General features: G+C 67.2%; 43 protein-coding genes and 1 pseudogene. 11 read left to right on the forward strand and 33 right to left on the reverse strand.

The features are described from left to right. Window positions 1-95 precede the first annotated feature (95 nt). The 4 genes from E3T42_RS07700 to chvE (E3T42_RS07715) form a co-directional block, all read right to left on the reverse strand. The gene (locus tag E3T42_RS07700; protein WP_198415941.1) at window positions 96-731 is read right to left on the reverse strand and encodes a sugar O-acetyltransferase; all 636 of its coding nucleotides are present in this window, start codon (window positions 729-731) and stop codon (window positions 96-98) included. Window positions 732-811: 80 nt separating this feature from the next. Continuing rightward, complete coding sequence (gene mmsB, locus E3T42_RS07705) at window positions 812-1,996, reverse strand: multiple monosaccharide ABC transporter permease (protein WP_134402769.1); 1,185 nt, start codon at window positions 1,994-1,996, stop codon at window positions 812-814. Window positions 1,997-2,002: 6 nt separating this feature from the next. After that, window positions 2,003-3,532: a multiple monosaccharide ABC transporter ATP-binding protein gene (gene mmsA, locus E3T42_RS07710; protein WP_134402770.1), complete on the reverse strand. Its 1,530-nt coding sequence runs from the start codon at window positions 3,530-3,532 to the stop codon at window positions 2,003-2,005. Window positions 3,533-3,636: 104 nt separating this feature from the next. Then, entirely contained in the window at window positions 3,637-4,755 is a 1,119-nt protein-coding gene (gene chvE, locus E3T42_RS07715) for a multiple monosaccharide ABC transporter substrate-binding protein (protein ID WP_134402771.1), read from the reverse strand. A gap of 322 nt (window positions 4,756-5,077) precedes the next feature. Here chvE (E3T42_RS07715) and xylA point away from each other — a divergent pair, with 322 nt between their 5' ends. The 4 genes from xylA to E3T42_RS17610 all read left to right on the forward strand — a co-directional run bounded on the left by xylA (window position 5,078) and on the right by E3T42_RS17610 (window position 9,815). Next, a complete protein-coding gene (gene xylA / locus E3T42_RS07720; RefSeq protein WP_134402772.1) occupies window positions 5,078-6,268 on the forward strand; it encodes a xylose isomerase in 1,191 nt (396 codons plus the stop codon). 297 nt (window positions 6,269-6,565) lie between these two features. Further along, window positions 6,566-8,176 (forward strand): FGGY family carbohydrate kinase, encoded by a 1,611-nt coding sequence (locus tag E3T42_RS07725; protein WP_134402773.1) that lies wholly within the window; start codon window positions 6,566-6,568, stop codon window positions 8,174-8,176. A 115-nt stretch (window positions 8,177-8,291) separates the two neighbouring features. Beyond that, complete coding sequence (locus E3T42_RS07730; RefSeq protein WP_134365137.1) at window positions 8,292-9,182, forward strand: thioredoxin domain-containing protein; 891 nt, start codon at window positions 8,292-8,294, stop codon at window positions 9,180-9,182. Window positions 9,183-9,299: 117 nt separating this feature from the next. Beyond that, window positions 9,300-9,815 carry a CHY zinc finger protein gene (locus tag E3T42_RS17610; protein ID WP_134402774.1) on the forward strand — a complete coding sequence of 172 codons (516 nt, stop codon included), beginning with the start codon at window positions 9,300-9,302 and terminating at the stop codon, window positions 9,813-9,815. A 124-nt stretch (window positions 9,816-9,939) separates the two neighbouring features. Here the strand turns inward: E3T42_RS17610 and E3T42_RS07740 are convergent, their stop codons facing one another. Both E3T42_RS07740 and E3T42_RS07745 read right to left on the reverse strand, forming a co-directional pair. Further along, on the reverse strand, window positions 9,940-10,761 hold the full coding sequence (locus E3T42_RS07740; RefSeq protein ID WP_198415962.1) for a M23 family metallopeptidase: 822 nt from the start codon (window positions 10,759-10,761) through the stop codon (window positions 9,940-9,942). A gap of 255 nt (window positions 10,762-11,016) precedes the next feature. Next, a complete protein-coding gene (locus tag E3T42_RS07745; protein WP_134365643.1) occupies window positions 11,017-11,388 on the reverse strand; it encodes a helix-turn-helix transcriptional regulator in 372 nt (123 codons plus the stop codon). A 98-nt stretch (window positions 11,389-11,486) separates the two neighbouring features. Here E3T42_RS07745 and arsB point away from each other — a divergent pair, with 98 nt between their 5' ends. Further along, window positions 11,487-12,665, forward strand: coding sequence for an ACR3 family arsenite efflux transporter (arsB, locus tag E3T42_RS07750; protein WP_134365644.1), 1,179 nt, complete (start codon window positions 11,487-11,489; stop codon window positions 12,663-12,665). Then, a pseudogene (locus E3T42_RS07755) lies at window positions 12,662-13,060 on the forward strand (arsenate reductase ArsC); the annotation flags it as partial. The gene arsB and the pseudogene E3T42_RS07755, both read left to right, overlap by 4 nt. A gap of 44 nt (window positions 13,061-13,104) precedes the next feature. On the opposite strand, the gene E3T42_RS07760 reads toward E3T42_RS07755, so the two are convergent. The 3 genes from E3T42_RS07760 to E3T42_RS07770 all read right to left on the reverse strand — a co-directional run bounded on the left by E3T42_RS07760 (window position 13,105) and on the right by E3T42_RS07770 (window position 16,692). After that, the gene (locus E3T42_RS07760; RefSeq protein WP_198418098.1) at window positions 13,105-15,249 is read right to left on the reverse strand and encodes a hypothetical protein; all 2,145 of its coding nucleotides are present in this window, start codon (window positions 15,247-15,249) and stop codon (window positions 13,105-13,107) included. Between the two features lie 261 nt (window positions 15,250-15,510). After that, window positions 15,511-15,921: an Hsp20/alpha crystallin family protein gene (locus E3T42_RS07765; RefSeq protein ID WP_134365646.1), complete on the reverse strand. Its 411-nt coding sequence runs from the start codon at window positions 15,919-15,921 to the stop codon at window positions 15,511-15,513. A gap of 90 nt (window positions 15,922-16,011) precedes the next feature. Further along, window positions 16,012-16,692, reverse strand: a complete 681-nt coding sequence (locus E3T42_RS07770; protein ID WP_134402775.1) for an NADPH-dependent F420 reductase — start codon at window positions 16,690-16,692, stop codon at window positions 16,012-16,014. A 154-nt stretch (window positions 16,693-16,846) separates the two neighbouring features. Here E3T42_RS07770 and E3T42_RS07775 point away from each other — a divergent pair, with 154 nt between their 5' ends. After that, window positions 16,847-17,224, forward strand: a complete 378-nt coding sequence (locus E3T42_RS07775; RefSeq protein WP_134365648.1) for a PGPGW domain-containing protein — start codon at window positions 16,847-16,849, stop codon at window positions 17,222-17,224. A 296-nt stretch (window positions 17,225-17,520) separates the two neighbouring features. Here E3T42_RS07775 and E3T42_RS07780 read toward each other — a convergent pair whose 3' ends face one another. Further along, complete coding sequence (locus tag E3T42_RS07780) at window positions 17,521-17,991, reverse strand: universal stress protein (RefSeq protein WP_134365649.1); 471 nt, start codon at window positions 17,989-17,991, stop codon at window positions 17,521-17,523. A 67-nt stretch (window positions 17,992-18,058) separates the two neighbouring features. On the opposite strand from E3T42_RS07780, the gene E3T42_RS07785 reads away from it, so the two are divergent. Together E3T42_RS07785 and E3T42_RS07790 are read left to right on the forward strand one after the other, a co-directional pair. After that, window positions 18,059-18,949 carry a hypothetical protein gene (locus E3T42_RS07785; RefSeq protein WP_134402776.1) on the forward strand — a complete coding sequence of 297 codons (891 nt, stop codon included), beginning with the start codon at window positions 18,059-18,061 and terminating at the stop codon, window positions 18,947-18,949. Between the two features lie 313 nt (window positions 18,950-19,262). After that, window positions 19,263-20,156 carry a hypothetical protein gene (locus E3T42_RS07790; RefSeq protein WP_134365651.1) on the forward strand — a complete coding sequence of 298 codons (894 nt, stop codon included), beginning with the start codon at window positions 19,263-19,265 and terminating at the stop codon, window positions 20,154-20,156. A 74-nt stretch (window positions 20,157-20,230) separates the two neighbouring features. Here E3T42_RS07790 and E3T42_RS07795 read toward each other — a convergent pair whose 3' ends face one another. The 15 genes from E3T42_RS07795 to E3T42_RS07865 form a co-directional block, all read right to left on the reverse strand. After that, window positions 20,231-20,497 (reverse strand): GYD domain-containing protein, encoded by a 267-nt coding sequence (locus E3T42_RS07795; protein WP_241975913.1) that lies wholly within the window; start codon window positions 20,495-20,497, stop codon window positions 20,231-20,233. Window positions 20,498-20,753: 256 nt separating this feature from the next. Further along, complete coding sequence (nrdF, locus tag E3T42_RS07800) at window positions 20,754-21,728, reverse strand: class 1b ribonucleoside-diphosphate reductase subunit beta (RefSeq protein ID WP_134365652.1); 975 nt, start codon at window positions 21,726-21,728, stop codon at window positions 20,754-20,756. Window positions 21,729-21,792: 64 nt separating this feature from the next. After that, window positions 21,793-23,925 (reverse strand): class 1b ribonucleoside-diphosphate reductase subunit alpha, encoded by a 2,133-nt coding sequence (gene nrdE / locus E3T42_RS07805; protein ID WP_134365707.1) that lies wholly within the window; start codon window positions 23,923-23,925, stop codon window positions 21,793-21,795. A 5-nt stretch (window positions 23,926-23,930) separates the two neighbouring features. Beyond that, window positions 23,931-24,335, reverse strand: coding sequence for a class Ib ribonucleoside-diphosphate reductase assembly flavoprotein NrdI (gene nrdI, locus E3T42_RS07810; RefSeq protein ID WP_134365653.1), 405 nt, complete (start codon window positions 24,333-24,335; stop codon window positions 23,931-23,933). Between the two features lie 102 nt (window positions 24,336-24,437). Next, entirely contained in the window at window positions 24,438-24,671 is a 234-nt protein-coding gene (gene nrdH, locus E3T42_RS07815) for a glutaredoxin-like protein NrdH (RefSeq protein ID WP_134363478.1), read from the reverse strand. A gap of 473 nt (window positions 24,672-25,144) precedes the next feature. Continuing rightward, on the reverse strand, window positions 25,145-26,134 hold the full coding sequence (locus tag E3T42_RS07820) for a hypothetical protein (RefSeq protein WP_134402777.1): 990 nt from the start codon (window positions 26,132-26,134) through the stop codon (window positions 25,145-25,147). A gap of 299 nt (window positions 26,135-26,433) precedes the next feature. Beyond that, a complete protein-coding gene (gene mmsB, locus E3T42_RS07825; protein WP_134365655.1) occupies window positions 26,434-27,615 on the reverse strand; it encodes a multiple monosaccharide ABC transporter permease in 1,182 nt (393 codons plus the stop codon). Further along, window positions 27,612-29,153 carry a multiple monosaccharide ABC transporter ATP-binding protein gene (mmsA, locus tag E3T42_RS07830; protein ID WP_134365656.1) on the reverse strand — a complete coding sequence of 514 codons (1,542 nt, stop codon included), beginning with the start codon at window positions 29,151-29,153 and terminating at the stop codon, window positions 27,612-27,614. The genes mmsB (E3T42_RS07825) and mmsA (E3T42_RS07830) overlap by 4 nt, the downstream gene beginning before the upstream one ends. 87 nt (window positions 29,154-29,240) lie before the next feature. Further along, window positions 29,241-30,365, reverse strand: coding sequence for a multiple monosaccharide ABC transporter substrate-binding protein (chvE, locus tag E3T42_RS07835; protein WP_134365657.1), 1,125 nt, complete (start codon window positions 30,363-30,365; stop codon window positions 29,241-29,243). A 110-nt stretch (window positions 30,366-30,475) separates the two neighbouring features. Next, complete coding sequence (araA, locus tag E3T42_RS07840; protein ID WP_134365658.1) at window positions 30,476-31,993, reverse strand: L-arabinose isomerase; 1,518 nt, start codon at window positions 31,991-31,993, stop codon at window positions 30,476-30,478. After that, window positions 31,993-32,703 (reverse strand): L-ribulose-5-phosphate 4-epimerase, encoded by a 711-nt coding sequence (locus E3T42_RS07845; RefSeq protein WP_134365659.1) that lies wholly within the window; start codon window positions 32,701-32,703, stop codon window positions 31,993-31,995. The genes araA and E3T42_RS07845 overlap by 1 nt, the downstream gene beginning before the upstream one ends. Then, on the reverse strand, window positions 32,700-34,415 hold the full coding sequence (gene araB, locus E3T42_RS07850; RefSeq protein ID WP_134402778.1) for a ribulokinase: 1,716 nt from the start codon (window positions 34,413-34,415) through the stop codon (window positions 32,700-32,702). Before araB ends, E3T42_RS07845 begins: the two co-directional genes overlap by 4 nt. A 208-nt stretch (window positions 34,416-34,623) precedes the next feature. After that, on the reverse strand, window positions 34,624-35,643 hold the full coding sequence (locus E3T42_RS07855) for a LacI family DNA-binding transcriptional regulator (RefSeq protein ID WP_134365661.1): 1,020 nt from the start codon (window positions 35,641-35,643) through the stop codon (window positions 34,624-34,626). 252 nt (window positions 35,644-35,895) lie between these two features. Then, window positions 35,896-37,050: a cystathionine gamma-synthase gene (locus E3T42_RS07860; RefSeq protein ID WP_134365662.1), complete on the reverse strand. Its 1,155-nt coding sequence runs from the start codon at window positions 37,048-37,050 to the stop codon at window positions 35,896-35,898. Window positions 37,051-37,115: 65 nt separating this feature from the next. Then, complete coding sequence (locus E3T42_RS07865) at window positions 37,116-38,480, reverse strand: cystathionine beta-synthase (protein WP_134365663.1); 1,365 nt, start codon at window positions 38,478-38,480, stop codon at window positions 37,116-37,118. Between the two features lie 312 nt (window positions 38,481-38,792). On the opposite strand from E3T42_RS07865, the gene E3T42_RS07870 reads away from it, so the two are divergent. Next, window positions 38,793-39,560, forward strand: a complete 768-nt coding sequence (locus E3T42_RS07870) for a DUF3105 domain-containing protein (RefSeq protein WP_134402779.1) — start codon at window positions 38,793-38,795, stop codon at window positions 39,558-39,560. A 434-nt stretch (window positions 39,561-39,994) separates the two neighbouring features. Here the strand turns inward: E3T42_RS07870 and E3T42_RS07875 are convergent, their stop codons facing one another. The 4 genes from E3T42_RS07875 to E3T42_RS07890 all read right to left on the reverse strand — a co-directional run bounded on the left by E3T42_RS07875 (window position 39,995) and on the right by E3T42_RS07890 (window position 45,650). Further along, window positions 39,995-41,881 (reverse strand): ABC transporter ATP-binding protein, encoded by a 1,887-nt coding sequence (locus E3T42_RS07875; RefSeq protein ID WP_134365665.1) that lies wholly within the window; start codon window positions 41,879-41,881, stop codon window positions 39,995-39,997. 156 nt (window positions 41,882-42,037) lie between these two features. Next, window positions 42,038-43,006 (reverse strand): carbohydrate ABC transporter permease, encoded by a 969-nt coding sequence (locus E3T42_RS07880; RefSeq protein ID WP_134402780.1) that lies wholly within the window; start codon window positions 43,004-43,006, stop codon window positions 42,038-42,040. Next, window positions 43,003-44,136 (reverse strand): carbohydrate ABC transporter permease, encoded by a 1,134-nt coding sequence (locus E3T42_RS07885; protein ID WP_134365667.1) that lies wholly within the window; start codon window positions 44,134-44,136, stop codon window positions 43,003-43,005. Before E3T42_RS07885 ends, E3T42_RS07880 begins: the two co-directional genes overlap by 4 nt. Window positions 44,137-44,330: 194 nt before the next feature. Beyond that, window positions 44,331-45,650 (reverse strand): ABC transporter substrate-binding protein, encoded by a 1,320-nt coding sequence (locus E3T42_RS07890; protein WP_134365668.1) that lies wholly within the window; start codon window positions 45,648-45,650, stop codon window positions 44,331-44,333. 307 nt (window positions 45,651-45,957) lie between these two features. On the opposite strand from E3T42_RS07890, the gene E3T42_RS07895 reads away from it, so the two are divergent. After that, window positions 45,958-46,986, forward strand: a complete 1,029-nt coding sequence (locus E3T42_RS07895) for a LacI family DNA-binding transcriptional regulator (RefSeq protein WP_134402781.1) — start codon at window positions 45,958-45,960, stop codon at window positions 46,984-46,986. A gap of 28 nt (window positions 46,987-47,014) precedes the next feature. Here the strand turns inward: E3T42_RS07895 and E3T42_RS07900 are convergent, their stop codons facing one another. The 4 genes from E3T42_RS07900 to rplJ all read right to left on the reverse strand — a co-directional run bounded on the left by E3T42_RS07900 (window position 47,015) and on the right by rplJ (window position 49,867). Then, entirely contained in the window at window positions 47,015-48,286 is a 1,272-nt protein-coding gene (locus E3T42_RS07900; protein WP_134365670.1) for an MFS transporter, read from the reverse strand. Then, window positions 48,283-48,753 carry a MarR family winged helix-turn-helix transcriptional regulator gene (locus E3T42_RS07905; protein ID WP_134365671.1) on the reverse strand — a complete coding sequence of 157 codons (471 nt, stop codon included), beginning with the start codon at window positions 48,751-48,753 and terminating at the stop codon, window positions 48,283-48,285. Before E3T42_RS07905 ends, E3T42_RS07900 begins: the two co-directional genes overlap by 4 nt. A 162-nt stretch (window positions 48,754-48,915) precedes the next feature. Further along, on the reverse strand, window positions 48,916-49,299 hold the full coding sequence (gene rplL / locus E3T42_RS07910) for a 50S ribosomal protein L7/L12 (protein WP_134365672.1): 384 nt from the start codon (window positions 49,297-49,299) through the stop codon (window positions 48,916-48,918). A 52-nt stretch (window positions 49,300-49,351) separates the two neighbouring features. Beyond that, window positions 49,352-49,867, reverse strand: a complete 516-nt coding sequence (gene rplJ, locus E3T42_RS07915; RefSeq protein WP_134365673.1) for a 50S ribosomal protein L10 — start codon at window positions 49,865-49,867, stop codon at window positions 49,352-49,354. Window positions 49,868-50,330 lie beyond the last annotated feature (463 nt).

The following is a 50,330-nucleotide window of genomic DNA, read 5'->3' on the forward strand; positions in this document are numbered from 1 at the left end:
CACGACGACCGCCACAGCAACGCCCCGCCCGCTGCGGCCAAATCGGCCCGGATCTCGTCGCATCAACTTCGAATAGGCGTTACTGACACACGCTCCTAGTCCTCGGGCGCGGCCTCGCCCGGTTCGGCCTGTTCGCCCGGCTCGAGCGTGCGAACGACGCGGGCCGGGTTGCCGACGGCGATTACTCCCGGCGGCACGTCGCGGGTGACGACGGAGCCGGCGCCGATCACGCTGCCGGCACCGATGGTGACGCCGGGGCACACCACGACGTTGCCGCCGAGCCACACGTCGTCGCCGATATGGATCGGCAGCACCCGCTCGTAGCCGGCCCGTCGCTCGTCGATGTCGAGCGCGTGGATCGGGGTATACAGGCGGGCGCTGGGCCCGATCAGGACGTTCCGCCCGATCGTGATCTCCCCGCCGCCGAGGGTCAGGAAGTCGGCGTTGATGAAGGTGTCGGCGCCCACGTGCAGCCGCGAGCCGTAGTCCAGGTACAGCGGCGGCCGGAAGTCCAGTACGTCCCCGGCCGTGCCGAGCATGTCGACGAACAGCGCCTGGGCTGCATCCCGATCCTCATCGAAGAGAGCGGTGATCCGCCGACAGGTGCGCTGCGTGGCGATGGTCATCTCGGCGAGTTCGGGGCCGGCACGATACCGGTACCAGTCCCCCGCCACCATCTTGTCGTACTCCGAGCGCTCGGGATCCGGCGTGGGACGATTTGTTTGATCCATAAACATAATCCTAATCCTCAGACAACACGGGCCCCGGCGCCGTGCGCGCCGGAGCCCGTCAGGTGGCGATCGGTGCGCCGTCAGCGGCCGCCGCGGCGCTTGTTGAAGATGTCGAACGCGACCGCGAGCAGGAGTACCAGCCCCTTGATGGCCATCTGCCAGGCGGCATCCACCGACAGGATCGACAGGCCCATGTTGAGCACGCCCATCACCAGGCCACCGACGATGGCGCCGACGACGGTGCCCACGCCGCCCTGCACCGCCGCGCCGCCGATGAAGACCGCCGCGATCGCGTCGAGTTCGTAGTTCTGCCCGGCCGAGGCCACCGCTCCTCCCGCGCGCGCCGTGCTCACGACACCGGCCAGGCCGGCCAGCACGCCCATGTTGACGAAGACGTAGAAGTTGACCCACTTCGTCTTGACGCCGCTCATCATGGCGGCGAAGAGGTTTCCGCCGATGGCGTACACGTGCCGGCCGAACACCGTCTGGTTGAGCATGAACGTGTAGAGGAGGATCAGCACGGCCAGGATGATCAGGATGATCGGGGTGCCGCTGTAGCCGGAGAGCAGCCAGGCGAGCCACATGATCGCCACGACGGCGACGCCGGTCTTCAGCCAGAGCTGCGTCAGCGTTTCGCGGGGAAGTTCCAGCCGGCGCAGGGTCGCCCGGGTGCGCAGCTGCTGCAGGATGAGAGCGACGCAGGTGACGAGGCCCAGCCCGAGGGTGAGCACGTCACGTCCGCCGAGCTCGCCGAGGAATCCGGGCAGCCAGCCGGCGCCGATCGCGGTGAACTGGTCGGACAGCCCGCTGATGGTGCCCCCGGTCAGCAGCACGAGGGTGAGCCCCCGGAAGATCAGCATTCCCGCGAGGGTGACGATGAAGGCCGGGATGCCGACGAAGGCCACCCAGAAGCCCTGCCAGGCGCCGACCAGGGCTCCGACGACCAGGGCGAGAAGCACGGATGCCCACCAGGGGAAGCCCCACCCGTTCGTCGCGATCGCCGAGACCGCGCCGACCATCGCGACCACCGAGCCGACGGAGAGATCGATGTGGCCGGCGATGATCACCACGACCATGCCGACGGCGAGGATGAGGACATACGCGTTCTGCTGGATCAGGTTGTTGACGTTGCCGGGCAGCAGCAGCCGGCCGTGCGTGAGCACCTGGAAGAGAACGATGATCGCGACCAGGGCGGCGAGGATGCCGTACTGACGGAAGTTGATTGCCAGCTGGGGCTTGCGCTTGGCTGGAAGTGTGGTGGTCATTGCGGTTTAGTCCCTTCCCGCAGTCATGTAGTGCATGAGAGATTCCTGGGTGGCCTCCGCCGCGGCGACTTCGCCGGTGATCCGGCCGTCCGAGATGGCGTAGATACGGTCTGAGATCCCGAGCAGCTCGGGCAGCTCCGATGAGATCACGACGACGGCCTTGCCCGCTGCGGCGAGCTCGTTGATGATGCCGTAGATCTCGAACTTGGCGCCGACGTCGATGCCTCGGGTGGGTTCGTCCAGGAAGAGAACGTCGGGGCCGGCGAAGATCCATTTCGACAGCACCACCTTCTGCTGATTTCCACCGGAGAGCTTGCCGGTTATGGACGAGACGCTCGGCGCCTTGATGTTCATCCGGGTGCGGTACGTCTCGGCGACCTTGTATTCGCGGTGGCGATCGATCACACCGAACTTCGCCAGCGTGGCGAGCGCCGCCGCCGAGACGTTCACGGTGATGTCGCCGATCAGGTTGAGACCGTACTTCTTGCGGTCCTCCGTGGCGTAAGCGATGCCGTTTCGGATCGCCTCCTCCACAGTGCGCACCGAGATCTCCTTGCCGTTCTTGTAGATCCGGCCGGAGATATTGGTGCCGTAGGAACGGCCGAAGATGCTCATGAAGAGCTCGGTGCGCCCGGCACCCATCAGGCCGGCGAAGCCGACCACCTCTCCGGCGCGCACCGTGAACGATGCGTGGTCGACGACCAGGCGGCCGGTGTCGACCGGGTGGTACACCGTCCAGTCCTCGACCCGGAGGATCTCCTCGCCGATCCGGGGCTCCCTGGGCGGGAACAGGCTGTTCAGGTCGCGGCCGACCATCGAACGGATGATCCGGGTCTCCGTCGCATCCTCGCCGTGCATGTCGATCGTCTCGATCGTCTTTCCGTCCCGGATGACGGTGACGGTGTCTGCGATCCGGCGGATCTCCCTGAGCTTGTGCGAAATGATGATGCAGGTGATGCCCTGGCCGCGCAGGTGGTCGAGCAGGTCGAGCAGGTGGTCGGAGTCCTCGTCGTTGAGCGCCGCGGTGGGCTCGTCCAGGATAAGCAGCTTCACGCGCTTGGAGAGGGCCTTGGCGATCTCGACCAGTTGTTGTTTGCCCACGCCGAGCTCGAGCACCTTGGTCGCCGGGTTCTCGTTCAGGCCAACCCGCGCCAACAGGCTCGACGCGTCCAGATTGGTCTTGTTCCAGTCGATCACCCCGCGGGTGGCATTCTCGTTGCCGAGGAAAATGTTCTCCGCGATAGAGAGGTGCGGGCTCAACGCCAGCTCCTGGTGGATGATGACGATGCCGACGGCTTCACTGTCGTTGATGGTCTTGAACTGAGCCTCCTCACCCTCGAACTCGATCACACCCCCGTAGCTGCCGTACGGGTAGACGCCGCTGAGCACTTTCATCAGGGTTGACTTGCCGGCGCCGTTCTCACCGCAGATGCCGTGAACCTCGCCTCGCGCGACTTCGATCGAGACGCCGTCGAGCGCCTTCACCCCGCTGAAGTCTTTCTTGATGTCCAGCATCCGAAGAATCGGACCATTCATGACTGGCGCTCCTGTCAGCGTGTTCGTCTGTGTTCGTGGGTCACGGTGGCGGCGGGGCCGCGAGGAGCCGCCGCCACCGTGGTGATACTGAAATGACCGGTCGGCTACAGGCCTACGTCCGAGGCCTTGACGAAGCCGGAGTCGACGAGCATCGTCTGCACGTCGTCCTTGGTGACGACCACCGGGTCGAGCAGGAAGGACGGAACGACCTTCTTGCCATTGTCGTAGGTCTTGGTGTCGTTGACCTCGACCTTGTCACCGGCGGCGATCGACTGGATCATCGTGAAGACCTGCGCGCCGAGCGTGCGGGTGTCCTTCCAGACCGTCATTGACTGCGCACCGTCGAGGATGGCCTTGACGTTGGCCTTGTCTGCGTCCTGCCCGGTGATCAGCGGGTAGTCGGCGCCGGGTGTGTAGCCGGCGGACTTCAGGGATGCTTCGATACCGACCGCAAGGCTGTCATTCGGGGAGAGAACGACGTTGACCTTGGCGCCGTTGCCGTAGAAAGAGGACAGGCGGTTGTCCATCTCGGCCTGGGCCTTGTCGGACGCCCAGCCCTGAATCCCGATCGTGGTCCAGGAGTCGTTGCTCGTGGGCGCCTTGCCGCTGGGGACGACGAGCTGGCCGCTCTCAACGTAGGGCAACAGCACGTCCCAGGCCCCGGAGAAGAAGAACTTGGCGTTGTTGTCGTCGGGGCTTCCGGCGAACGGTTCGAGGTTGAACGGGCCCTTGCCGTCCTTCAGTCCGAGCTGGGCCGCGATGTACTCGCCCTGCAGCTGTCCGACCTTGTAGTTGTCGAAGGTCGCGTAGTAGTCGACATCCTTGGTGCCGTTGATCAACCGGTCGTAGGCGATGACCGTGGCATCCTGCTTCTTGGCTTCCGCGAGGACGGGAGAGAGGACCTTGCCGTCGATCGCCGCGATGACGAGGATCTTGGCCCCGCCGGCAACCTGGTTCTGGATCTGGCTGATCTGCTGGTCGGTCTTATTGTCGGCGTACTGCAGGTCGACGGTGCAGCCCGCCCCTTCCAGCTGGGTCTTGAGGCCCTCTCCATCATTGATCCAACGCTCGAGGCTGCGGGTCGGCATGGAAATGCCCACGTTGCAGTCGGCGATGGCCGCTCCCGTGCCGCCGGCGGAGGGAGTGCTGCTCGAACACGCCGCGAGGGAGAGCGCGAAGGCTCCCGTGGCAACGATCGTCAACAGCTTCTTGGTTGTCGTCATGATCTGCTTTCTTCTCTGAATGCTGTGATCGCACGAGGAGGCAGAACTGCCGGTACCTCCTTGTGACGCGGAGTCAACACCTCGGCGTTGCCGCTTATGTTGACGTGCCCAACATATAGCACCGCCTTTGCAGGATTTACCTCAAAGGCCATGATTTTCGTTAACCGCAGTATTTTGATGTATTTGTTGACAGCTTCTACAAAAGCTGACAGAGGCTCGATTTCTAGAAGCCCTGCCCACGCGGTGGCGCATGGCCGGAGTTTCGTCTAATATGTTTCTAGCTACAACAAATCATCGACGTTGCTGACAGAGAAGGATCACCATGGCGCTCACGCCCACCCCCGAAGACAAGTTCTCCTTTGGCCTCTGGACCATCGGCTACAACGGCGCCGACCCGTTCGGAGGGCCGACCCGTCCGCCGCTCGACGTCGTCGACGCCGTCGAGAACCTGGCCCGGATCGGTGCCTATGGCCTGACCTTCCACGATGACGACCTGTTCGCCTTCGGTTCCACGGATGCCGCCCGCCAGTCCCAGATCGACCGGGTCAAGCAGGCCTGCGCCGACACCGGCCTGATCATTCCGATGATCACGACCAACCTGTTCAGCGCGCCGGTCTTCAAGGACGGCGGCTTCACCTCGAACGACCGCAACGTGCGCCGCTTCGCGCTCCGCAAGGTGCTGCGCAACCTCGACCTCGCCGCCGAGCTCGGCGCGAAGACGTTCGTGATGTGGGGCGGCCGCGAGGGCGCCGAGTACGACTCGGCCAAGGACATCCGTTCGGCCCTCGAGCGCTACCGCGAAGCCGTCAACCTGCTCGGCGACTACGTCACCGACAAGGGGTACGACATCCGCTTCGCGATCGAGCCGAAGCCGAACGAACCCCGCGGCGACATCCTGCTGCCGACGGTCGGGCACGCGATGGCCTTCATCACCACCCTCGACCGGCCCGAACTGGTCGGCGTGAACCCCGAGGTCGGCCACGAGCAGATGGCCGGACTCAACTTCGCCGCCGGCATCGCCCAGGCGCTCTACCAGGGCAAGCTGTTCCACATCGACCTCAACGGCCAGCGCGGTATCAAGTACGACCAGGACCTGGTCTTCGGCCACGGCGATCTGCACAATGCGTTCGCTCTCGTCGACCTGCTCGAGAACGGCGGCCCGAACGGCGGCCCCGCCTACGACGGGCCGCGCCACTTCGATTACAAGCCCAGCCGCACCGAGGACATCACCGGCGTGTGGGACTCGGCGTCCGCGAACATCCAGACCTACCTGCTGCTCAAGGAACGCGCCCGGGCGTTCCGCGCCGACCCCGAGGTGCAGCAGATGCTCGCCGCGTCGCTGGTGCCGGAACTGGCCCTGCCGACCCTCGCCGCCGGCGAAAGCTACGACGACCTGATCGCAGACCGCGCCTCCTACGAGGACTTCGACACGGACGCGTACTTCGGCGGCAAGGGCTTCGGCTTCGTGCGGCTGCAGCAGCTGGCCCTCGAACACCTGCTCGGCGCGCGCTAGCCAGCCCCGGCCCCCTGTGGCCAAGTCAGGAGATCCAACGGATGCCGCCGGGCGAGTCCCGGGATCCCGCACCGGGTCCGCGGCGCCCTGGCCCGCGGCATCCGTTTCTCCTGAGTTGGCCCCGCGGCCGCCGCAGCACCGTCTCTCCCGTTTTGCCACCCCACCCCGCGCATAACTCCTGGAATTCGACGGCGCAGGCTCGCCCGCACCCGGAATTCCGCGGCCTCCGGTTTCCCCGGACAGGAATTGCAGGAGTTATGCACCTGACCCACCACCAACCGAGCGGAGAATATAGCCATGACACTGGTTGCCGGAGTCGATTCCTCGACCCAAAGCTGCAAGGTCGTCATCCGGGATGCCGTAACCGGTGCCCTCGTGCGCAGCGGGCGCGCGGCGCATCCGGACGGCACCGAGGTCGACCCGCAGGTCTGGTGGGACGCCTTGAACTCCGCGCTTCTCGATGCCGGCGGGCTCGAGAACGTGGCCGCGATCTCCATTGCGGCGCAGCAGCACGGCATGGTCGTGCTCGACCGGGCCGGCCAGGTCATCCGCCCGGCCCTGCTCTGGAACGACACCCGCAGCGCCCCTGCCGCCACCGCCCTGATTGCCGAGGTGGGCGCCGGGGAGTACGCGCGCCGCACCGGCGTCGTACCGGTCGCCTCGTTCACGGCCACCAAACTGCGCTGGCTGCGGGATGCCGAACCCGCCAATGCGGCCCGGGTCGCCGCAGTCGCCCTGCCGCACGACTGGCTCACCTGGCGGCTGCTCGGCTACGGCCCGACCGCCACGAGCCCCCTCGGCCCGAACCTCACCGCCCTGACCACCGACCGCTCCGACGCGAGCGGCACCGGCTATTGGTCGCCCCTGACCGGCGAATACGACCTCGACCTGTTCGAACGAGCCCTCGGGCACGCCGCGATCCTGCCGCGGGTGCTCGGACCCGGTGACTCCGCCGGCACGACCGTGAGCCTCACCGTCGCGCCCGTCGCGCCCGTCGCGCCCGTCGCGCCCGTCGCCAACGCCGGTGGCGCAGCCTCTGCGGCAGCGGCAGCGGCAGCGGCAGCGGCAAACGTCGCTGGCCCGAACCAATTCGACGGAGATTTTGACGAATCTGGGTGCGAAACCACCGAAAACGCACCTTTTGCAGCAAAATCTCCGTCGAATTCGATCCCAGCGGGCATCGCGGTTGGCGCCGGCGCCGGAGACAATGCCGGGGCCGCGCTCGGCCTCGGAGCGGCCGACGGCGACGTGATCGTGTCGATCGGGACCAGCGGCACCGTCTTCGCGGTCACCGACCACCCGGTCGCGGATTCCACCGGCACGGTCGCCGGCTTCGCCGACGCCGGCGGGCTCTTCCTCCCCCTGGTCGCGACTCTCAATGCGGCCCGGGTGCTCGACGCCGTGTGCGGGCTGCTCGGCGTGGACCACGACGAGCTCGGCCGGCTCGCGCTCGAGGCCCGACCCGGCGCACACGGGCTCGTGCTCCAGCCATACTTCGAGGGCGAGCGCACACCGAATCTGCCCGACGCAACCGCCTCCCTGTTCGGCCTCACCCTCGCCTCGGCCACCCGGCCCGGACTCGCCCGCGCCGCCATCGAGGGACTGCTCTGCGGCCTCGCCGACGGCCTCGACGCGGTGCGTGCCCAGGGGGTTGAGGTCCGCCGCATCCTCCTGATCGGGGGCGCGGCCCAGAACCCGGCCGTGCGCACGATCGCCGCGGAAGTGTTCGACGCCCGGGTCGTCGTGCCCACCCCCGGCGAATATGTCGCGGACGGCGCCGCCGCGCAGGCTGCCTGGACGCTCACGGGTCATCGGCCGGTTTGGCCGGTCTCCCTCGCCGCCGAGCCGGAATCGGACTTCCGCCCCGTCATCCGTGCCCAGTATGTCGCCCACCGGACACAGCCCTGACTCGGCTCACAGGCGCCTCACAGCCGGTGGCCACCCCCACGCGTTTCTGACCCTCTAACCTTGGAACGACAAGCCAAACGACGAGTCAGTCGCGACGAAACGGTGCACAGAGTCCATGAATAGCAATGCCTACGGCAAGCCAGTCCCCCCGAAAAAAGACCGCCGGGACGCGGCGCGCGAGAGCGCCCGCCTGATGCGCGAGGAACAGCAGAAGCGCGATAAGCGCAAGCGCTGGCTGCTGCGCGGCGGCATCGGCGCCGGCATCATCGCCGCCGCCGTGATCGTCACCCTCGTGATCGTGAACAGCACCGGCCCGGGCTCGGCCGCGGTCCGCCCGGCGAACATGGCGAGCGACGGCATCCTGCTCACCGGCGACGGCACCTCGATCACCGCGGTTACGACCGACGCGCTCGCCGCCGACGCGAAGCCCATCGCGACGGACCAGTCGAAGATGACCGACACCGCCAACATCGCGATCTACGCGGACTACCTGTGCCCGTTCTGCGGCCAGTTCGAGGCGACGAACGGCGAGCAGATCGCCACCTGGGTGTCCGCCGGCAACGCGACCCTCGAATTCCACCCGATCTCGATCCTCGACCAGGGCTCGGCCGGCAGCAAGTACCCGACCCGGGCGGCCAACGCCGCGGCCTGCGTCGCGAACTTCCAGCCGGACTCCTTCCTCGCCGTGAACACGGCACTGTTCAAGAACCAGCCGGCCGAGCAGACCACCGGCCTGACCGACAAGCAAATCGTCAGCCTGGTCACGGATGCCGGGGTCACCGACAAGGATGTGGCCGGCTGCATCACCGACCAGACCTTCACCGACTGGGTCGCCGCGTCGACCGATCGCGCTCTCAAGGGACCGCTGCCCAACGCCGACATCAAGCAGATCAAGGGCACGCCCACCGTGCTCGTCAACGGTGTCGCCTACACGGGTGCCCTCGACGACCCGGCCGCTTTCGAGAGCTTCGTGACCGCCCAGGCCACCGCCGCACCGGCCAAGTAGCAGCCGAGTGGCAGCAGCACTCGAGTTCGCCACTTCCGGTCGAGATCGTCAGGCACACCTGGCGTGATCGACCGGAAGTGGCGAACTCGGCGAACGAGACGAAGCGGAAGGACCGGCATGCACGAGACCGATCCTGAGACCGACCCCGCGACCTCGCGACCGGTGCCCGAAGGGTCGGCGAACGGAAAGGCCGTCGACGACCGCCCGGTGCCCAGCCAAACCGTGCACGGCCGGACCGAGCACGGCCAGCCGGCGCCCGCAGAGCCGGCGCCCGCAGAGCCGGCGCCCGCAGACCCGGCGCAGGAGCATACGGTGCACGGCCAGACCGTCGATGACCAGACGCGCTGCGCGCACTACCGCACCGAGCGGGACGTCGTGGCCATCAAGTTCGTCTGCTGCGAGCGTTTCTACCCGTGCTATCAGTGCCACGCGGCCGCCGAGACGCATCCGGCCCGGCAGTGGCCGGCCGATCGCTGGGCGGAACACGCCATCCTCTGCGGCGCCTGCGGCGACACCCTGTCGATCGCCGACTACCGCGAGACCGACCGGTGCCCCCGGTGCGACGCGGCCTTCAACGACGGATGCCGCACCCACGCCCACCTGTACTTCGACGTCCCCGAGGCGCTCGCCTGACGTTCTCGCCAGGATCCGCGCGGGGCTCATCGCCCGGGCTCATCGCAGGCCCCGCGAGCACCGCACTCGCCACGGTCCTCGCGCCGGCCCCCGGCGGAAGCGCGTGACAGCGCGCGGCAGCAAGCTACATCGCGCCGGCGTACTGCATCAGCCAGGCGTACGGGTCGGTGGGGGTGACCCCGTCGAGCAGGATCTCGAAGTGCAGGTGGGGGCCGGTGCTCTGCCCGGTGCTGCCCACATTGCCGAGGTGCTGCCCGACGGTGATGGACTGGCCGGGAGACACCTGCAGCGAGCCGGCCTGGAAGTGCGCGTAGACGCTGCTCACGAGTCGCCCGTCCACCGTGTGGTCGATCACAACGTGAACGCCGAGGCCGCCGTCATCGGAGGCCGAGGCGGACCGAACCACGCCGTCCGCGACCGCGCCGACCGCAGCGCCCTCGCCGGGGAGCATGTCAAGTCCCTTGTGGAAGGTGGAGCATCCGTCGCAGGGCGCTTCCCTCGGGCCGAAGGTGTCGGACAGGCGCACGGCCGAGGGGAACGGCCAGCGGATGGCAGGCTGCACCGGGGCGGGGGCGGCGGGAGCCGGGGCTGCTGCTGCGCTCGCGGCCGGGGCTGCGACGGGGGCCGGAGCGGCGGCCTCCGTGACGGAGAACCCGTCGCGCTGGATTAGATCCGTGGTCGCCGTGCTGGCGGGCAGGCTCTGTGCCGGCCCGATGGCGACGGCGGGCGGCACGCCGTTGGGCAGGCCCGACGCGTGGTCGAGTTCCGAGGCCTGCGCCGGAATGGCGAGGGTCGCGGTGAGGAGTCCGGCCAGGAGCATGGCGACGGCGGCCGCCAGCGGCAGGGCCCGGAACGGCCGCCGGGCTCGGGTGTCCGTCGCTGCAGGGGCGGGGGCGGGCCCCTTCCGCCGGAGGGCGGTGGGCAGGCGGAATGTGCGAATGGGCATGGTAAAACAACTCTCGTCAGCGCGGCTACGCGGGTCAGGTGAGGATGGATCCTCACTCAGACGGAACAGGCGTTCGCGGCGCGGATCGAGGCCCACGGGAACGACGCTCCCCCAGGGGAAGTGTCCAGGGCGCGTCCGGACGTCGGGGGCCGGGCACGCAAGACTTGAGAATACCTCGCTATCCTGAGAATGCAAGGTCTGGCGTCAAATTAAAAAGTGTGCTCCGGGCTGTTTTATTTCGCCCGGACAACGGGTTCAGAGACCGGCGAGTAACCCCGCCAGCGAGTCGAGAGCCCCGGGAACAAGGCGGTAATACGCCCAGGTGCCGCGCTTGTCGCGGGTCAGGATTCCGGCATCCACCAGCACCTTGAGGTGGTGCGACACGGTGGGCTGGCTGAGTCCGAGCGGTTCGGTCAGGTCGCAGACGCAGGCTTCCTCGTCGGCGTGCGCCGCCACGAGCGACACCAGGCGCAGCCGGGCCGGGTCGGCGACGGCCTTTAGCGACCGGGCGAGCTTCTCGGCATCCGCTGCCCCGATCGCCTCACGGCTGGCCGGCGCGCAGCAGGCGGCGGTGTCCGTGTCGACGGGCGTCGAGTCCGGCGCGGGAGGGGCAACGGTGAACGACATGTGAACAGTATCCCCCATAAATTGACATCCATCGATGCGTTGGTCAGACTCCCTATCGACGCACGTCGATTTTATGCCACGGATGCTGATGGAGCCAGATGCCTTCCCCCGAACCACCCGCCGTTTCCGCACGGCCCTCCCTTCAGCACGACGCCCAGCCGGGCGCACAGCCCGACGCCCCGGCGCAGCTCGGCGCCACCGACCGGCTCCTGCCGGTCTGGATCCTCGCCGCCATGGCCGCGGGACTGCTCCTGGCGGTGTTCGCGCCGGGTGTCGGCGACCTGCTCAGCGCGTTCACGATCGGCTCGGTCAGCGTGCCGATCGCTGTCGGCTTGCTCGTGATGATGTATCCGGTGCTGGCGAAGGTGCGCTACTCGGATGCCCGCGCCGTCGCCGGCGACCGGCGGCTCCTGGTCTCGTCGCTGGTGCTGAACTGGCTCGTCGGCCCGGCGCTGATGTTCGCCCTCGCCTGGATCTTCCTGCCGGACCTGCCCGAATACCGCACCGGCCTGATCGTCGTGGGCCTCGCCCGCTGCATCGCCATGGTGCTGATCTGGAACGACCTGGCCTGCGGCGACCGAGAGGCGGCCGCGTTCCTGGTGGCGCTCAACTCCGTCTTCCAGGTGCTGGCCTTCGCCGCCCTGGGCTGGTTCTACCTCCAGGTGCTCCCGGCCTGGCTCGGCCTGTCGACCACGAGCGCGGACTTCTCGATCGGGGCGATCACGGTCAGCGTGCTCGTTTTCCTCGGCATCCCGCTGCTGGCCGGCTATCTGTCCCGCCGGGTCGGCGAGGCCACCCGCGGGCGCGCCTGGTACGAGTCCCGGTTCCTGCCGAAGGTGGGCCCGTTCGCCCTCTACGGCCTGCTGTTCACGATCGTGCTCCTGTTCGCACTGCAGGGCAGCCAGGTGATCGAGCGGCCCTTCGACGTGGCCCGCATCGCCTTGCCGCTGCTGGCCTACTTCGCCATCATGTTCGCCGCCGGATTCGTGACCGGAAAAATCGCCGGCCTCGCCTACGCGCGCACCACGACCCTCGCATTCACGGCGGCCGGCAACAACTTCGAACTGGCGATCGCCGTTGCCATCGGCACCTTCGGCGCCACCAGCGGCCAGGCCCTGGCCGGCATCGTCGGCCCGCTGATCGAGGTCCCGGCCCTGGTCGCCCTCGTCTACGTGGCCCTCTGGCTGCGGCCCCGCCTGTTCCCCAGTGACACCCGGCATCCGTCTGGCGACACCGGACACCCCTCCCCCACAACCGAATTGGAACCGCGATCATGACCGACAAGCCCACCGTTCTCTTCGTCTGCGTGCACAACGCGGGCCGCTCCCAGATGGCCGCCGGCTACATGACGGCTCTCTCCGCGGGCCGCGTCGAGGTGCTCTCCGCCGGCTCGGCGCCCAAGGACCAGATCAACCCGGTCGCGATCGAGGCCATGGCCGAGGAGGGCATCGACATCGCCCACAACGTGCCGAAGATCCTCACCACCGAGGCCGTCAAGGAATCGGATGTCGTGATCACCATGGGCTGCGGCGACACCTGCCCGATCTTCCCCGGCAAGCGCTACGAGGACTGGGAACTCGCCGACCCGGCCGGCCAGGGCATCGAATCCGTGCGCCCGATCCGCGACGAGATCAAGGCCCGCATCCAGGCCCTGCTCGCCGAGATCCTCCCCGCNGACCCCCACGCCACAGTGTGGGCCCCGGCGAAGAAGCCGCTCTACTTGAGCACCAGCTTCGTCACGGTGAAGCCGCCAGCGAGAACGGTCACGGCACCCGTCTTCGACGCCTTCTTGTCGGCCTTCATGTCGGCGCGGGTGGGCGCGATCGGCTTGCCGGTGTTGTCGAAGGCCTGCTGCTCCAGCCGGTATCCGCGCGGCACGAGCACCGTGCGCACGGTCGGCGCGTTCGCCGCGCTGACGTAGACGGTGGAGTCCCCAGCCGGCCCGGTCACCGAGATCGACGAGATGAGCGGCTGAATCAGCAGCGCGTCAACGGATGCCGCCCCGTCGGCAGCCCCGACGACCGCGGTGTCCGCGGCCGGGAGCGCCTGCTGCAGCGAGAGCGGGAACAGGCGTCCCGGGGCATCCGTGATGCCCTGTGCCCCCGCGCCGCCGTTATCCGTGCTGCCCAGTGTCGCCGTGGCGGAGGACCAGGCCGTTGCGCCGGAAGCCGCCTCGGTCTGGTTCACGATCGGGTACACATTGCGGGTCTGGTCGGCGGCAGGGACGGGGATGCGGAGCGAGTCCCCCGCGGCCAGGGCCACGTAGGCGCCGCCGGAGATGTTGGCCTCGCCGGTCCAGGAGGACGGCGGCCGCACCACGGTTCCGCTGCCGGAGATGGTGCCGGACTCGGCCTCGACGACGCTCAGCCCGACGGTCGCGACGGTCTTGTCGATGCCGAGGGCCTTCGCCTTCAGCACCGGGTTCGCGTCCAGGGTGAGCATGGTCATCAGGGCGTGGATGGTGGATTCAGCGCCCGAGTTGGGGTTGAGACGGCCGTCCTGCTCGATGCCGTCGATGGAGGTTCCCGTGGCCGGGTTGTAGGCCGGGGCGCCGTTGGGGTTGGCGCCGAAGAACCAGCCGGCGGTCACGGCCGCCAGGTCGATCAGACCGGGGGCGTTCGCGGCCTTCGCGGTCGCGACGAGTCCCTGCACGCGGGAGTCCACGCCGTAGGCGATCTGCGCTTCGCCGGGAGTGGGGCTCCAGGCGTTGTCCGGTCCGCCCGCGGCGAGCAGCTGCGGGGTGAACTGGGCGGTGTCCTTGACGGCGGCGGCGAGCAGGTCGGAGCGGCCGAGCACGGTAGAGGCGGTGGCGACGGATGCCGGGGTGAGCCCACCCCACGCGTGCCAGAGGGTCTGCGACTTGTTCCAGGGCATGATCGCGCCGAAGGGCCACTGGCTGGCGGAGCCGGAGGACATCGCGGCGACACCTTCCGTGAGCTGGGTGAGGGCGGTGCGCGCGGATTCGTCGGCCGGGGCGGCCACGACGTAGGCGGAGAGGCCGAGGGCGGCCTCGGCGGAGGCATCCGCCCCGCCCGCGATCAGCCAGGCCGGCACCTTCACGCCGTCGGCGATGTCAAAGGTGTCGTGCTTGCCGAGCGACTGGCGCTCGAGGGAGTCGAGTGAGAGGTGCAGCCGCTCCTGCAGGAACGCGGCGAACTCGGGGTCGGCGTCCTTGAACGCCGCGTAGCCCTCGCCGAGGGCCCAGACGGTGCGGGCCACCCAGTAGGACTCGGCCGAGTCGCTCGGGTCGGGCAGTTCCACCGGGGTGGCGCTGGGCGTCAGGGTGCCGTCGGCCTGCTGCCAGAGCACGACGTTGCCGGCGTTCGGCCCGCTCGCGGTCTGCAGGTAGGTCAGGGAGCGCAGCGTCTGCAGCGCGTGTTCCCGGCTGGCGGCGTCGCCGGTCAGCTGCCAGTGGCGCAGGTAGACGACCGCCGTGCGGGCGATGTCGTCGGCGTTGAACGCACCCTGGCTCCAGTGCCCGGTCGCGGGGTCGAGCGACCCGCCGCCGACCCGGTCGTAGGTTCCGTCCGCCAACTTGTTCGAGTAGGTCCACGGCGCCTGCGCGGTAGGCTGCTCGGCGAGACGGTAGGTCGTGTGCTCCGGCAGGGCGGTCAACGGCACGGTGTCGAGCAAGAAGTCGAGGTGGGACAGGTTGGTCAGCGGCGGGGTCGACGGTTGGGGCGACGGCTGGGTCGACGGCGCGGAGGCCGCCGGCGCGGAACGGATGTTGCCGGGCGGCGATGCGGCCGCGGCGGCGGTCCCGGCTCCCATCAGGATCATCGAAACCGCGGCGGCGAGGGCCACGGTCTTCCTGGTCGATCGAGATCGTGTCGTGTGTGAGCGAACAGCGTTGTACGTCATGTCTTCTCTCCTGGTTCGAGCGTTGAACCGGTTCAGTAGTCCCAACTAAACCGGTTAAGGTGCGGCCTGTCAAGAGAATCGGTCGATTACGTCCCCCATTCGGGGTCCGACCGGACGCGACCGTGAAAGTGCCCGTTCCGGTCGAGAGTGACTCGCACAGCGGGCACTCTCGACCGGAACGGGCACTGTCGGGCGGGTTCCAGGGGAGAACCTGCGGAACAGATCCGCTCCGCTCAACCCGACCGGACGCATCCGTGTGGCTCAGCTTCGGATGACCGGAACCTTTTTGCTCGACTCCGCCTGCTCGGGCACCGGCACTCGCACCTCGAGCATGCCGTCCCGATAGGAGGCCGTCACTTCCTCTTCCTTGCACCCCCGCGGCAGCGCGATGTCCCGCAGGAACGACCCGTACCGGAATTCGGACCGGTAGCCGTCCTTGCCCTTGTACTCGGATTTTTCCTCCCGCTGCGCCTGGATGTGCAGCACTCCCTCGCTCACGGAGATGTCGACATCCTTCTCCGGGTCGATGCCGGGCATTTCCGCCTTGATCACGAGACTGTTGCCGTCGCGGAACTCCTCCACCCGCATGGTCGGGGTGTCCCAGTCCCCCTCGAAGAAGCGCCGGACGGGCTCCGGCATTTCGAAACGTTCGCGTTTTGCAATGGCAGCCATGATGATGTCTCCTCCATGTTCCTGTGTTGCTCCGGATGCCGCATACAGTACCCCGCGGCACGGCGGCGCGCTCGGCCGTGCCGGTGCGCCTCAGCGCACGATCTTGAAGTTCAGCAAGGGGGTGCCGAGGGCTCCCCACAGCCTCAGCCAGATCGGCAGCAACATTTCCGAGGTCCGCGCGGTCGTGATGTCGCCGAGGTCGATCACATCCGTGTGCCCCAGATCGGTCAGCAGAGCGGTCACCGTCTTCTTCGCCTCGGCGTCGTTGCCCGACACGAAGACGCTGTGCTCGCCCCCGGCCACCAGGCCCGGGTTCATCATCAGAGCGGCGCTCATCGTGTTGAGCGACTTGACCACCTTCGCCACGGGATAGGCCCGATGGATCTGCTCGCCCAGTGAATCCCGGTTGCAGACCGTGAGCGACGGCGGCATCCCGTGCGAGAAGTCCAGCGGATTGGCGATGTCCAGCAGCACCTTGCCGGCCAGGTTGCCGGCCCCGGTGCGGGCCGGCACGGTGAGCGAGGCCGCGCCGTTGGTGGCGTTCACCACCAGTTCGGTGGCTTCGGCCGCGCGGGCGAAGCGGGCCAGGCCGATCCCGGGATGCGCCGTGAACCACTCCGAGATCGGCGGGCTCTCCATCGCGTCCGCGCCCACCCGGGCCAGTGTGCCGGCCGGGTCCCGGGTGCCGAGCGTGACCTCGTGGCCCTGCCCGGCCAGCGCCGCTCCCAGCATCCGCCCCACGGTTCCCGTACCCAGAAGGGCAATCTTCATGATCGGTACTCCTTCATGTCGTGCAGGTGAGGTTGGGCCGGCTCAGTCCGAGTGATTCTCTCGTGCATTATGACCGCGTTCGCGCCACTGGGGCGAGATGACGCCAACGGATGTGACGCAGCCGGTTCACAGGCACCCGACCTAGCCTGAACGCATGTCCGACACCCTCCAGCGCGAGATCGACCAAGGCAGCGGTTCGCACCATCCCATCCGGCGGTTGCTGCGCCGGTGCCGGGCCTGGGTGGAGCGGTATCCGCGCATCCGCTGGCTGTACCGGCTGGCCGTCGGCCTGCTCGGCGCGTTCGTGGTCACCCTCGGTCTCCTGCTTGTGCCCCTGCCCGGGCCCGGCTGGCTGGTCGTGTTCCTCGGGATCGCCATCCTGGGCACGGAGTTCCCCGCCGCGCACCGCGTCGGCGTGCTGCTCCGGCGCATCCTCACCAGCGTCTGGGGCTGGTGGAAGACCCGGCGAGCCGCGGCCAGGGCCCGGCGCGCCGACCGCTCACCGCGCGCCTACGGAATCGAATCCGCCTAGGCCCGGCACGCCGGGCTCTCTCCGTCGGCGACGAGCGCCACGGCCGAAGCGGGCGCCCCGCTATGCCCGGCCCGGCCCCGCTCCCCTAACGAATTCGACGGAGATTTTGACCAGAACCGGCCGAAACGGGCCCGACACTCCGGCGACAGAGCCCTTTTCCGAAAAATCTCCGTCGAATTGGTTCAGCGCCTCGACGCGTCAGCGCCTCGACGCGTCAGTGCCTCGACGCGTCAGTGCCTCGACGCGTCAGCGCCCCGACGCCCCGACGACAGAGGTGCCGATGGGCGGAACTACGGTCAGCTGGTCGGACGCACGACCAGCACGGGGCACTTCGCGTGCCGCACGCACTGCTCACTGACCGAGCCGAGCAGCATGCCGGCCAGGCCGCCGCGACCTCGGGGGCCCACCACGAGCATCCGTGCACCCTTGGCGATCTCGGTCAGGCACTTCACCGGGCTCGCGTAGACGGCGCGGTAGTCGACCTCGACATCCGGATGCTTCGCCACCTCGGCGCGCACATCGCGGGCAAGTTCGTCGCGCACCGCCTCGGCATACTCCTCGAGGGAGGAGACGTAGCCGAATTCCCAGTTGGCCGGCCGCGAGGCCGTGTCAATGGACCAGGCGCGCACCACCACGACGGGCGCGTGCAACTGCCCGGCGATCTCGAGGGCGGCGCTCAGGGCATGGGTGGCGTAGTCCGACCCATCGTGGCCGACCACGATGCTGTTCGGAGGGAGCGGGGGCTGTTCTGGCTGTAGGTCCGACATGACCCCACGCTACTCCTGGCCGGGCCTTCCCAGCACTCTCCCGCCGCGTGGCGGTAAGGTCTCCCCCATGACGTACCTGCGGACGCCACGTCGCAAACTGCTCGCGCTGGTCACGCTCGTCACGCTGGTCGTGGTGGGCGTGGGGCTGTTCTGGGGCGGAACCGTGCGCAAGATCGAGACCCTCGCCGGCCCCGCGGTCTTCGACCCGGGCGCCATCATCAGCGACTACAACTTCTTCAACCCCGACGCGATGACCGCGAACGAGATCCAGGACTTCCTGGAGGAGCGGCACTGCACCGCATCCGACGGAGTCCCCTGCCTGTGGGAGTACCGCGAGAGCACCGTGACCCAGCCCGCTCAGGGCGCCGGGCACTGCGCCGCCTACCCGGGCGCCGCCGCGGAACCGGCCAGCCGCATCATCGCGAAGGTCGCGGAGGCCTGCACCATCAGCCCGCGCGTGCTGCTGGCGCTGCTGCAGAAGGAGCAGTCCCTGCTGACCCGGCCCACGGCATCCGGTTATCTGCGCGCCACCGGCTACGGCTGCCCCGACACCGCCGACTGCGACGCGCAGTACTTCGGGTTCTTCAACCAGGTCTACCGCGCGGCCTGGCAGTTCCGGCAGTACACCCAGGAGCCCGACCGCACCTACCAGGTGGGCAGCGTCGACGTGAGCTACAACCCGGATGCCGTCTGCGGGGCGTCACCGGTCGAGATCCGCAACCAGGCCACCGCGAACCTCTACAACTACACGCCATACCAGCCGAACCCCGCGGCGCTCGCCCAGCCGGGCTCCGACGGTGACGGATGCTCCACGTACGGCAACCTGAACTTCTGGGTGTTCTACAACAAGTGGTTCGGGTCGTCGGATGCGCTCGGGTACCCGGCGGCGTTCGCGTCCTGCCTCAACCTGGTCGGCGGCCAGCCCTGCCGCGAACAGGGACTGCTGCCCGGGTCCTGAGCGTCGCGCGTTCTCCGCGCAGAGCTTAATCGCCCTGAGCGCCTCGGCTCCACAGGACCCGGGCGCCCGGCCCGGCAAGATCCGGGCCGCGACGAGCTCGATCCCCGGTCAGGCTGCATTTTCTTCAGAGACGCCCTCACACCGGCCAGCACAACTTGCGGTGACACGCCCGCCGGGCGGCGGAGGCCATCCGCCCGGATTCCCAGCCGGCACGGACCGGCCGCCCACTCCACCTGCCTAGACTCCTGGCGATGACTACGAGCGGTCGATCGGGTTTTTCGCCGACCGGCTGCCGCAATCGAAAGGAATCACCTTGAACAAGCACACGATCAACCCGGCATCCGCCACCTCCCGCACCAAGCGCATCGCCCTCGGGGCAGCCTCCGTGCTGACCGCCGGCGCTCTCCTCGGGGTCGGCGCCCAGGGCGCCACCGCCGCTCCCCGCAGCCCCGGCGCCGAGCACAGCGCGAGCACCAGCGGGGACGCCGCCGCCACATCGAATGGCGCATTCCTCGCGTCACTCGCGATGGAGCTCCGCGGCGACCTCTCCCACGGGCAGAGCGGGAACGTTAAGGCCCAGAAGGTGGCTGCCACCATTTCCACGCACGCCGAGCTCTTCGACAGCCTGCCGGCGAACCTGCAGACCGACCTGACCACCCTCAAGGACGCCTCCGGCGCAACCGACCGGGCGGCCGCCGTGGACACCGTGCGCACCACCGCCCTGGCGGGAGGATACGGCGAGGAGATCACGAAGATCGCCGAGGCCGTGCGGGACAACCCGAAGCACCCGCTGACCGCCGCCCTGCGCGCCGCCCTGAGCGGTGACCTCGGGACCAGGTCGGGCACCGCGACGGGCACAACGTCGGCCACCGCATCGGGCACCACGTCGGGCACCGCATCGGGCACCGATCAGGAGGCGGCCGAGGCTGCCGGCCCCTCGGCGACGGAGCTGGCCCTCAAGCTCGCCGACAACCCGGCGCTGCTCTCGAAGTTGCCGGCTGACCTGCAGGCCGACCTGGCCGCGTTGAAGAACGCGCCCGCCGACCAGCAGGAGGCCGCCGCGCAGGCGATCGAAACCGCCGCCCGGAACGGCGACTACGGCACCGTGATCCAGAAGATCGTCGAGCGGGTCCAGGCGCACGCCGCAGCCGGGCCTGACACCGACACCGGTGCCGACGCCGACGCCGACGTTCACGCCGGAAACTAACACCGCAGAACAACGGATGGCCGGAAGCGCACCGCGCTTCCGGCCATCCGTTTCTCCGTGTACTGACCGCCGCCCTACTGCCCGGGGGCCCGGTAGGACGGCCTCTTCTTCGCAGCCTGGTCGAGATCCTCCGGCGTCATGAGCGGCTTCAGCTTCACGGTCACGTTGCCGGTGCCGTTGATCATGAGAGAGAGTGCGGCGACGCTGGCATCGTCCGGCACGTCCAGGACGTCCAGCACATCGGTGTCACCGAAGGCGTAGTAGAAGCATTCCAACGAGCCGCCCACCGATTTGAGGGCGTCGACGAGGGCCTCCCGGCGCTTCGTTCCGTCTTCGCGCATGAGGCCCTTGATGCCCCTGGCCCACGTAGTTCGCTTCGAAAAGAAATTTGGCCATGATCTTTCCTGTCCCGTGACGTTGAGGAGGCGGGCGTGCGACTGTGCCCGACCCCGATGGAGGGAAGGTCCCTGAGGCGGCCCCGGAACGGGACCGCCTCACATCGTAGGTCTGGCCCCACGCTCTGACATCGGTGAGAAGGCCGGGAACCCCTCGGGGTTCCCGGCCTTCTTGTGGGCCGGCTGCTGGTGTGGCTTGTGCTTAGAAGTCCCAGTCCGCGTCTTCGGTGTTGACGGCCTTGCCGATGACGTACGAGGAGCCCGACCCGGAGAAGAAGTCGTGGTTCTCGTCCGCGTTCGGCGAGAGCGCCGACAGGATGGCCGGGTTCACGTCGGTGACGCTCTTGGGGAACATGGCCTCGTAGCCGAGGTTCATCAGCGCCTTGTTGGCGTTGTAGTGCAGGAACTTCTTGACGTCTTCGGTCAGACCGACCTCATCGTAGAGGTCCTGCGTGTACTGCACCTCGTTTTCGTAGAGCTCGTAGACGAGGTTGAAGGTGTAGTCCTTCATCTCGTCGCGACGCTCCTGCGAGGCGGTCTCGAGCCCCTTCTGGTACTTGTAGCCGATGTAATAGCCGTGCACGGCTTCATCCCGGATGATCAGACGGATGAGGTCGGCCGTGTTGGTGAGCTTGGCGCGGCTGGACCAGTACATCGGCAGGTAGAAGCCCGAGTAGAAGAGGAACGACTCAAGCAGGGTCGAGGCGACCTTGCGCTTGAGCGGGTCGTCGCCCTGGTAGTAGTCCATGACGATCGCGGCCTTCTTCTGAAGGTTCACGTTCTCGGTCGACCAGCGGAACGCCTCGTCGATCTCCTTCGTCGAGCACAGGGTCGAGAAGATCGACGAGTAGCTCTTGGCGTGCACGGACTCCATGAACGCGATGTTCGTGTAGACGGCCTCTTCGTGGGGCGTGATCGCATCCGGGATCAGCGAGACGGCGCCGACGGTGCCCTGAATCGTGTCGAGCAGGGTGAGGCCCGTGAACACGCGCATGGTGAGCTGCTGCTCGACCGGAGTGAGCGTGGCCCAGGACTGCACGTCGTTCGAGAGCGGGATCTTCTCGGGCAGCCAGAAGTTGTTGACGAGGCGGTTCCACACCTCGACGTCTTTTTCGTCTTCGATCTTGTTCCAGTTGATCGCGTCAACGTGGGAGACGAGCTTGAGCTTGTCAATCATTGGTTGTTCCTTAGGTGGCAGTTCAGAGTCGATTCAGCAGTCAGGACGCTCACAGCAAACTCACTCAAAGCATGCATGAAACGCAGCCATCAACCTCGGTACCTTCGAGGGCGAGCTGGCGCAGACGGATGTAGTAAATCGTCTTGATACCCTTGCGCCACGCGTAGATCTGCGCCTTGTTGATGTCGCGGGTGGTGGCGGTGTCCTTGAAGAACAGCGTCAGCGAGAGGCCCTGGTCGACGTGCTGGGTGGCCGCCGCGTAGGTGTCGATGATCTTCTCGGCGCCGATTTCGTAGGCGTCCTGGTAGAAGTCCAGGTTGTCGTTGGTCAGGAACGGCGCCGGGTAGTACACGCGGCCGAGCTTGCCTTCCTTGCGGATCTCGATCTTCGAGGCGATCGGGTGGATCGACGAGGTCGAGTTGTTGATGTACGAGATCGACCCGGTCGGCGGCACGGCCTGCAGGTTCTGGTTGTAGATGCCGTGCGCCATGACGGATGCCTTCAGCTCGGCCCAGTCCGCCTGGGTCGGGATGCTGACGCTCGAGGCCTCGAACAGCTCGACGACCCGGGTCGTCGCCGGCGCCCACACCTGGTCGGTGTACTTGTCGAAGAAGGCACCGGAGGCGTAGGTCGAGTCTTCGAATCCGTCGAAGGCGTGGCCGCGTTCGACGGCCAGCTTGTTCGAGGCGCGGAGGGCGTGGAACAGCACCGTGTAGAAGTAGATGTTGGTGAAGTCGATCCCCTCTTCGCTGCCGTAGTACACCCGCTCGCGGGCAAGGTAGCCGTGCAGGTTCATCTGGCCCAGGCCGATGGCGTGCGACTTGTCGTTGCCGTCTTCGATCGACCGCACCGAGGAGATGTGGCTCTGCTCGGAGACCGCGTTGAGGCCACGGATGGCGGTCTCGACGGTCTTACCGAAGTCGGGCGAGTCCATCGACAGGGCGATGTTCATCGACCCGAGGTTGCAGGAGATGTCCTTGCCGATCTTGTCGTACGACAGGTCCTCGTTGTACGTGGTTGGGGTGTTGACCTGGAGGATCTCCGAGCACAGGTTCGACATGTTGATGCGACCCTTGATCGGGTTCGCCGCGTTGACGGTGTCCTCGAACATGATGTACGGGTAGCCGGACTCGAACTGGATCTCGGCGAGCGTCTGGAAGAAGTCGCGGGCCTTCATCTTCGACTTCTTGATGCGCGGGTCGTCGACCATCTCGTGGTACTTCTCGCTGACGGAGATGTCGGCGAACGGCACCCCGTAGACGCGCTCGACGTCGTAGGGCGAGAACAGGTACATGTCCTCGTCCTTCTTCGCCAGCTCGAACGTGATGTCGGGCACGACGACGCCGAGGGACAGCGTCTTGATCCGCACCTTCTCGTCCGCGTTCTCGCGCTTGGTGTCGAGGAAGCGCATGATGTCGGGGTGGTGCGCGTGCAGGTACACGGCGCCGGCTCCCTGGCGTGCGCCGAGCTGATTGGCGTAGCTGAAGGAGTCTTCGAGCAGCTTCATCACGGGGATGATGCCGCTGGACTGGTTCTCGATCTGCTTGATCGGAGCCCCGGACTCACGGATGTTGCTGAGCAGCAACGCGACGCCGCCGCCACGCTTCGACAACTGCAGCGACGAGTTGATGCCGCGCGAGATCGACTCCATGTTGTCTTCGATCCGGAGCAGGAAGCAGGAGACGAGCTCGCCGCGCTGCGCCTTGCCGGAGTTCAGGAAGGTGGGGGTGGCCGGCTGGAAGCGGCCGGCGATGATCTCCTCGACGAGGGAGATCGCGAGCTGCTCGTCGCCCTGGGCCAGGCCCAGCGCGGTCATCACGACGCGGTCTTCGAAACGCTCGAGGTAACGCTTCCCATCGAAGGTCTTCAGCGTGTAGGAGGTGTAGTACTTGAACGCGCCGAGGAAGGTCTGGAAACGGAACTTCTTCGAGTACGCCAGCTGGTTGAGGCTGGTGATGAAGTCGAACGAGTACTGGTCGAGCACGGCCTGCTCGTAGTACTCCTTCTCGACCAGGTAGTCGAGACGCTCACGCAGGGTGTGGAAGAACACCGTGTTCTGGTTGACGTGCTGCAGGAAGAACTCGCGGGCGGCCTCACGGTCCTTCTCGAACTGGATCTCCCCGTTCGGGCCGTACAGGTTGAGCATGGCGTTGAGCGAGTGGTAATCCATCGCCAGGCCGGCTGCCGGGTGAGTCATCGTCTTCACGGCTGTTGCTTCCAAAATTCTTCCAATCCGTCGTGGACGATGCGCACATCATCCGGAGTTCCGAGTACTTCAAATCGATACATGTGCGGGACCTTGCACTTCGCGGCGATGATGTCGCCCGCGACGCAGAAGGCCTCGCCGAAATTCGTGTTTCCCGCGCCGATGACGCCGCGGATGAGCGAGCGGTTGTGCTCGTCGTTGAGGAACCGGATCACCTGCTTGGGCACGGCTCCCTTGGTCTCACCGCCGCCATACGTCGGCACGACCAGGACATAGGGCTCGTCGACCACCAGCGGTTCGTCTCGCGCGTACAGCGGGATGCGCGCGGCGGGGCGCCCGAGCTTCTCGACGAAGCGTTGCGTATTTCCCGATGTGCTCGAGAAGTAGACGATATCGGTCATAGAACACCCCCTGTGTGTGAATCTGAGAAGCTGGCGCGCACACCACCCGGTGCGGAAATCCCTGCGAAAACGACGAGTGGGCCGGCGGCCGGGGCGGTGCTGCTACGCGAGGCGCTGCGCGAGTTCGTTGATCTTGTCGGGGCGGAAGCCCGACCAGTGGTCCTCGTCGGTGATGACGACGGGGGCCTGCAGGTAGCCGAGGGCCTTGACGGCTTCCAGGGCGTTTTCGTCGACCGAGAGGTCGAGGATTTCGTATTCAATTCCCTTGTTGTCCAGAGCGCGATAGGTCGCGGTGCACTGCACGCAGGAGGGCTTGGTGTAGACCGTGATAGCCATGGGAGTGCCTTTCTCGTCGTTCAGGGATCAGTATTCAAACTCAGTATCAAACTCAGTGTCGAACTCAGTGCTTAAAATCGGTTTTCATTGTGAAATCTGAACTTCAAGGCGTGCTGTGTTGAAGTTCAATACTACATCTAGTGATGCGAAATGGGAACGGCCACTACATGCAGTAGTTACAAGTATGTAGTTATCCACCGACATTCCACCGGTTGTACACAGCCCGACGGATGCGAGTGGCCCCACATTACGCGGAGAACGCCGAAGTTATCCACAGGCGGCGGGCCCCCCGAACTGGAGCCTGTGGAAACTCCGGCGGCGTGTCGGAGCGCGTCGGCCGAAGGCCCCGGCCCGCGCGTCGGGGCCCGCGCGGCGGACCGAGCCTCGCGGCGCACCCTGTGGCCGCCGGAGCAGGTTCGAACCTGCGCCGGCGAACCGAACCTGCGCCGCGAGCGGGACGGCTGCCGCAAACGTCAGGCTCTCGGCATCCCCCGCTCCGTGAGGAACCGGTGGAAGCGTTGCGGCGACAGCACCGTCGCCCAGTCCCAGCGGTCGAAACTCCGCACGTGGAAGCGCAGCGCATCCTCACGGCGTTTCTCGGCCCATACGACGTGGCCGGGGTCCCGATCCCCCAGGACCGCGCCGCGCGTATATTTCAGCTTGCCGTCGAACTCGCCGATTTTGCGGATGCGCCGCCAGTAGAAGTCGACCCAGTAGTCGTGTCCCTGCACGTTGGCGAAGCAGGCCTGAAGTTCAGGGACCTCGAACCCCAGCTGGAACATCCGCACCCGGCTGAGCGATTCTCCGGCGTTGGCCGCGAGGCCGTTGCCGAATCTGATGGCCTGCCCCGCCTGGCGGGCCCCGCACCGCGGGTTCACCGCGGCCAGCTCGTCGAACAGGTCCGTCTTGTTCAGGGCGGGCTGCCCACGGATGCCGCGGAGCGCCTCATCCGCGACCCGCTCCTGCTCCACCCGCAGCGCGTGGTCGATCATCGTGACACCCGCCAGGAAGCTCGTGCCGGCCGCGACGTCGACCAGAGTGCGCGCCAGCGAGGTCACCGCGATGCCGTCCCTCACCACCGTGTCCGGGATCGGGGCACCGCGGTGGCTGGTGGTGAACCGGGCCGTGCTGCCTCCCGTGGCGCCCGGATCCATCGTGTGCACCGTGCGGGGCCACGCTCCGATGATCGGCAGCCCGTGCACGACCGCCGCGGACAGGTGGGAGAGCACGAGCGGCCGTTCCGCGGTCGCGGCCGCCGAGAGCACGAACAGGCGGTACCGCTGGTCGGGATCCGCCGTTCGCCACACCTCACCGCGCACATAGATGCCGCGGCGCGTGCGCACCAACTCCCCCGCGCGGGTGAGCGCACCCACCGCACGTGAGGTGAAGCCGGCTTCCCGGAGGGCGGAGTAGGGGATGAGCTCGGCGTGGCCGGCGGTGACGATGTCCAGAAGTCGGGTCATGCCTCACTCTGGGAGCCGCCGGCTGCCGCGCAGGGTCACGGCGCAGCATCCGTGGATAACCCACGGGAATGGCGCCTGTGGATGAATGACCCCCTGGCGGTGCCGGTGCCCGCGCCCGTGGACGGCGGCGCAACCTGTGCTCGCCGGCGCAGGTTCGAACGTGCGCCGGCGACCCGAACCTGCGCCGCGGGATCTTGCGCGCCGCTCGCACCCGGCCACGGACGGCGAAAGGGCCGGCCCCCTGCATGGGAGCCGGCCCTTCCGGGTCTGACTGTTCGTGCTCGCGGTATTGCGGTGGGTCAGCGACCGCCGGAGCGGCGCTTGTTGTAGACGTCGAATGCGACTGCGGCCAGGAGCACCAGGCCCTTGATCAGCTGCTGGTACTCGGTTCCCACGCCGAGGATGGACATGCCGTTGTTCAGGAGCCCGATGATCAGACCACCGATGATGGCCCCCGTCACGGTGCCGATGCCTCCCGTGACCGCGGCGCCGCCGATGAAGACGGCCGCGATGGCGTCGAGCTCGAAACCGTCACCGGCCTTCGGGTTGGCGAGGTTGAGCTGAGCGGTGAAGATGAGTCCGGCGAGGGCCGCGATCATGCCCATGTTGACGAACAGCAGGAACGTGACCCGCTTGGTCTTGACGCCCGACAACGCGGCGGCGTTGAGGTTGCCGCCGATGGCGTAGACGTGGCGGCCGAAGACGCTGTTCGCCATGACTGCCGCATACACGACGGTCAGGATGCCCAGCACGACGAGCACGATCGGGGTGCCCCGGTAGCTGGCCAGCAGGTACGTGATGTAAAGGATGATCGCGGCGGTGAAGACCAGCTTGACCAGGAACCAGGCGAACGGCTCGTCCTCGACGTCGTACTTCTTGCGGGCGATGCGCGAGCGCACGCCCTGGAGCACGAGCAGCGCCGTCGCCAGCACGCCGATGGCGACCGTCAGCGGTTCGAGCACGCTCGTTCCGCCGCCCAGGTCGGGCAGAAACCCGCTGCCGAGCGCACGGAACTCATCCGGGAAGGGCGAGATCTGCTGGTTCTGCAGTGCGATCTGGGTCAGACCGCGGAACGTGAGCATGCCGGCCAGGGTGACGATGAAGGCCGGTATGCCGAAGTACGCGATCCAGAATCCCTGCCACATGCCGACCGCCGCTCCCAGCACGAGGCACAGGATGATGGCGGCCCACCACGGCACGTTCCACTGGGTGATCATCACTCCCGCCATGGCCCCGGTGAAGGCAACCACGGATCCGACCGACAGGTCGATGTGGCCGGCGATGATGATCATCACCATGCCGACGGCCAGGATCAGGATGTAGCTGTTCTGGACGATCAGGTTGGAGACGTTGATGGGCTTGAGAGTGATGCCGCTGGTCGCCACCTGGAAGAAGATGGTGATCGCGATCAGCGCAATGATCAAGCCAATTTGCCGTAGCTGGCCGCCGAGGTAGTTTAGTGCGGTTTTGAACGCGCTCATCGGTTGTCCTTCGCCCTTTCCTGAGTCATGTGTTGCATAAGGTATTCGGCCGTGGCCTGGCCACGAGGAACGTCGGCCGTGATGCGGCCCTCGAAGATCGTGTAGATGCGATCGCAGATCCCGATCAGTTCGGGCAACTCGGACGAGATGACGATCACGCCCTTGCCTTCATCGGCGAGTTTGTTGATGATGCCGTAGATCTCGTACTTGGCTCCCACGTCGATGCCGCGGGTGGGCTCGTCGAGGATGAGGACATCCGGGTCGGAGAACATCCACTTGGACAGCACGACCTTCTGCTGGTTGCCGCCGGAGAGTTTTCCGGTCAGGGCTTCCACGTTGGGGGCCTTGATGTTCATGCTCTTGCGGTAGCCCTCGGCGATGACCGCCTCCTTGTTGGAGTCCACCCAGCCGTTACGGGCGATCTTCTTCAGGGAGACGAGGGAGATATTGCGCTTGATGTCCTCGATCAGGTTGAGGCCGTAGCGTTTGCGGTCTTCGGTCGCGTAGGCGAGACCGTTGTCGATCGCGGCCGTCACCGTGCTGGTGTTGACCTCGACGCCGTTCTTGAAGACCCTGCCCGAGATGTTGTGACCGTAGCTGTGGCCGAAAACGCTCATCGCCAGTTCGGTGCGCCCGGCGCCCATCAGCCCGGCGATTCCGACGATTTCGCCGGCCCTGACCGTGATGTTGGCACTCTTGACGACCTGGCGCTGGTGGTCGAGGGGGTGGTAGACGTTCCAGTCCGCGACTCGCAGCAGTTCTTCGCCGATGCGGGGCACGTGGTCCGGGTAGCGGCTGCCGAGGTCGCGGCCGACCATGCCCTTGATGATCCGCTCTTCCGAAATGTCATCGGTGTGCATGTCGAGGGTTTCGATCAGCTTGCCGTCACGGATGATCGTGACCTCGTCTGCGACCGCCTTGATCTCGTTCAGCTTGTGGCTGATCATGATCGAGGTGATGCCCTGGCCCTTGAGGTGCTTCATCAGGTCGAGCAGGTTGGCCGAGTCCTCGTCGTTGAGGGCGGCGGTGGGCTCGTCCAGAATGAGGAGCTTGACCTCCTTCGACAGCGCCTTGGCGATTTCCACGAGTTGCTGCTTGCCGACGCCGATGTCGCGCACCTTGGTGATGGGATTGTCCTTGAGACCGACCCGGGCCAGCAGCTTCGCCGCCTCGAGGTTGGTCTTGTTCCAGTCGATCCAGCCGTTGGTCTGCTGCTCATTGCCGAGAAAGATGTTCTCGGCGATGGACAGGTACGGGCTGAGCGCGAGTTCCTGGTGGATGATGACGACTCCGGTGGCTTCGGATTCGTTGATGGATTTGAAGGCGACCGTCTCGTTTTCGAAGACGATCTCGCCGTCGTAGGTGCCGGCCGGGTAGACACCCGACAGCACCTTCATCAGGGTGGATTTTCCTGCGCCATTCTCACCGCAGATTGCGTGAATGTGTCCTCGCTGCACCTCGAGCGACACATCCTGGAGGGCTTTGACTCCGGGGAAGGTCTTCGTGATGCTGCGCATCTCAAGAATATTTGTGGTCACCGTTACTTCTTCTTCCGTGCGGTGAGGAGGAAAGAGGGGGGAGGCAGTGGCGGCGTCTCCGCCGCCACTGCCGGGAGAGAGACCTGCTTACTTGAGGTCTGCCTCGGTGTAGTAACCCGTGTCGACGAGGAGTTCCTTGTAGTTGTCCTTCGTGACGACCTGCGGCGCGAAGAGGAAGGTCGGGACGACCTTCACCTTGTTGTCGTAGCTCGTGGTGTCGTTGACCTCGGGGGTGCGACCGTTGAGCAGGTCGTCAGCCATCTTCACGGCCTCGTCGCCCAGCTGGCGCGTGTCCTTGTAGATGGTGGAGTACTGCTGGCCGGCGATCATGGACTTGACCGATGCAGCCTCGGCGTCCTGACCGGTGACGATCGGCAGGGCGTCGGTGGCGTATCCCGAGCTGGTCAGAGCCGAGATGATGCCGATGGAGAGCCCGTCGTACGGGGACAGGACAGCGTCAACCTTGCTGCCGTCGGAGTACGTGCTGGCGATGAGGTTCTGCATCCGCTTCTGGGCCGTCGCCGGGTCCCAACGCAGCGTGGCAACCTGGGTGAAGCCGACCTGGCCGCTCTTGACCACGAGCACGCCCTTGTCGATGTACGGCTGCAGGGTGTCCATCGCGCCATTGAAGAAGAAGGTCGCGTTGTTGTCGTCGGGGCTTCCGCCGAACAGCTCGACGTTGAACGGGCCGGTCGCGCCGGTTTCCTTGCCGTCCTTGTCCAGAACGCCCAGGCCGGTCAGAAGGCTCGTGGCCTGCTGCACACCGACCTCGTTGTTGTCGAAGGTCGTGTAGTAGTCGACGTTCTTGTTGCCGTTGATCAGGCGGTCGTACGCGATGACCTTGACGCCGGCCTTGCCGGCCTCGTCGAGCTGGTCACTGAGCGCCGTGCCGTCGATCGACGCGATGATGAGAACCTTGGCGCCCTTGGTCAGCATGTTGCTGATCTGCTGCACCTGCTGCGGGATCTTGTCGTCTGCATATTCCAGGTCGACCTTGTAGCCGAGCTTCTCGAGCGAGGCCTTGACGGCGTCGCCGTCCTTGATCCAGCGCTCGCTGGTCTTGGTCGGCATGGCAACGCCGACGAGGGCGCCTTTGCTGGAACCGGCCGAGTCATCCGCGGTGGTTCCGCCGCGGGTTCCGCCGGAGCAGGCGGCGAGGGAGAGTGCGAGTCCGATGGCTGCGATGCCAACGAGGACCTTCTTTGTCTTCACGTAAGTACCTTTCGTGTTTCTGTTATCAGCTTTGATTGCAGGTGAATCCGGAGGGGGACTTCTGGTGGTGCGATGGTGCGTAGTGGTGCTGTGGTGCGGTGGTGCTGTGACTACAGGCCCTGTGCCAGTCGGTAGTAGGCCTGGTTCCAACGCACCTCGCGCGTGAAATCACGCAGGGTGGTGGTCTTATCGATCACGAGAAGCTCGGTGCGAGCGATCTCGGCGAAATCCTGGAACACCTCGATGCCGACGGCTGTCGACATCACGGTGTGGTGGGCGGCGCCGGCCGTGAGCCAGGCCGCAGCGGAGGTGGCGAAGTCCGGTTCCGGGCGCCACACCGCGCGGCCGACCGGAAGCTTCGGCAGCGCCTGGGGCGGCTCGACCACCTCGACCACGTTCGCGGTCAGGCGGAACCGGTCGCGCATATCGCTCATGGCGACCACCACGGCCGGGCCGGGGGCCGCGTTGAAGACGAGGCGCACGGGGTCTTCGCGGCCGCCGATGCCGAGCGGGTGGATCTCCAGCGTCGGCTTCGCGGCGGAGAGTGCGGGGTTGACCTCGAGCATGTGGGCTCCGAGGATGAGCTCCGCGCCGGGAGCGAGATCGTAGGTGTAGTCCTCCATCAGGCTCGCGCCGCCGGGAAGGCCGGACCCCATCACGTTGGCGACGCGCACCAGGACGGCCGTTTTCCAGTCGCCCTCGGCACCGAAACCGTATCCCTGGGCCATCAGGCGCTGCACGGCCAGGCCGGGCAGCTGCTTGAGTGCGCCGAGGTCTTCGAAGTTCGTGGTGAAGGCGCTGAAGCCGCCGGCTTCCAGGAATCCCTTGAGGCCGAGCTCGATCGCCGCGCCGTACCGGAGGGACTCGTGGCGGTCGCCGCCGGCGCGCAGTTCGGGGACCACGTCGTAGAGGTCCTCGTATTCGGCGACGAGGGTGTCGATCGCGGCATCCGTCACCGCGTGCACGGCCTCGGCGAGTTCGTTCACCGGCCAGGTGTTCACCTGCACCCCGAAGCGCAGTTCGGCCTCGGTCTTGTCGCCCTCGGTCACTGCGACGTAGCGCATGTTGTCGCCGAAGCGGGCCAGTTTCATGGTGCGGCTCGCGGCCCAGCCGGCGGCGGCACGGGTCCAGGTGCCGATGCTCCCGGTGACGACCGGGTTGGACACGTGGCCCACGACGGTCTTGCGCGACACGCCGAGCCGGGTCTGGATGTAACCGAACTCCCGGTCGCCGTGCGCGGCCTGGTTCAGGTTCATGAAGTCGAAGTCGATCTCGCTCCAGGGCAGTTCCACGTTCGCCTGGGTGTGCAGGTGCAGCAGCGGCTTGGCCAGTGCGTCCAGGCCCGCGATCCACATCTTCGCCGGCGAGAACGTGTGCATCCACGCGATCAGGCCGATCACGCTGTCGTCCGAGTTCGCGTCCAGGGCGGCGCGGCGGATGGAGTCGGAGTCTTTCAGGACCGGCTTCCACACGACGCGAACCGGGATGTCGCTCGAGGCGTTCAGGGCGTCGGCGATGGCCCGGGACTGCTCGGCGACCTGCCGCAGGGTCTCCTCGCCGTAGAGGTTCTGACTGCCGGTGAGGAACCAGACCTCGTAGGTGTCGAGGGTGTCGGTGAGAGTAGCCATTACGTGAGTGCTCCTTGCGGTGCTTGACCGTAAACGTTCTGATAGCGGTTGAAGAGGGAATCGATCGCCTCTTGGGGGATGGGGATGAGTTCCCCGCCGAGGCGGGCGAGGTGCACGGTGCGGGCGACGTCTTCGACCATCACGGCGGCTTTGACCGCGTCGCGGGCGTCCTTGCCGATGGTGAACGGCCCGTGATTCTGCATCAACACGGCCCGGGACCGGTGACCGGTCAGCGCCTCGACGATGCCGCGGCCGATGGTGTCGTCGCCGATGATGGCGAAGCGTCCCACCGGGATCGGGCCGCCGAATTCGTCCGCCATGGCCGTGATCACGCAGGGGATCTCCTCGCCGCGCGCCGCCCAGGCCGTGGCGTAGGTGGAATGGGTGTGCACGACGCCGCCGACGTCCGGCATGTTGCGGTACACGTAGGCGTGCGCGGCCGTGTCGCTGGACGGCGCACGGTCAGACCCGGGGGTGTCGGGGATGACGTTGCCGTCGAGGTCGCAGACGATCATGTTCTCCGGTGCGAGATCGGCGTAGTCGACGCCGCTGGGCTTGATCACGAACAGGTCAGCGCCCGGGACACGGCCGGACACGTTTCCGCCCGTCCAGACCACGAGCCCGTTGCTGGTCAGCTCGGTGTGCAGGCGCGCGATCTCGTCGCGGACCCGTGCGATGGCAACCTCGATCCGGGGGCCGAAGGAGCTCATGCGGAGACCGCCGAGGTTTCCAGCGAGGCGCCGGCGTCACGCTTGAGGGCCTTGAGTCGGTGCATGACGTCGTTCGTGCCGCGACCGAAGTAGTCGTGCAGGAGCGAGTACTCGGCGAACAGCTTGTCGTACGCCGCGGCCGACTCTTCGTTGGGCGTGTACACGTTCTTGTTGAGCTTGCCCATGGCCTGGCCGGCCGCGCGCACATCGGGATAGGCGCCCGCGGCGACGGCCGCGTGGATCGCCGAGCCCAGCGCCGGGCCCTGCTCGCTGGCGATCGTGGAGATCGGCAGGCGCAGGATGTCGCTGTAGGTCTGCATCAGGAAAGCGTTCTTGAGCAGGCCTCCCGCGACGATGAACTCGGTGACGGGGACGCCGCTCGAGTTGAACGTCTCGACGATCGTGCGGGTGCCGAAGGCGGTGGACTCGAGCAGTGCCCGGTAGATCTCCTCGGTGCGGGTGGTCAGCGTCATGCCGAGAACCAGGCCGGAGAGTTCGTGGTCGACCAGCACCGAGCGGTTGCCGCTGTGCCAGTCGAGGGCGATCAGTCCGTGGCCGCCGACGGGCTGGTCCTTGATCAGTTCGGTCAGGTACTGGTGCACGCTCAGGCCCGCGGCGGCCGCCTCCGTGAAGTACCGGGCGGGAACCTGGTTGTTCACGTACCAGGCGAAGATGTCGCCGACCCCGGACTGGCCGGCCTCGTAACCGTAGAGCCCGGAGACGATGCCGCCGTCGACGACGCCGCACATACCGGGCACCTCGGCGAGGTGGTCGGAGTTCATCACGTGGCAGGTCGAGGTGCCCATGATGGCCACCATCTGGCCGGGCAGGACGGCTTGGGCGGCCGGACCGGTAACGTGCGCGTCGACGTTGCCGACGGCGACGGCGATGCCCTCCGGCAGGCCGGTCCAGGCTGCGGCCTCGGCGGAGAGGGTGCCGGCGGATGCGCCGAGCTGGCCGATCTCGTGCGCCACCTTGTCGGTGGCGAACCGCGTGAACCCGGGGTTCAGCGCGGCGAGGAAATCCTCGCCGGGGTACGCGTCATCCTGCAGAATGCCCTTGTAACCGGCGGTGCACGCGTTCCGCACGTACTGGCCGGTGAGCTGCCAGACGATCCAGTCGGCGGCTTCGACCCAGTGGTCCATCCGGTCGTACAGCTCGGGGTCTTCCTCCAGCAGTTGCAGGCCCTTGGCGAATTCCCACTCGCTCGAGATCAGCCCGCCGTAGCGCGGCAGCCAGCTCTCGCCGCGTTCGGCGGCGAGCTCGTTGATGCGGTCGGCCTGGCGCTGCGCGGCGTGGTGCTTCCACAGCTTCACGTAGGCGTGCGGGCGGTCGGCGTATTCCGGCAGCTCGTTGAGGGGGGTGCCGTCGGCGAGGACGGGAACCATGGTGCAGGCCGTGAAGTCGGTGCCGACACCGATGACGCGGGCCGGGTCGATGCCCGCGTTCGCGACGGCGGCGGGGACGGCGCTCTTGAGCACGTCCACGTAGTCCTGCGGAACCTGCAGGGCCCACTCCGGCGGCAGGGCGGCGCCCGTGGCGGCGAGGGTCGTGTCCATCACGGCGTGCGGGTAGTCCAGGACGGCGGAACCGAGCTCGACGCCGTCGGAGACGCGAACGACGACCGCGCGGCCGGAGAGGGTTCCGTAGTCGATCCCGATGACGTATGAATTGACGTCTGCATGCGCATCCGGCTGCTCGGTGATTCCCACGGAATCGACTCCTTCGTCTCGCTGGTGGTGCTCGTGCCGGAGTCGTTCTCCCGGTCATGTGCCGGTCAAATGTGAACGGTCACATTTGCCTGTCTCATGTTAGCTCTCCCCATGGCGCAGTTGTCAAGTCCCAACCTGGGGCCGATATTCAACCGTTTCCGACGGGCGCGGAGAGGGGCGGCCGGGGCGGGCCGGAGTTACGCGGGAGTTACCGGACGGGCGGGGCCGTCGACGCGCGCACGATGAACCGGGGCATGATCGACTGTTCGGCCACGGGTTCGTGGCCCGCCAGGTCTTCGAGCAGGGCGGCGACGCAGCGTCGGCCCAGTTCGGCGAAGTCCTGGCGCACGGTCGTCAGCGGGGGCCAGAAATGAGCCGCTTCGGGGATGTCGTCGAAGCCAACGATGCTGACATCCCGCGGAAGTTCGAGGCCGGCGTCGCGCGCCGCATGCATCAGACCGAGGGCCATCTGGTCGTTCGAGGAGAAGATCGCCGTGAAATCCAGGCGCCCGAACAACTCGCGTCCGGCGTAGTAGCCGAAGTCCGCGGTCCAGTCGCCGAGGATCGGCGCTGTGGTCGGCACATCCATGGCGCCCATCTCATCGAGGAACCCGCGCATCCGCGCTTCGGCCTCGATCCAGTCCTGCGGGCCGGCGAGGTGGTAGATGCGCCGGTGGCCCAGGTCGATCAGGTGCCGGGTCGCCAGCCGCGCGCCCGCAATCTGGTCGACGGACAGGGCGTGGCCGTCTTGACGGCCCCCCGATTGCAGCGACACGTAGGGAACCGTGATCGACAGCTGCTCGAGAACGTCGAAGACCCGCACCTGGGGCGCGATCACGACCAGACCCTCGATCCCCTGGAGCATCAACTGCACCAGGGCCGCTTCGATCGACTCGTGGTCGTCGGCGGCCAGGTTGGCCGTGTTCACGTAGTAGCCGGCCTCCTGCGCCGCCTCCTGGATCGCGGCGATACTGCTGGCCGGACCGTACTCGGAACTCTGGGCGGTCAGGATGCCGATCGTGCGGGAACGGCCGCGGGACAGGGCCCGCGCGGCCCGGTTCGGCTGGTACTGCAGGTCTTCCATGACCTGCAGCACCTTCGCCCGGGTCGAGTCACGGAGACTGGGGTGGTTGTTGAGCACGCGTGACACAGTCTGGTGGGACACCCCGGCGAGACGTGCGACGTCTCTGATGCTGGGGGCGCGCACTTTGGGTGGCTTGCCTGTCACGTAACGACCTTGTTCACATGTGCACGGTCACAATTGTGATCGCACATCCAGTATGCACGTCCGGCGGGGTTTCAAGTGACTCCGATGTGACAGTCACATGGACCGCCGAGACGGGCCTGGCCCGCGGCAGCACAGGCAAAGCGGGTCAATGCCATCAGCGGCATGCAAGGCGATCAGGGATTCAGCAGCGAGCATGCAGACTCAAGAACAGACGGCCGCCAACGTTGCCGGCGGCCGCCAACAGCTGCCGGATCAGAGTGCGGCGAGGGCCCCGTCGATGTCGTCGATGAGGTCGGCGACGTCTTCGATACCGACGGAGAGACGGATGATGTTGTCCGCCACCTCCAGCTCGGTGCCGCGGACGGATGCGTGCGTCATCTCCGAGGGGTAGTTGACCAGCGACTCGACCCCGCCGAGGGATTCGGCCAGCTGGAAGAGGTGGGTGGACTCGGCGAACGTTCGGGCCGCGGCCGCGCCGCCCGCGAACGCGATCGACAGCATCCCGCCGAAGCCGCTCATCTGCTTCTTCGCCAGCTCGTGGCCGGGGTGGCCGGGCAGGCCCGGGTAGTAGACCCGGTCGATCGCCGGGTGAGCCTGCAGGTGTTCGGCGATGGCCTGGGCGTTGCTGCAGTGGCGGTCCATCCGCACCGAGAGGGTCTTGATTCCGCGCACGGTGAGCCAGGCATCCATCGGGGCCGACACCGGGCCGGCGGCGAACTGCAGGAACTGCGCTTTCTCGGCGAGCTCGTCGTCGTTGATGATCAGGGCGCCGCCGAGCACGTCGGAGTGGCCGCCGAGGTACTTGGTGGTCGAGTGCACGACGACGTCGGCGCCGAAGGCCAACGGATGCTGCAGCGCGGGCGAGGCGAACGTGTTGTCCACGATCACGGTCACGCCGTAGCGGTGCCCGATCTCGGCCAGCGCGGTGATGTCGCTGATCTTCATCAGCGGGTTGCTGGGCGTCTCCACCCAGAGGATCTTCGTCTCGCCCGGAATGATGGCCTCTTCGACGGCGGCGAGGTCGCTCATCTCCACGGTCGAATGGAGGATGCCCCAGGCGCCGTGCACCCGGTTGATCAGGCGGTGGGTGCCGCCGTAGACGTCGTTGCCGAGCACGATGTGGTCGCCCGGAGCCAGGAGCGCGCGCAGGATGGTGTCCTCCGCGGCGAGCCCGCTGGCGAAGGACAGTCCGTGCTTGCCGCCCTCGAGCGCGGCCAGCAGGGTCTCCAGCACGGTACGGGTCGGGTTGCCGCCGCGGCTGTATTCGTAGCCGCCCCGAAGGTGCCCGATGCTCTCCTGCACATACGTGGAGGTCTGGTAGATGGGCGGGATCACGGCGCCGGTCGTCGGGTCGAATTCCTGCCCGGCATGGATGGCGATGGTGTCGAAGTTGGGGGTGCGAGCCATTGGGTCTTCCTTATTCATGCTGTTCGTTTGTCTGACTGTCATGTGTCTGACGGTTGTGTGCCTGTTTACACGCTCAGGTAGGTGAGCAGGTCGTGGCGGGTGATGACGCCCAGGGGCTTGCCGCCGTCGGTGACGAGCAGCGCATCGTGTCCGGTGAAGGCGGCCCGCGCGGTGGCGACCGGCTCGTTCACGCCGATCAGAGGCAGGGAGTCGGCCACGAACTCGCCCACGCGATCGGCCAGCTGCGCCTCGCCGGAGAAGACCAGCTCCATCAGGCGGCGTTCGTCGATCGCGCCGACGACCTCCCCCATCACGACGGGCGGTTTGGCGGTGAGGACCAGCACCCGGGACACACTGGACTCGGTCATCACGCCGATGGCGTCGCGCACGGTCGCGCTCGGGTGCACGTACACGAAGGGCGGCAGCGTGCCGGTCTTGGATTCGAGCAGGTCGGCGACCGTGTTCCCGGCCGGGGCGTTGGTGAAACCGTAGCTGCGCATCCAGCCGTCGTTGAAGATCTTGCCGAGGTAGCCGCGGCCGCCGTCGGGCAGAAGCACCACGATCGTGTCGTCCGCGCTGAGGGTCGTCGCCGCGCGGAGGGCGGCGACGACGGCCATGCCGCTCGATCCGCCGACCAGGATGCCCTCCTCGAGGGCAAGCCGGCGGGTCATCGCGAACGACTCGGCGTCGGAGACGGCGATCACCTCGTGCACCACGGACGGGTCGTAGGCGGCGGGCCAGAAGTCCTCGCCCACACCCTCGACCAGGTACGGCCGGCCGGTGCCGCCGGAGTAGACCGAGCCCTCGGGGTCCGCGCCGATGATGCGCACGGTGTCGCCCGACACCTCGCGCAGGTAGCGGCCGGTGCCGGTGATGGTGCCGCCGGTTCCGACGCCCGCGACGAAGTGGGTCACCCGGCCGTCGGTGTCGCGCCAGATCTCTGGCCCGGTCGTCTCGTAGTGGCTGAGCGGCCCGTTCGGGTTCGCGTACTGGTTGGGCTTGAATGCGCCCGGGATCTCACGGGCCAGACGGTCCGAGACGCTGTAATAGGAGTCGGGGTGATCAGGGGCGACGGATGTCGGGGTCACCACGATCTCGGCGCCGTACGCCGTGAGCACGTTGCGCTTGTCCTCGCCTACCTTGTCGGGCAGCACGAACACGCACCGGTAGCCGCGCTGCTGGGCGACGAGCGCCAGCCCCACGCCGGTGTTGCCCGAGGTCGGCTCGACGATGGTGCCGCCGGGCAACAGGTGCCCCTCGCGCTCGGCGGCGTCGATGATGCGCGTCGCGATGCGGTCCTTCGACGAGCCGCCCGGGTTGAGGTACTCGAGCTTGACGAGCACGGTGGCGCTGACGCCGTCGGTCACCTTGTGCAGTTTGACCAGGGGGGTGTCGCCGATGAGGTCGAGGATGGTGTCGGCAATTTTCATGGAGTGTCCTTCGTCATGGTGTCGCGCCGTTTCTCACTCGCCGCGCGGCCAAGGCTGCACGCGCCGGCTGTGCGCAAATCTACGGAAACGCGAGGTCGTGTGGGATTACCGGGGTCGGCCAGCGACGATCACACCGCGGACACGACATCAAAACGAGCACGATCCCAACTCTAGCGAAGCGTGCTCGGGGTCACCAGATGCGGCCGCCGCGTGCCCGGCGCAGGCCGGACGCAGGACGGGCGCAGGCCAGGCGCCTCCGGGCACCAGGCCCACGCGGGCTGCGTAGAATCGCGATCATGATGAAAGCCTCCCGTGCCCGTTGATGATGGTTCGCCGGGCGACGTCGGTGCGCCCATCGTCGATGCGACGGATGCCCCGCGCTCGCCCCACGAACGGAGGCGCCTGGCCTGGAACCGTCGGTTCGGACTCGCCCTGGGCGTGCTCGGCGCCGTGGGCGTGAGCGCCCTGCTCGTCTCGTCGGTGCTCGCCCCCGCGAGCGCGCCGGGAGAGCCGGCCGGCACCACCGGAGCCGGAGCCACCGGAGTCGGTGGCACCGGAGTCGGTGCCACCGGAGTCGGTGGCACGGAGACGCCGGGCGCACCCTCGGGCGGCTCTTCCGGTGCCACGACCGAGGCGACCCCGATCGTCGGGCTGGAGACGTACTTCAATGAACCGAGCCACGTCACGACCTCCGTCACCTACCCGCAATCCCCGCCGACCGGCGGCCCGCACAGTCCCGTCTGGCTGGACTGCGGGGCCTACGACCGGGCCGTGCCGAAAGAGAACGCGGTGCACTCCCTCGAGCACGGCGCGGTCTGGGCCACCTACGACCCGGCCCTCGCCCCGGTCGACGTCGCGGCGCTTCGCGCCGCCCTGCCCGGCGACCACGTCATTGTGTCGCCCTACCCCGGGCTGGGCTCACCGATCGTGCTGACCGCCTGGAATGTGCAGCTGCGGCTGGAATCGGCCGCCGACCCGCGCATCCCGGCCTTCGCCGCCGCCTACCTGAACGGTCCGACCGCCCCGGAGCCGGGCGAGTCCTGCTCCGGCGCCCTCGCCGCCCCCGGAAAGGTCGGCTAGCCGGCCGCGCTCTCCGCGGGGCGTCCTCCGCAAGATGTACCTCTCCGCGGGGCGTCCTCCCTGCGGGGCGCACCTCTCCGCGGGGCGCACCTCTCCGCGGGGCGCACCTCTCCGCGGGGCGCACCTCTCCGCGGGGCGCACCTCTCCGCGGGGCGTATCTCTCCGCGGGGCGCACCTCTCCGCGGGGCGTATCTCTCCGCGGGAGGCCGACCCCTCCAAGCGCGGCGACACTCGCGGCGCACCTTCGGCACGCGGGCGCACGCTAGAACATGCGCCCGCGGCTCAAGGGTGCGCCGCGAGAACTGGAGAGGGGCGAGTGGCGAGGCGGGAGAGGCGAGAGGGGCGAGTGGCGAGGCGAGAGAGGCGAGAGAGGCGAGGCGGGCGACGGATGCCGCGGGCCACCCCGCGAGCGCGCCGGGAGAGCCGGCCGGCACCTACTCGGCGAGGAGCGGCGACGACGACGTGCTCTGCTCCGAGTACAGCCGGGCGTAGACGCCGTTCGCCGCAAGCAGCTCGGAGTGGGTGCCGCTCTCCACGATCCGGCCGGCGTCGACGACGAAGATCACGTCCGCGGCCACGATGGTCGAGAGCCGGTGCGCGATGGCGATGGTCGTGCGCCCGCGGGACGCGGTGTCGAGGGCCGCCTGCACGACCCGCTCCGAGATGGCGTCGAGGGCGCTGGTGGCCTCGTCGAGGATGAGCACTTCCGGGTTCTTGAGCAGCACGCGGGCGATCGCGATCCGCTGCTTCTCGCCGCCGGAGAGACGATAACCGCGCTCCCCCACGACGGTGGCGTACCCCTCGGGGAAGGACGCGATCGTGCCGTGGATGCTCGCGGACCGGGCCGCGGCCTCGAGTTCGGCATCCGTGGCATCCGGTTTCGCGTACCGCAGGTTCTCGGCGATGGTCGCGTGAAAGAGGTAGGTCTCCTGGCTGACGATGCCGATGTGGGAGACCAGGGACTCCTGGCGCAGGGCGCGTACGTCGACGCCGGAGAAGAGCACGCGGCCGGCCGACGCCTCGTAGAACCGGGGGATCAGGTAAGAGACGGTGGTCTTGCCGGCCCCGGACGGACCGACGAAGGCCGCGAACTGTCCCGGCTCGATCGCGAAGGATACGTGGTCGAGGGTGGGCCGCGAGTCCGGGGAAGAGTCCGGGTAGGCGAACGTGACGTTGTCGAATTCGACCCGGCCGACATCCGTGCCGCTCGTGGGCACCTCGGCGGCCTCCGCGGCGTCACTGATCGCCGGCTTCAGGTCGAGGTACTGGAAGATGCGGGCGAACAGGGCGCTCGAGGTCTGCAGGTCGAGGGTGACCCGCATCAGCCCCAGCAGCGGGAACAACAGCCGGGACTGCACGGTCGTGAACGCGACGATCGTGCCCGGGGTGATGTCGGTCGTGCCGCCGGCCATCAGCAGGCCCGCGAACAGGTAGACGATCGCGGGGATGCTGGAGAGGAAGATGCTGACCATCGCGAAGAACCACTGGCCGCTCATCTGCTGGCTGACCTGCAGCCTGACCTGGTTGTCGTTCTCGTCGGAGTACCGGCGGATCTCGGTCGGCTGACGGGTGAAGCTCTTGGAGAGCAGGATTCCGGACACGCTCAGCGTCTCCTGGGTGATGGCCGTCATGTCGGACAGCGATTCCTGCGTCTTCGCCGCGATCCGGGCGCGCACCTGGCCGACCCGGCGCTGCGCGATCACCAGGATGGGCATCAGGACGACGGCGACGATGGCCAGCTGCCAGCTCAGCAGGAGCATGGCCACCAGGGACGCGATCACGGTCACGACGTTGCCGAGCAGGCTCGAGATGGTGTTGGTGAGCACGCTCGCGACGCCGCCCACGTCATTCTGCAGCCGGGACTGGATGACGCCCGTCTTCGTCCGGGTGAAGAAGCTCAGCTCCATCGCCTGGAGGTGGGTGAACAGGCGCACCCGGAGCGAACCCATCACGGAGTTGCCGACGGTGGCGGTCAGCCAGGTCTGCCAGACACCGAGCAGCTGCGACCCCAGGTAGATGGCGATCATCAGGCCCACGAGCACGGCGAGCCGCCGCACATCGGGCGCGCCGCCGGGCGGGAAGAGCCCCTCGTCGAAGGCCCTCTGCACCAGCAGGGGCGGCACGACCGAGAGTCCGGCACTGATGAACACCAGCACCACGGTCACGATCAGCGCGGTGCGGTGCGGGGCGAACAGTCCGGCGATCCGGCCGAGCAGGTTCGGGATGCGCGGGGCCTCGGCATTCTCGGCCCGCTGTGCCACGGCGTCCCCACCGCTGACCCGGCCTCGTCGCCCGCCACCACCGCCGTGCATTCCACTCATGGCTTCACTCTAAACTCCCGGCGATCCCCGGCCGCCCCCGGTCGGCGGCTTCACAGTCCCGCCACACGACTGTGCCCGTTCCGGTCGACCGCGGCCGGCAGAACGGGCACAGTCGACCGGAACGGGCACGGTCGGTGATCAGGTGGGGCAGTCGGGCTACCCCTTGGTCGAGCCGGCCAGCAGGCCGCGCACGAAGTAACGCTGCAGGGAGAAGAAGACGAGCAGCGGAACCAGGATGGAGATGAACGCGCCGGCCGTGAGCAGGTGCCAGTCCTGACCCCGGGTGCCGGTGATCTCGGCCAGCAGCTTGGTCATCGGGGCGACCGCGCCGTCCGCGAAGATCAGCGCCACCAGCAGGTCGTTCCAGACCCAGAGGAACTGGAAGATGGCGAAGGATGCGATCGCCGGCATGGTCAGCGGCAGCACGATCCGGAAGAAGATCTGCCCGTGCCCCGCGCCGTCGACCCGCGCCGCTTCGATCACGTCGGCGGGGATCTCCGACACGAAGTTGTGCAGCAGGTAGATGGCCAGCGGCAGGGCGAACATGGTGTGCGCGATCCAGACCTGGGAATAGCCGCCGGCGTCGCTGATCGACGTGACCACGGGGATTCCGAAGATCGAGCCCTGCGAGAAGAACTTCAGCAGCGGCACGAGGGCCATCTGCAGCGGCACGATCTGCAGTGCGAACACGGCGATGAAGAGCACGTTCTTGCCGCGGAAGTCGATCCAGGCGAACGCGTAGGCCGCGAGGCTCGCGATGATCAGCGGCAGCAGCGTGGCCGGGAGGGTGATCGCGATCGAGTTGATGAACGCGCCCGCGAGGTTCAGCTGGCTGTTTCCGGCCTGGAGCACCTGAGAGTAGTTGTCGAGGGTGAGGCCCCAGTTCTGGAAGAGGGTCCACCAGCCGGTGGTGCGCACCTCCTGGGCCGGGCGGAACGACGAGACGAACAGCCCGAAGGTGGGGACGGTCCAGAGCACGGCGATCAGCAGGGCCGCGACCGTCGCACCGCGGCTGGTCAGGCGCTTCTTGGTTCGTTTGGCCGGTGCCTCCAGGCGTTTCTCGCCCTGGCGGAGGTGGCTCCTGGTGGTCGGGTCCGGAACTTCAACAGGCAGTACGGCGCTCATCGGATTTCCCTCTGCTTCTGGATCTGGCGGGCGTTGTAGATGACGATCGGCAGCACCAGCAGGAACAGGATCACGGCGAAGGCGGCGGAGCGGCCCTGCTCGAAGTTCTTGAACTGCGTGTACATCTCGTTCGCGATGACGCTGGTGTCGTTGGCGCCTGCCGTCATGGTCCGCACGATGTCGAAGACCTTGAGGGAGGCGATGGAGATCGTGGTCAGCACCACGATCAGGGCGCTACGGATGCCGGGCACGGTGACGTTGGTGAACTTCTGCCACGGGTTGGTGCCGTCGAGTTCCGCGGCCTCCAGCTGCTCGGCCGGCACGCCCTTGATGGCGGCGGAGAGCACGACCATGGCGAATCCGGTCTGCACCCAGATCAGAACGATGATCAGGAAGACCGTGTTCCACGGTTCGTTGGCGAGGAAGTCGACCGGCTGGCCGCCGAACCAGACCACGACCTGGTTGAGCAGGCCGATCTGGTTCTGGCTGGCCGGGCGGGCCGTGTAGACGAAGCGCCAGATGATCGACGCCCCGACGAAGGAGATGGCCATGGGCATGAAGACCATGATCTTGAAGTACTTCTCACCGCGGCTCTTATCGATGAAGACCGCGTAGGCCAGTCCGGCGATCGTCGACACGAGCGGGGCTATGAGCACCCAGACGATCGTGTTGAGCACCGTGCGGATCGCCTCGGGCTGGGTGAACACCCAGATGAAGTTGTCGAATCCGATGAACGCTGTTCCGCGGGAGTTCATGAACGCCTGCACCGTGGTCTGGATGGTCGGGATGACCAGGCCGATGATGAGCAGCAGGATGGCGGGCGAGAGGAAGCCGAAGAGCTGGAAGAGATAGCCGGCGCCGGCCCGTGACCGGTAGTCGACGATGAAGAACACCCCGCCGAGGACGGCGGCGGCGGCGGTGGCCCACCAGTACGAACCGGCGGCCAGCAGGATGAGCATCGGTGCCAGCACACAGACGGCCAGCCGGATGACGGTGTACAGGGTGCCCTTGCGCGGGGCGATTTCGACGAAGAACAGGATCGCCCCCACCAGCGCGACGAACGCGAAGATGATGATCGGGACTTGCGCGAGGGCGGGCAAGCCAGCGAGCCAGGAAAGAAATGCTGACATAGGAAACCTCTCGAGTACGACTGTGGACTCACAGTGTTCGCTGGTGGCGCTGCGAAAACTTAACGCAACGGTACACCGGCACCCGAGCGCGGCCGCCCTTCTGTTGTGAAGGGCGGCCCGCCCTGTTCTGGTTGTTGGTGCAACTGCTGTAGTGCGACTGCTGTGGTGCGGGTGGTGCTAGCGAACGGCCGAGATTAGCTCGACGGCCAGCCGGCTTCGATGCTCGTGAGCACCTCGTCGGTCGGGGTTCCGTTGATCCAGTTGACCATGCCCTTCCAGAACGTTCCCGAGCCGACCGAGCCGGGCATCAGGTCCGAACCGTCGAAGCGGAAAGTGGTCTTCGGGTCCTGAAGGATCTTGATGGCTTCCTGCAGGATCGGGCTCTTCGCGTTGGCCGGGTCAAGACCCGAGTTGGCGCTGATGACCCCACCGAGGCTGACGCGGCTGTTCGCCCAGTCGGCGCTGGAGAGGTACTCCTGCACCTTCTGGGTGTCGGCGTCGTCCGCGAACGCGGCGACGATCTCGCCACCACCGGTCACGGCCTGGCTGCCGGCTTCTTCACCCGGGGTGATGAAGGCCCAGACGTCGCCGTCGGGTCCGACCTTGCCGCCGGCATCCGTGATGAAACCGTCGAAGAAGGATGCCTGGTGGTGCAGGGCGCAGGTTCCGTCGGCGAGCGGGGCTGCCACGTCACCGAACGGAGTGCTGTTGATGGAGCGGACGTCGCCGAATCCGGCGTTGACGTAGGCCGGGTTCTGCAGGATCTCGCCCACGGAGTCGAACGCCTTCTTGATGGCGGGATCCGTGAACGGGATCTCGTTCTTAATCCACTTGTCGTAGGTCTCCGGTCCGGCCTGGCGCAGGACCAGGTCCTCGACCCAGTCCGTTCCCGGCCAGCCGGTGGCGTCGCCGGAGCCGAAGCCCGCACACCACGGGGCGGCGCCGGTCTTCTCCTGGATCGTCTTCGTCACGGCGAGGAGGTCAGCCCAGGTCTTGGGAACCTCGACACCCCACTCCTTGAACTTGGCCGGCGAGTACCAGATGAAGCCCTTGACGCTGGCCATCAGCGGCGCGCCGTACAGGGTGTCCCCGACCGTGCCGTAAGCCTTCCAGTCCGCGGACCAGTACTTGTCGACGTTGGCCTCGACGGCCTTCGGGGCCGGCTTGAGGTAGTCACGGCTGGCGAGGTCCGCCATCAGGCCGGGCTGCGGGAAGATGGCGATGTCGGGAGCGTTGCCGCCCTGGGCCCGGATCGCGATCTGGGTTTCGAACTCTTTCGACGCTTCGTACTGAATGTCGATCTTGTTCTCTTTTTCCCAGCCGGCCCAGGACTCTTCGAGCAGTTTTGCCTCGGTGTCGCCGATGGTCCCGTAGACCGTGACGGTTCCGTCACCGGCTGCGCCCGCATCGGTCGTCGTGCTGCCGGGTCCGCCGGAACAGCCGGCCAGGGTCAGACCGGCGATCGCCGCAATGGCGATTGGTGCTGTGAAACGGCGGTGCAGGGATGACCGCATATTTCCTCCTCATTGAGTGTTGGCGGTGTTCGCGTGGTCTTGCCCAGGGACACCGGGGTGCTGCAGGTGCTGGAAACGGTCAGATAGGGAACCGGTTCCACACCATAAGTTACGGCACCGTTCGGAGAATCGCAAGAGCATTGGGGTTACGAAATGGCAAAGATCGGTCCGATGGGCCACGAAATAGCCCTGAACAGGCCAACAAGCGCCCAAACCCATTCAGCTCAGTTCGATCCCGAATGGAACCGGTTCCATACTGCCCGGGGAGGCGCTAGTCTGAAATCCGGGTCCAAGGACGGAGGCTGGAATGAGATCGATTGCGGATGTCGCGCGTCTCGCCGGCGTCGCCAAAGCCACCGCTTCCCGCGCCCTCAGCGGTCGCGGGTACGTGTCCGAGGAGACCCGGTCGAAGGTCGTCGCCGCGGCCAAGGAGATCGGCTACGTCGCCTCCCCCAACGCGGCCAGCCTGGTCACCGGGCGTACGAAGAGCATCGGCGTGATCATCCCCTTCATCAGTCGCTGGTTCTTCTCCGAGGTGCTCGAGAGCCTGGAACAGGCCCTCCTCGAAGAGGGCTACGACATGACCCTCTACAACCTGCCGGCCGCGTCGAAAGAACGCGACAGCGTCTTCGAGTACTTCCTCGCCCGCAAGCGATTCGACGGGGTGATCTCTGTCGGAGTCGCCCTCAGCGACGCCGAAGTCGACCTCCTGCACCGCCTCGGCCGCCCGCTGGTGGGCATCGGGGGCCCGATCCGTGGCGTGCACACCATCGCGATCGACGACGTGGCCTCGGCCCGGCTCGCCACCGAGCACCTGCTCAGCCTCGGCCACAAGGACATCCTCCACATCGGCGGCAGCGAGGCCGACGAGATGGACTTCAAGGTGCACAGCAACCGCCGCACCGGCTTCGCCTCGGCGATGAACGAGGCGGGTCTGTCCACCGAGGGCAGTTTCTACGCCTGCGAATTCACGCTGCCCGGCGGCTACGGCGTGGGGCTGGCCGTGCTCGGCGACCCCCGCACCCGGCCGACGGCGGTGTTCGCCGCCTCCGACGAGATCGCCATCGGCGTGATCGTCGCCGCCCGGGAACTGGGGATCCAGGTGCCCGCCGACCTGTCCGTGATCGGGATCGACGGGCATCCGTACGCCCAGATGTTCCGGCTGACCACCCTAGAACAGCATCCGCGGCGCCAGGCCCGGCTCGCCGTGGTGTCGCTCCTGGCCGAGCTGGAGAGCCCGACGGACACGGATGAGGCGAATCACCTGACCGTGCTGCCCGTGAACCTGGTCGTCCGTTCGAGCACCAGCGGGCCCCGGCAGCCGCTCGGCGCCTGAGCCGCCCCGCACCCGAGCCGCACCGCGCTCAGCTGTCGCCGGCGCCGATGGCCTCGGCTTCCTCCAGCCGGTCGACGACCCCGTTCGCCCGGTGCAGCTGCGCGCGCCCCAGCAGCAGGATGGCCACGGCCACCAGTACGGCGGCCGCGGCCGCGAAGAACGGCGCCGCCGGCCCGAACGCGGCGGCGAGCAGCGTCGCGGCGGGCGGCGCGAGGGCCCCGCCGAGGAACCGCACGCCGGAATAGGCGGACGACGCGACCGCTCGCATCAGGTCCGTGGCCTCCATCACGCACTCGGTCAGCACCGTGTTCAGCACGCCGAGCAGCAGCCCGCCGACGATGACGCAGACGACCAGGCCGGCCGCCGAGCCGCTCACCAGGGCCGCGGCGACCAGGTCGAGCGCCAGCAGCGGCAGCACGGCCGCCAGCACATGGGTGCGCTTCATCCGTCTGGTCAGCAGCGGCGCCACCCAGACGGAGGTGACCGCGAGGGAGACCCCCCAGCCGAAGAAGACCAGGCCGAGGGTGATCGCGCTGCCGAGGCCCAGCGGCACGAGCGCGAACGGGGTGTACGCCAGCAGCACGAAGAAGCCGATGTTGTAGAAGAACGCGGCCGCGGCGAGGACACCCAGTGCGGGCCGGGCCAGCGCCCGGAACGGAGCCGAGAGCCGGATCGGGACCGGTGCGGGGGCATCCGTCTTCAACATCACCACGATCGCCGCGAAGCCGACGGCCATCAGCGAGGCGCTGCCGAAGAACGGCCCGCGCCAGCTGAGGCTGCCGAGCAGGCCGCCGATCAGCGGGCCGATCGCGATGCCGAGCCCGAGCGCGGCCTCGTAGAGGATGATGGCCGAGGACGTCCCGCCCGAGGCTGCGCCGACGATCGTGGCCAGCGCGGTGGAGATGAAGAGGGCGTTGCCGAGACCCCAGCCCGCCCGGAAGCCGATCACCGCCTCGACGCTCTGGGACATCCCGGAGGCCAGCGCGAACGCGACGATCAGGGCCAGGCCGATCAGCAGGGTGCGTTTGGCGCCGATCCGGCTCGAGATCCAGCTGGTGAAGAACATGGCGACGCCGGTGACCACGAGGTAGCTGGTGAAGAGCATCTCGGTCTCGGTCGGGGTGGCCTCGAGGTCGCGGGTGATGGCCGGCAGGATCGGGTCGACCAGGCCGATGCCCATGAAGGCGATCACGCAGGCGAAGGCCACCGCCCAGACCGCGGTCGGCTGGTGCAGGATGCTGGCGGCCGGTGACCGCGTGGACTGCTGGGACTGCGGCGCGGTGCTCGCGGCCCGGCTCACAGCGCGACCGCCGCGTCGCCCGGTTCGGCCGGTGGGGCCGGTTCGCCGGCATCCACGCGTTCCCGCAGGATGGCGATCGCGCGTTCGAGGACCTCGACGTCGGCGGCGGGCAGGTCGCTGAACAGCGGCAGCAGGGCGGTGGCCAGCTCGGTACGCCAGGCCGCGAGGGCGGCCTCGCCGGAGGCGGTGACCCGGGTGCGGGCCGCCCGGGCGTCGAGCGGATCGGCCAGGCGCTCGGCCCAGCCGCGCTCGGCCAGGTGGCTGACGAGCTTCGTGGCGGTGGGCTGGGAGACGCGGCTGCGCACGGCCAGCTCGCCGAGGCGGATCGGTCCGGTCTGGCGCAGCACGCTCAGCGTCCGCCAGACGGCCGGGGATTCGGTGCCGTTCGCGGCCTGGGCGGCCAGGCGGGTGACCCGGTGGTTGACCGTGATCAGGTCGCCGAGCAGATCGAGGAGTGTCGTGGACATCCGTCAACTATACATAGCTTGGCTATATATAAATCGCGGCTGCGGGGTTAACGACGAACGGGCGCCGCATCCAGTGGATGCGACGCCCGTCAGAGCGCAATCGGCTCGCGCCGATCATTCCTCCGCGTGAGCGAAGAGCGAGAGCCCCGTGAGGGGCGCCTGCTACTTGAGGACTGCGGTGGCGCCGGCAGCTTCGAGAGCAGCCTTGCCCTTTTCAGCGGCCTCCTTGGAGACGCCTTCGAGGACGGCCTTCGGCGCGCCATCGACGACGGCCTTGGCCTCGCCGAGGCCCAGGCTGGTGAGCTCGCGCACAACCTTGATGACCTGGATCTTCTTGTCGCCGACAGCCTCGAGGATGACGTCGAAAGCGGACTGCTCTTCGACCTCTTCAGCGGGTGCAGCAGGACCAGCAGCGCCGGCAACGGCGACCGGAGCAGCAGCGGTGACCTCGAAGGTCTCCTCGAACGCCTTGACGAACTCGGAGAGCTCGATGAGGGTCAGGCCCTTGAACTGTTCGAGCAATTCTTCGGTGGAAAGCTTTGCCATGATTTTTCTCCCTATAGTTTCTTAGTTACTCACCGCGATGCCAGGCCGATGCCTAGTTCGCGGACTCCTGCTTCTCACGCAGCGCCTCGATGGTGCGAACAGCCTTCGACAGCGGTGCGTTGAACAGATATGCGGCTCCGAACAGCGAGGCCTTGAATGCGCCGGCCAGCTTGGCCAGCAGCACTTCGCGGGACTCGAGGTCGGCGAGCTTGCCTACCTCTGCGGCGGTGAGCGGGTTACCGTCGAAGTAACCACCCTTCACTACCAGGAGAGGGTTTGCCTTGGTAAAGGCACGCAGGGTCTTCGCAACGGCGACAGGGTCTCCGTGAACGAATGCGATTGCGGACGGACCGACAAGCTCGTCGTCAAACGACGTGATGCCGGCGTTGTTGGCCGCAATCTTGGTCAGCGTGTTCTTCACCACGGCGTACGTGGCGTCCGCACTGATGGAAACGCGCAGCGTCTTGAGCTGCGCAACAGTGAGACCGCGGTACTCGGTGAGCAGAACGGCGGTCGAGCTCTGGAATTTCTCCGTAAGCTCGGCGACCGTTGCTTCCTTGTTCGCCATGGCGCTCCTCTTGGTTTCATGTGCCGGTAGCCCGGGGAGCAGACATGAAAAAAGCTCCGACGCAGGCGCCGGAGCTGGGAACGCATTCTCGAGGAATGCAGTCTGACTTCGAATCCTGCGCGGGCCGTTCACGTGAATGAACCTTCGATTGCCTGTGCATTTCTGCACAGAGCAATAACCGGCGGTCTTTGGCTTTTCCCTACGTTACGGGATGCCGCGGGCCGGCGCAAATCCGGATCCGTCTGGTTGCTGCGTGGCTGGGGCGCCCGGTCACCCGCTCTGAACCAATTCGACGGAGATTTTGCCCGAAACTGCCGGTTTCGGGCTCAAACCCGCTTTCTAGAGCAAAATCTCCGTCGAATTAGTTCGGGCGGGGGTGGTCGGGGCGGTTTGCGGGCGGCGCGGGATGCGGGGGCTGCGGGCGGGCGCGGGCTGCGGGCGGGCGCGGACTGCGGGCGGGCGC

This window comes from Cryobacterium sp. TMT4-10 (assembly GCF_004403275.1).
Taxonomy (GTDB): Bacteria; Actinomycetota; Actinomycetes; order Actinomycetales; family Microbacteriaceae; genus Cryobacterium; species Cryobacterium shii.

Excerpts from the sequence above, each read along its gene's own strand:
- E3T42_RS07765 (WP_134365646.1), bottom strand. The coding sequence starts at position 15,921 with ATGGCTGCCATTGCAAAACGCGAACGTTTCGAAATGCCGGAGCCCGTC.
- araA (WP_134365658.1), bottom strand. The coding sequence starts at position 31,993 with ATGGCTACTCTCACCGACACCCTCGACACCTACGAGGTCTGGTTCCTC.
- E3T42_RS07890 (WP_134365668.1), bottom strand. The coding sequence starts at position 45,650 with ATGCGGTCATCCCTGCACCGCCGTTTCACAGCACCAATCGCCATTGCG.
- E3T42_RS07700 (WP_198415941.1), bottom strand. The coding sequence starts at position 731 with ATGGATCAAACAAATCGTCCCACGCCGGATCCCGAGCGCTCGGAGTAC.
- E3T42_RS07795 (WP_241975913.1), bottom strand. The coding sequence starts at position 20,497 with ATGCGCGAAGACGGAACGAAGCGCCGGGAGGCCCTCGTCGACGCCCTC.
- E3T42_RS07775 (WP_134365648.1), top strand. The coding sequence starts at position 16,847 with ATGTCCGACACCCTCCAGCGCGAGATCGACCAAGGCAGCGGTTCGCAC.
- arsB (WP_134365644.1), top strand. The coding sequence starts at position 11,487 with ATGCCTTCCCCCGAACCACCCGCCGTTTCCGCACGGCCCTCCCTTCAG.
- mmsA (WP_134402770.1), bottom strand. The coding sequence starts at position 3,532 with ATGAATGGTCCGATTCTTCGGATGCTGGACATCAAGAAAGACTTCAGC.
- E3T42_RS17610 (WP_134402774.1), top strand. The coding sequence starts at position 9,300 with ATGCACGAGACCGATCCTGAGACCGACCCCGCGACCTCGCGACCGGTG.
- E3T42_RS07860 (WP_134365662.1), bottom strand. The coding sequence starts at position 37,050 with ATGGCTCGCACCCCCAACTTCGACACCATCGCCATCCATGCCGGGCAG.
- E3T42_RS07905 (WP_134365671.1), bottom strand. The coding sequence starts at position 48,753 with ATGTCCACGACACTCCTCGATCTGCTCGGCGACCTGATCACGGTCAAC.
- nrdI (WP_134365653.1), bottom strand. The coding sequence starts at position 24,335 with ATGACCGATATCGTCTACTTCTCGAGCACATCGGGAAATACGCAACGC.
- E3T42_RS07745 (WP_134365643.1), bottom strand. The coding sequence starts at position 11,388 with ATGTCGTTCACCGTTGCCCCTCCCGCGCCGGACTCGACGCCCGTCGAC.
- nrdF (WP_134365652.1), bottom strand. The coding sequence starts at position 21,728 with ATGATTGACAAGCTCAAGCTCGTCTCCCACGTTGACGCGATCAACTGG.
- rplJ (WP_134365673.1), bottom strand. The coding sequence starts at position 49,867 with ATGGCGAACAAGGAAGCAACGGTCGCCGAGCTTACGGAGAAATTCCAG.
- mmsB (WP_134365655.1), bottom strand. The coding sequence starts at position 27,615 with ATGAGCGCGTTCAAAACCGCACTAAACTACCTCGGCGGCCAGCTACGG.
- E3T42_RS07880 (WP_134402780.1), bottom strand. The coding sequence starts at position 43,006 with ATGAGCGCCGTACTGCCTGTTGAAGTTCCGGACCCGACCACCAGGAGC.
- E3T42_RS07760 (WP_198418098.1), bottom strand. The coding sequence starts at position 15,249 with ATGACGTACAACGCTGTTCGCTCACACACGACACGATCTCGATCGACC.
- E3T42_RS07785 (WP_134402776.1), top strand. The coding sequence starts at position 18,059 with ATGACGTACCTGCGGACGCCACGTCGCAAACTGCTCGCGCTGGTCACG.
- E3T42_RS07895 (WP_134402781.1), top strand. The coding sequence starts at position 45,958 with ATGAGATCGATTGCGGATGTCGCGCGTCTCGCCGGCGTCGCCAAAGCC.
- rplL (WP_134365672.1), bottom strand. The coding sequence starts at position 49,299 with ATGGCAAAGCTTTCCACCGAAGAATTGCTCGAACAGTTCAAGGGCCTG.
- nrdH (WP_134363478.1), bottom strand. The coding sequence starts at position 24,671 with ATGGCTATCACGGTCTACACCAAGCCCTCCTGCGTGCAGTGCACCGCG.
- E3T42_RS07875 (WP_134365665.1), bottom strand. The coding sequence starts at position 41,881 with ATGAGTGGAATGCACGGCGGTGGTGGCGGGCGACGAGGCCGGGTCAGC.
- E3T42_RS07865 (WP_134365663.1), bottom strand. The coding sequence starts at position 38,480 with ATGAAAATTGCCGACACCATCCTCGACCTCATCGGCGACACCCCCCTG.
- E3T42_RS07740 (WP_198415962.1), bottom strand. The coding sequence starts at position 10,761 with ATGCCCATTCGCACATTCCGCCTGCCCACCGCCCTCCGGCGGAAGGGG.
- chvE (WP_134402771.1), bottom strand. The coding sequence starts at position 4,755 with ATGACGACAACCAAGAAGCTGTTGACGATCGTTGCCACGGGAGCCTTC.
- nrdE (WP_134365707.1), bottom strand. The coding sequence starts at position 23,925 with ATGACTCACCCGGCAGCCGGCCTGGCGATGGATTACCACTCGCTCAAC.
- E3T42_RS07820 (WP_134402777.1), bottom strand. The coding sequence starts at position 26,134 with ATGACCCGACTTCTGGACATCGTCACCGCCGGCCACGCCGAGCTCATC.
- E3T42_RS07725 (WP_134402773.1), top strand. The coding sequence starts at position 6,566 with ATGACACTGGTTGCCGGAGTCGATTCCTCGACCCAAAGCTGCAAGGTC.
- E3T42_RS07885 (WP_134365667.1), bottom strand. The coding sequence starts at position 44,136 with ATGTCAGCATTTCTTTCCTGGCTCGCTGGCTTGCCCGCCCTCGCGCAA.
- E3T42_RS07730 (WP_134365137.1), top strand. The coding sequence starts at position 8,292 with ATGAATAGCAATGCCTACGGCAAGCCAGTCCCCCCGAAAAAAGACCGC.
- E3T42_RS07780 (WP_134365649.1), bottom strand. The coding sequence starts at position 17,991 with ATGTCGGACCTACAGCCAGAACAGCCCCCGCTCCCTCCGAACAGCATC.
- mmsB (WP_134402769.1), bottom strand. The coding sequence starts at position 1,996 with ATGACCACCACACTTCCAGCCAAGCGCAAGCCCCAGCTGGCAATCAAC.
- xylA (WP_134402772.1), top strand. The coding sequence starts at position 5,078 with ATGGCGCTCACGCCCACCCCCGAAGACAAGTTCTCCTTTGGCCTCTGG.
- E3T42_RS07845 (WP_134365659.1), bottom strand. The coding sequence starts at position 32,703 with ATGAGCTCCTTCGGCCCCCGGATCGAGGTTGCCATCGCACGGGTCCGC.
- E3T42_RS07770 (WP_134402775.1), bottom strand. The coding sequence starts at position 16,692 with ATGAAGATTGCCCTTCTGGGTACGGGAACCGTGGGGCGGATGCTGGGA.